Raw genomic sequence first — 57671 nt, forward strand, 5'->3', positions numbered from 1 at the left:
TGGGTAAGCTTTGCAATAAAGTAACTGTCGTATGCATCAACTAACGCAATGCCGAAGGCCTCTTTACTTTTAAAGTAATGATAAAAGGAGCCTTTAGGTACAGCCGCTTTTTTTAAAATAGTATCGAGCCCCGTGGCGCTAAAGCCAAACTCAGTTAGGGTTTCTAGGCCCGTGCGAATAAGTAGCGCTTTGGTATCGGCGTTCTCTCTGGCTATTTTAGGTGGGCGACCACGGCGTATTGGTGTTGATGTATTTTTGTTCATGAACTCATATTAGACCGATCGACTTTAAATAATCAAGCATAAATTTAAATTGTTTAAAAATACTTCAAGTTAGGGGCGGGCTATTAATTTAAGATTAATGAAATAAAAGTGTAACGATTACATTTTTGTTTGGAACTTAGTCAATATTAGTCGGTCACAATTAAAGCACATAAGTGCTTTTTAGCGATTATTGAGTCGCATTTTATTTAGCATAAAACCGGTCAAATTAAATGTTGTATGACCACTTACTTTTTTAAATGTTAATTCATTTTTGCATCAGCAACTTAGTTAAAGTCAAACAATTTAATTGCTTTTACGATTTGAATTTTACATTTTTATTAACTATTCATTAAATGTAGATTTCACTAATGCTACACAATATATAAATAAAAAGGTGAGGATATTACCGATGAAGAGACAGAAAAGAGATCGTTTAGAAAGAGCTCATTCTCAAGGTTTTAAAGCAGGTTTAGCAGGTCGCTCAAAAGAGCTATGCCCTTATCAACAAGTAGATCCCAAATCAGAGTGGTTAGGAGGTTGGCGTGAAGCGATTGAAAACCGCAACATGTACAAAACCTAAAATCAATAATCGAATTTAAGCAAAAAGGCCTCCACGTTGGAGGCCTTTTTGTACGCATTTAAAAATTAAAACGCGCTAGTGTCTTGGAACAAGCCCACTTTTAAATCTTTTGCTTCGTAAATTACTCGGCCATCTACTTCTACAGTGCCATCTGCAACGCCCATGAATAATTTACGTTTAATTACGCGTTTCATTACAAGGCGGTAAGTTACTTTTTTATTAGTTGGTAAAATTTGGCCAGTAAATTTAACTTCACCCACACCTAGCGCACGGCCAAGACCTGGGCCACCAGACCAACCTAAGTAAAAACCAACTAGTTGCCACATAGCATCTAAGCCTAAACAACCTGGCATTACTGGGTCGCCTTTAAAATGACAATCGAAAAACCAAAGGCTAGGGTCAATATCAAGCTCAGCAACAATTTCGCCTTTACCATGAATACCGCCATCAGCAGTAATAGAGGTAATGCGATCCATCATTAACATGTTGTCACTTGGTAAACGGCAGTTACCTTCACCAAACATTTCACCTTGACCACACAGGATCAACTCTTCTTTTGTATAGCTATTTTTAGGTTCCATAACACTTATCTTCGCTTAGAAATTGCCAAGTACTTTAGCGTACACTTGTACGCTAAACAACTCGGAGCAGTTAAAAAATCAAAATATTGCATATTAAATCATCAATCAATCAACGCGATTGGTTTTTGCACTATAAAACCGCGCAATTACAATCAGAAATCATTATAATTAACGCTGTCTTATAACCAGTCTAAAGGAAGTTTATGATCCTTTTTGTTAACTCACTAACTGTGATTGATTTTTCTTACTTATGTAACAAACGCGGCGCCGTTGGCGAGAGCTGGATTGTTGATTTAACTTTGCACGGTAAACTTAACGAAGAGTCTATGGTTTTAGACTTTGGTTTAGTTAAAAAGCAAATTAAAGGCATTATAGATGAGTGTATTGATCACCGTTTAGCAATTCCTACAGGGCTTAATGGCACTGTATCTGAATTTGACGAGCATAAAACACTCGACTGTACATTTGGTGAAAATAATCACTTAGCTATGAGCGCTCCTCATCAAGCTTATTGCATGATTAACGCAGACGAAGTAACTGTTGAATCGGTTACCGAATTTTTAATTGCGACTATTTTACCGAAGCTACCAGATAACATTGAAAAAATTGAGCTGTCTCTTAAGCCTGAACACAGCCAAAGTTTTTACTATCATTACAGCCATGGCCTTAAAAAGCATGACGGTAATTGCCAGCGTATTATTCATGGGCATCGTTCTCAAATTGGTATTAGCCTAGATGGTATCTCTATGCCGCGCTTGCAAAAAGAATGGTCTCAAAAGTGGGAAGATATTTACTTAGCCACCAGTGAAGATCAAATTAACGCAGCTGATTTAAAACACATAACAGCCAAAGCGGGTGATGTATGTTTTGCTTATACATCGGCACAAGGCTATTTTGAAATGGCTATAAGCGAGTCTCGTTGCGACATTTTGCCAGTAGATACCACTGTAGAATGTATTGCTGAACATGTAGCTGGCCAAATTAAAGCCCAATACCCAGAAAAAGCAGTGAAAGTAACGGCTTATGAAGGTGTTGGAAAAGGATCGATTAGTTATGTTTAAAACACTTTTAGCAACAGCGCTTGTTGCCTCTGCTAGCTTTAGTGCTATGGCGCTTGAGTTAAAAGGGCATTTAACACAAGGCGGTTTAGTTACTGGAAAGCTAGAAAACGCTAATTCAGTAAGTTTAGATGGCAAAAGCTTAAAACTTTCGCCAAATGGTGACTTTGTATTTGGTTTTGGGCGTGACGCTGAAACGACTCATACTTTAAAATGGGTAGATAACACGGGTAAATCGCATTCACAGCCGCTAGCCATAACTAAGCGTGAATATGAAATTGATAAAATTACCGGCGTGGCTAAGAAGTATGTTTCACCGGCAAAAGAAGTCAGTGCACGTATAAGCCGCGAAGCAGTTGCTGTTCGTAAAGCGAGAGAAGTAGACTCTGATTTACTGTACTTTTTAGACCCTGTGTTAAAGCCTGCAGAAGGGCGTATATCGGGTGTTTATGGTAGTCAGCGCTATTTTAATGGTGAGCCTCGTCGTCCGCACTTTGGCTTAGACATTGCTAATAAAACAGGTTCTCCTGTTTACGCGCCAATTAGTGGTACCGTGGTATTTTCTGAACCTGATTTATACTACTCAGGTGGTACATTAATTATTGATCATGGCCATGGTATTACCTCAACTTACATTCATTTAAGTAAGCTTGATGTAAAAGTGGGTGACAAAATTAAGCAAGGTAACAAAGTGGCTGAAATTGGTGCAACAGGGCGTGTAACGGGTCCTCACCTAGATTGGCGTTTTAACTGGAAAGGCGAACGCCTTGATCCTGCATTACTAATGCAAGATACATTAGCAAACAAAAAGTAGAGATTATGACTGAAGTAAATCGCGATGCAATAATTGCTCAGCGTATTGAAGACTCAACCACATCGGTAACTAAAACTGTGTTTCCAGGGCGTACTAATCATCACAATACTTTATTTGGTGGTGATGCACTGGCGTGGATGGATGAAGTGGCATTTATAGCAGCAACTCGTTTTTGCCGTAAGCCTTTGGTAACTATATCTTCAGATAGAGTTGATTTTAAAGAAGCGATACCAGCAGGTACTTTTGCAGAGTTAATTGCTAAAGTAGTCCATGTAGGTAATACCAGCTTAAAAGTTGACGTAGATATATTATTAGAAACTATGCACAGAGATGATAAGCACTCTGCCATTAGTGGTAGCTTTACGTTTGTTGCAGTCGATGATAACCACAGACCGACTCCGGTAGTATGCGACAAAATGATTTATGGTTTTGATTAATTTAAAGCTTTAAATATGCGGTAAAGTAAATTTATATAAGCACCTTAATTGGTGCTTATATAAAACCCCTAAAAGAACACATCATACTAAATATTCATTAAATATAACCTCGACAACAGAGTTAATATTAACTAAAAAAAGTAATCAAACTGGGGGGGAGTTGATAGGGGTGAGAGTTGTTGGATTTGGATACTAAAAAGGCATGCTTTAAACATACCTTTTTAGTTACATTTAACTTTTAATTAAATTTACGAATACTTACATGCATACAACTAAAGCACCATTGCTGCAATCCAGCCAAATATCAGCAGTGGAATGTTAAAGTGAATAAACGTTGGAATAACAGAGTCTCTAATATGGTCGTGCTGGCCATCGGCATTTAAACCTGATGTTGGGCCAAGCGTTGAATCTGAAGCAGGGGAGCCTGCATCACCTAAAGCGCCCGCAGTACCAACAAGTGCAGCGGTTGCCATAACCGAAAACCCAAGATCTAAACACAAAGGAACAAACAAAGTTGCAATAATAGGCACTGTTGAAAACGAGCTACCAATTCCCATTGTAATTAATAACCCGACTAACAAAATAACACCGGCGGCCAAAGGTTTATTACCATCAAAAAGGGCGGCTGCGCTGTGTACTAAGCTTGCTACATCGCCAGTGGCTTGCATAACCGATGCAAAACCTTGTGCCGATATCATAATAAAGCCAATCATGGCCATCATCGCAACGCCTTTACTAAATACGTCGCCGTTTTCTTCCCACTTAACTACACCGAAAACACTAAATATCATTACACCTACTAAGCCACCTAAAATCATTGAGCCACTTAGGTTTTGTGCAACAAGTGAGGCAAGTACTGCAAAAAGCCCGACAATCATTACTTTTTTAGGGTTTTCTACCTCAGCCGATTTACTAACAGTTGTTAATGGGAGCTCGGTGTATTCGCGGCGTTTTTTGTAGGTAATAAATACCGCAATAAGCAATCCAATAAACATACCTAATGCAGGAATTATCATCGCCACAGGGACTTGGGTATTTACAATGTCTAGGCCGTTATCAACTAGGTTTTTGTGCAAAATAGAATATAAGTAAATACCCCCAAAACCATAAGGAAGCACCATGTAAGACGTTGCTAATCCAAATGTTAAAATACACGCTATAGCACGCCTGTCTAACATTAACTGATTAAAAACAACGAGTAACGGCGGGATCAAAATAGGAATAAACGCAATGTGTACAGGGACTAAGTTTTGCGAAGAAATTGCACAACCTAAAATAATTAATAAAATGAAGTAACTTAAAAATGTTTCATTACCGCTGCCTTTTGCATTTACTTTAGCAAGTAGCTTATCAGCGAGAATACGTGTTAAACCCGACTTAGAAATAGCAACGGCAAACGCGCCGAGCATAGCATAACTTAGTGCAATTTCAGCTCCAGCTGAAAGGCCAGAATTAAACGCATCAACACTTTCTTTTATGCCCAAGCCAGCAGTAATACCTGCAACTAACGCGCTTATGATCATGGCAACAATGACGTTAACGCGAGCCAGAGATAGCCCGAGCATTAAAATAACGCCTATAACAACAGCATTCATAGTATTCTCTATTTGGAAATTTTAATTAATTTTATCAGATCTTTAGCCTGAGTTTTACGCTCTTTCGTAAAAGGTTTTTTACCATAGCGTACTTGGTTAAATAACTGCCTAAAAGTGCTTATAGATTGTGCAGAACGAGGAAGTTGATCAGCAAAAAAGTCTAACTGCTGACTCGGTGTTAAATTATCGGGTGTATTTATTTTTTGTTTTTTAGCCCATGCTTTTACTTCATAAAACTCTTTAACCATAGGCGCTAATTTAGACGGGCGTTTTGGCAAGTTTAAATAAATAAAATAACCTATAAAACAAAAACCAGCTGTTAGTAAAACCATTAATGGTACAAGCCAAATATTTTTACTACCAAAAATTGATTTTAAAAAATCATTTTGTTTTTCTTCGTCAAAACCAAGTACCCAGCTAGACCATTGATAATCGAGGTTTTCAAGTTCCAACCTTAACCAATTAATAGCGGGGAAATTACTTAAACTCACTAAACCAAAATCAAGGTTACTTTTAAATTCGTCATTCAGCTCTTCGTTTTGCGAAAGTGAGCCATTTAAACGCTCTGGTGCAACAACGGCGGTTGCATCAAAAATAACCCAACCTTCGTTTTGTAAATATACTTCTACCCAAGCGTGTGCGTCGTATTGGCGAACAGTGAGCGTATTATTATCTTGATTTAATTCGCCACCTAAATAGCCACTTACTAGTCGAGCGGGTATACCTGCGGTTCTAAAAATGTACGCAGCGGCACTGGCATAGTGGCCACAAAAGCCACGTTGATTATCAAATAAAAATTGATCTATGGTGTTATCGCCGCTCATAGGAGTGGGTGTTAATGTGTAAGTAAATCCCGTACCTGCAAAGTACTGTAATAAGCGATTATAAAAATCGCGATCAGAGTGTGTATTTTGCTTTAAGTTTTTAGCAAGTGATGATGTTTTTACATTCTTTTTATTGGAGAGGTATTTGTAGCGTTTTTCTTCAAATTCGCCAAGCGGTAAAGCTTTGAAGTTAAAGCTATTTACATCGTATTGTAAGTTTTTAGCTTGGCGACTTTTTTTACGCAATAAACCTAGCGAATTACCTTCAACATTTGGTGAGTTACTACTGGAATACGCTAAACCATAGAGCCATTTTTGTGTAGCAGGCTCTGTAATAACTGAGTAGCTTGCAATAAGTTGCTCATCATTTTCGCTCTGCGTATTTGTTTTTACATTATTATATTTTAAAAAGTCAGACGTAAGCCACGCATTGCCATTAAACTCATCATGGACTATTGCTCGCCAATAATAAGGCGCTACAGGTTTTTCTTCGTTAAATTTAGCTCTAAATACAAGCTCGTCAGAATTTGAAAGCTTAGCAATATCGAATGGATCGACTTGTTCAGAAAGCCCTGTTTTAGCAAGCTTAGGTCCAGGAAGCTGCCAAAAGGTGGGCATTTTTGGTAAAAAAAGCAGTAAAAATATAGCTAAAGGAAGCGCTAAAAGTAGCAATTTACCACTTTGCTTAGAGGCGATTTTTAAATTATGTTTGGACTCGAGTAGGCCAAGTACTGCAAAGTTTAATATGTATAAACTACTAACAGTTAAAGTCGTTAAAATGCTTTGGTTAAATAAATACACAGATGAGAGTGAAAAAAACGTAAGCGTTGTAATTACATGATAGTGTTTTTTGGTTTTAGCCTGTAGCAGTTTAAATAAACTAGCAAGTAGCAGCATGGCCACAAATAAAATAACCGTATCCGACATGCCTACTATGTAGAGCATTAAACCCAGTGACACACCTGCGAGTATATTTGCCAGCCAAGCATTTGGCTTTGGTTTATTACTCAGCGTTATGTAAAAGTTCCATGCACAAATAAGTGAAAGTACACCTACGAAAACAAGCGGTAAATGTGATACAAAAAATACAATCAAACATGCATATATAAAAGACAGCGAATAATTTATTACTTTTTCGTTTTTAAGTATGTCCATTACACATCACCATTAAATGAGCATAATAATTCTAAGCATTGCTGCTTATGATGCTGTCCGGTATTTGTATTTATTGTTTTATTCGGTAGCTTTAACATAAAAGGGGTGTTTTTCTCGGTTGCTTCACACACTAAAAAGCATAACTGGCTTAAGCGCTGCTCTGTATCTCCATTCATTAACGTAAAATCGAAGAGTGCATTTGCTGTTTTAAAGTCTACAAACTCTTTAACTAACAACTGCTGGGTTTTTGCGTAATGCTTCCACGACACTCTTTGCAAGCCCATTTCAGGTAAATGTGGGATAAGAGACTCAAACTCTTCGCTACCAGATTGTGTAGAAATACCTTTATCGGCTTGCTCATCAAGCATAGAAACATGCGTATCACTGTGTACTTGTTCAAGCGACGGGTATACAAATACATCTTCTTGTAATTGAATGTAGCTCCAAACAGTTATCAAACCAAAGGGATAGTTACTCGCTATTTTAATACGTTGCACTGAGTACTTACCGCGTGAGCTGTAGGGTAAGTTGAGTGTAAGTACCTGAGGTTTAATATCAACTTGGCCGGTATGTTTGTGAGTTTGCTCACTACCTTGATATGTTAAATTAATAGATTGGGTTACTGAAGGGCTTTGTAATTCAAATATAATACTCGGTTTTTGAGGAGCGTAGCTATTAAATGCATCTTTAAATTTAACTGTTAAGCCTTTAGCGTTACTGTAGCCCATTAATACAGCAATAATCATCACCACAAACATAAGATAAGACATTATTAAAATTAGATTATTTTGATAATTAATGCCCATCACAAAGTTTAAAATAGCTACAACTATAAAATACCAACCAAGGGATGATGGCAATACATAAATTGTTCTGTGTTCAAGTGTAATTGAGTTTTTTAAATGTTTATTTTTTAATAACTTATTAAATACACTTTGCTTAAATGACTTAAATAAAGAAGGGCGCTTAGCTGTTTTTTTTGGCATAAAAGTTTATACCGGAACTAATACGTTTTTTAAAATATCGTTTACTTGCGCTTCATCTGACTCATTATGCAAACCTAATCGATGCTGACACACACTTGCAAATACGGCTTGAACATCTTCTGGCATTACAAAATCACGACCATCAATAAAGGCCCACGACCTAGCCGCTTTAGCCAGAGCCATACTAGCACGAGGTGATAACGATGATGCAAAAGCGTTGCTTGTGCGTGTGTAATTAACAAGCTCTATAATGTAGTCAATAACCGGGCTACTTAAAGTAATTTGGCTTATCTGGGATTGAATTGCCGCTAACTCTTGTTGGTTAATACGCTTAGGTAATTGGCTGTAATCTCGTTTTTGCATATTCAAAATTAAGCGTTTTTCGGCTTCTTTAGGAGGAAAACCTAAGCTAATGCGCATTAAAAATCGGTCTAATTGCGACTCAGGTAACGGGTAGGTACCTGATTGGTAAAGAGGGTTTTGTGTTGCAATCACAAAAAATGGATTTGGCAGCGTATATTTTTTTCCATCAACTGTCACTTGTTGCTCTTCCATTGCTTCAAGCAACGCACTTTGTGTTTTGGGCCCTGCGCGGTTTATTTCATCAGCTAAAACAACTTGGCTAAAAATAGGGCCTTTATGAAACGTAAAACTGTGCTCAGTAGAATTAAACACGTTAGTACCCAAAATATCAGCAGGGAGAAGATCACTGGTAAATTGTATACGCTGATACGATAAGCCTAACACAGCTGACAATGCATGAGAAAGAGTGGTTTTTCCCATGCCAGGCAAATCTTCAATGAGTAAATGCCCTTCGCTAAATAAGCATGTAAGTGCCAGTTTTATTTGTTGTTGTTTACCAAATATAACACTCGAAAGATCGTCTATAATCGCAGTAACAGTACTATGCATGCTAACCTTATTATTATTCTATTATTTCAAGACGCTTCATTACAGTGTCTACTTTTTTTGTATTAAAAGGTTTTGCAATAAAACCTTTAGCGCCCATTTCCCACGTGTTTTGTACGTTTTCGAGACTATTGTGGCCCGAACACATAACAACATGAGTGTGCGGGTAAGCACTATTAATGTATTCCAATATCTCTGCACCGTTAGAGTCTGGTAAATCTACATCTACAAATATAACGCCTGGCGGTTTATTGTCCATAATAGGTTTGGCAGAGCTAAAATCAGCACTTTCTAATATATCTTCAAACCCTAAGTCAGTTAAAATTTGGTTTAGATAATCACGAATTTCCTTAACGTCATCAATAATGAGGATGGGCTCTAGCGGGCGAACAAATTCCATATGTAGGTTACTTCTATTTTGAATACATCTAAGTGCTTTAATACTAAGCTAACCCCATCATAAGCTCAAGAACGTTACTTAAAAAACACCAATAAATAAACTGTTTATAGGTTTGCCCAACAACGTATTTTTAAAGGATTATCTGCTCTCATATCTTCTACTAACTTATATTTTCATTAATTGTAATGAACAATAATGACGTATTCATAAGAAATTCCTTAATCCAATACAACATTCCATCAAAATTTGATGTAACAAATTTGCTACTTAACTTATTGATTCAAAAATATTTACATATGAATTCGATTTTTTGTAAACGTTTTGTAATAAAAAATCGTTGACCTTCTAAATTCATTCTGTGATTATGCTCAGCAGATGGGCTTATGCTCACAAGTGCAGTTTCATTAACCACTTAATGTTTTGCTCAGTCAGCCTCATCTATACACACTGAATTAATACCAATTTCATTAAATGAAAATGCAATTTAATAAAGTTGGCATCACACACCACACTAAATAAAGAGCTTATTATGTTGAATAATAAAAAGACTAAATTTGCAATTTCTCTCATAGCGGCAGCTATGGCTACATCGGCTCCAGCACAGGCTGATATTTCTGAATATTTAGATCGCGTTGACGTAGACTTTTTACTAATGCAAAACTTTCAGTCAATTCAGGCTAAAGATGGTGCATTTCGTCCAGAAGATGAAGAACAAGAATCAGGATTTGGCCGTATTAGAGCTAATCTAATGCTTAAATTTCATATTAACGAGTTCATCACTGCCGATATAGATATTGCAGAAGAGCCTAATGACTTTGGTGGCGAAGATCGTGACTTTTCATTTCACAACGATTTTGCAGGTGTTGAATTTGACTTACTAGGTCTATATGGCACACCAAAAGAAAACGCAAATTTAACACTGCGTTTGGGTAATATTGGTGGCTCACCATTTCAATTTAAAGGCTTTCAAGACGGCGCAGATAACCAAAGTAATGCACTTATTGGTAATGGTATTACCGATTACGCAACCGCAGAAAACGGCGCACAGCTAAGTTACAGCGAAACTTTCGATAGTGGTGTAGTACGTGCTTATAATGTTACAGGTCACATTACGACTTCAAGTTTCGGTGAAGCATTTCAAGAAGACAGAGGTTATAACTACCGACTTCAAGGTACTCTAGAATTTGAAGGTGGCTTTAAAGCAGGCTTAAACTTATTAAAAGCGAATCAGGGCGACCAGTTACGTTTTGAAAATGGCGTAGCAAGTCTTGATGGTGTAACCACAACAAACTATCGCTTTGGCGATGGTGAAAACTATAATTTCTCAGCGTCACCTTCAAACGAGCGTGACACTCACGTTGGCGCAATGCCAGGGCTTGAGCAATCAATCATCCAGCTTAACTTAGCTTATCAACCATCTGACGAAACTAGCTTAATTTTTATGGTTGGTAAATCGTCTGATGATTACACATTTGCAGATGCCGCTGGTAATGCAGTTGCCGGTATTACCTACTTTGGTACAAACGGCATAGCTGATGAAAATGGCACTACTTTTGATTCAAACAGTGTAATAGAAGGCGACTCATCGGTTGAGTACTTCGTGTTTGAAGCACAACAATATCTAATCCCTAAAAAGCTATATGTAGCGGCTCGTTATGCAGAAGCCGATAACACTTCCGACTTAATTGAACAAACAGACAACACAGTAGAGCGTATTCAAGTAGCCGCAGGTTACTGGTTTAACGATAAAACGCTTTTAAAAGTTGAGTATGTTAACCAAGAAGAAGGTGTTAATTCGGGCGGCCAAATCGGTAAAGGATTTGACGGCTTCACTTCTGAAATATCTGTTAAATTTTAAATCATTATCCAACTAGTCTAACTATTTAAACAAAGGACCTAAAAAGGCACTTTGCGGGCAGTTTTATGCGTTAAAACTGCCATAAATATAATTGGTAATAGATTGAAATTTAATAGCACTTGTTAAAACATAACGTGTATGGGGAATACCCGATGAAAAATAAATTAATTATGCTCGCGTGTGGCTTTATAAGCATGGGCGCTGCGGCAAAAGAAACAATCACAATAGCGACTGTTAACAATGGTGACATGATCACCATGAAAGAATTAAGCAGTGACTTTACCAGCCAAAACCCGGATATAGATCTAAAATGGGTTACTCTAGAGGAAAACATTCTTCGCCAACGTGTCACAACCGATGTTGCAACAAAGGGCGGCCAATACGATGTTATGACCATAGGTACTTATGAAGTACCAATTTGGGGCAAGCAAAATTGGCTAAAAGAGCTGGATAATTTAGGTGAAAACTACGATTTAGACGATTTAATTCCGGCAATTCGAAGCGGTTTAACGATTAACGACAAGCTTTATGCTGCGCCATTTTATGGCGAAAGCTCAATGGTTATGTACCGCACTGACTTAATGGAAAAAGCAGGGCTGACAATGCCTAAAGCCCCAACATGGGACTTTATACGCAAAGCTGCTAAAGCGATGACAGATAAAAAAGAAGGTGTTTATGGCCTTTGTCTACGTGGTAAAGCAGGTTGGGGCGAAAACGTTGCGCTTATTACATCCATGGCAAATTCGTTTGGTGCGCGTTGGTTTGATGAAAATTGGAAACCTCAGTTTAATACCCCAGAGTGGGAAAATACCCTTCAGTATTATGTCGATGTGATGAAAGAATCTGGTCCTGCTGGTTCATCTGCAAACGGTTTTAATGAAAACCTTGCACTTTTTCAAACCGGAAAATGTGGTATTTGGATTGATGCAACCGTTGCAGGCGCATTTGTTACTAACAAAAAAGATTCAGAAGTTGCCGATAAAGTAGGGTTTGCACTTGCGCCAGATAACGGTCTAGGTAAACGCGGTAACTGGTTATGGTCTTGGACTTTAGCCGTACCGGCAAGCAGCAAAAAACCAGATGCCGCAATGAAATTTATTAGCTGGGCAACATCTAAAGAATACACACAACTTGTAGCCGATAAAAAAGGTTGGGCAAAAGTACCGCCAGGTACACGTAAATCACTTTACAGTAATCAAAAGTACATGGACGCAGCACCGTTTGCGCAAATTACTTTAGATTCTATTCAATCTGCAGATCCTAAAAATCCGACAGTTAAACCAGTGCCTTATGTAGGTATTCAGTTTGTTGCTATTCCTGAGTTTCAAGGAATTGGTACAGCTGTTGGGCAACAATTTTCAGCAGCATTAACTGGCCAAATGACCGTTAAGCAAGCGCTTAGTACGTCTCAGCACCTCGTTGAGCGAACAATGCGTAAAGCTCGCTATCCTAAATAGCATGTAATGGGCGGGTAAGTACTCAAACTTACCCAATATTTTATGTCAATTCTATTTACTTGTTAGTTATAAACACTATCAAGGGTTTCTGATTTTCACTTGATAGTTAACAAGTAAATAGAATTGGCTTTTTTAAGGTCACCTTTATGGCAACAACTAACTCGCGCACGCTTGCTCGGTTTATGCTTCTTCCTAGTGTAATTTTATTACTTGCTTGGATGATAGTTCCGCTGTGTATGACACTGTATTTCTCATTTATTGATTACAACTTACTCGTTCCAGGGGATAAAGAGTTTGTAGGCTTTTTAAACTATGAATTTTTCCTAACTGATCCGGCTTTTTTTGAATCATTTTTTAACACGCTTTACCTAGTAACTGGGGTTTTACTTATCACTATTTGTGGTGGTATTGGCTTAGCTATTTTACTAGACCAAGCAATATGGGGACGAAATTACGTTCGTATTATGGTACTAGCCCCATTTTTTGTAATGCCAACTGTGTCGGCATTAGTATGGAAAAACATGCTAATGAACCCAGTTAATGGCTTATTTGCACATTTCGCGATTTGGCTTGGCTTTGAACCTATCGACTTTTTTGCTCAAATGCCGCTATTTTCAATCATCATAATTGTGTCTTGGCAGTGGTTACCATTTGCAGCATTAATACTGCTAACAGCAATACAATCATTAGACCGTGAACAATTAGAAGCGGCTGATTTAGACGGAGCTGGGCCATTTAGTAAGTTTTTTTACATCGTTTTGCCGCACTTATCGCGCGCTGTAACCGCTGTTATTTTAATCGAAACTATATTTTTACTGTCAATTTTTGCCGAAATATTAGTTACAACAAGTGGTGGTCCTGGTTATTCGTCTACCAATATAACGTACTTAATTTACACGCAATCACTACTTCAATTTGATGTAGGTGGCGGTTCGGCAGGGGGCATAGTTGCAGTAATAATTGCAAATATTGTCGCTATATTTTTAATGCGCTTAATTGGCAAAAACTTGGAGGGTTAATTATGACTATAAAAGATAGCAGTCGTTCCAAACTAATTTATACCATTGCTGCATGGACAATAAGCGGCATGATTTTCTTTCCAATTTTATGGACGTTAATCACCAGCTTTAAAACGGAAGCTGAAGCAATTTCAGCAAGTCCAAGCTTATATGCATTCGATTGGACACTCGAAAATTACCGAGATGTACTGTCGCGTTCGCCATACTTTAACCATTTTTGGAACTCTGTAGTTATATCGCTAGGTTCAAGTTTACTGGGGTTATTAATTGCTGTACCTGCTGCGTGGTCTATGGCGTTTGTGCAAACTAAAAAAACTAAGCATTTATTAATGTGGATGCTTTCTACCAAAATGTTACCGCCAGTAGGGGTACTTATTCCGATTTATTTATTGTTTCGAGACTTTGCGCTACTCGATACAAAATTAGGTTTAGTAATTGTAATGACACTTATTAACTTACCAATAATGGTATGGATGCTGTACACCTACTTTAGAGAAATACCAAAAGAAATACTTGAAGCTTCACGTATGGATGGCGCAACAATTGGAGAAGAAATATTTCATTTTTTATTACCAATAGCCTTACCGGGTATAGCCTCAACGCTATTGTTAAATGTTATTTTGTCGTGGAACGAAGCATTTTGGACACTTATTTTAACCGCTGCAAATGCTGCACCTTTAACGGCATTTATTGCCAGTTACTCAAGCCCTGAGGGGTTATTTTACGCTAAGTTATCGACAGCATCTGCCATGGCCATTGTGCCAATTTTAATACTTGGTTGGTTTAGTCAAAAACAATTAGTGCGTGGATTAAGTTTCGGCGCAGTAAAATAGGAGAATACACATGGGCAGCATCACACTAAAACAAGTCACTAAAAACTTTGATGAAGTTAACGTAATTAAACCACTCGACTTAGAAATTAAAGACGGTGAGTTTATCGTATTTGTTGGGCCATCAGGCTGTGGTAAATCTACATTACTTCGTATGATCGCAGGGCTTGAAGATACCACCAGTGGTAATATAGAAATTGACGGCATTGACGCTACAAAAACACCACCTGCAAAAAGAGGCTTAGCAATGGTGTTTCAATCCTACGCGTTATATCCGCATATGACCGTGCGTAACAATATTGCTTTTCCTTTAAAAAGAGCCAAAGTTAGCCCTGCAGAAATCGAAAGTAAAATTGCTAACGCCGCTAAAATTCTTAATTTGACCGATTATTTAGAACGAAAGCCAGGGCAATTATCGGGCGGGCAGCGCCAGCGTGTAGCGATAGGGCGCGCAATTGTTCGTCAGCCTTCGGCATTTTTATTTGATGAACCGCTTTCAAATCTTGATGCGTCACTACGTGTAAATATGCGTTTAGAAATATCTGAATTACATAAAAGTTTAGCTACAACAATGATTTATGTTACGCACGATCAGGTTGAAGCTATGACAATGGCAGATAGAATCGCGGTATTTAATGCCGGTATTATTGAACAGGTAGGCACACCTTTAGAGCTTTATAAAAATCCTGTAAACAAATTTGTAGCTGGTTTTATTGGTTCGCCAAAAATGAATTTTATAGATGCTCCACAAAATGAAGATGCGAATGTTAGCTGTATTGGTATACGACCAGAGCATATAACACTCTCTACTGAGCAAGGTACTTGGGCTGGAACTGTAGGTGTAATTGAGCATTTAGGATCGGAGAGCTTTTTACATATAAATATTGAAGGCAAAGGGACCGTAACAGTAAAAGCAGATGGTGATTGTCCGTTAAAATATGGCGATAGTATTTACCTAAGCGCACCGGCTGATAAAGTATTAAAGTTTGATAATAACGGTTTAACAATTCTCTAGAGCCAATCTTTAATTACCTTAAATAGCACCTTTATAAAGGTGCTATTAACTAAATTCTAATTACATAATCCTATGAAACCTAGGTATTTTTTATTAAGGAATGGTATATTTACAACTATAAATAACAAAAACGTTATTGATAAATAGATACTCCAAAATTAATAAAATAATTTATATAGCAGCACATATAATTAAAATTATGTAATAAAAATAAGGACTTAGTTTTCCTTCTATTTTAAGAGGTTTACGTGGTAAAGCTATCAAATACAGAAATTAGAAAGCTAGATGATGCAGCCAGAGCAGGGTGGTTATATTATGTTGGCGGTAACACACAAGATGAAATTGCTAAAAAACTAAATATATCTCGTCAATCTGCACAAAGAATGGTCGCATTATCTGTGAGCCAAGGATTAATTAAAGTTAGACTTGACCACCCGATTGCCAAATGTATGGATTTAGCTGAAAAATTAAAAAGCCGTTTTGGGTTAGATTCGTGTGAAGTTGTACCGAGCGATCCATCTGAACCTTCATCTACATTAGGTTTGGCTCAAGCTGGCGCGGCAGAAATAGAACGTCATCTAAAATCAGAACAACCCAAAGTACTTGCTATGGGAACCGGTCGAGTTTTACGTTCATGTGTGGATGAGCTAAGAACTGTTGATTGTCCGCAACATAAAATTGTAGCCATGCTAGGTAATATGGCTTTGGATGGATCGGCTTCACCTTATGATGTTGTAGTAAGAATGGCCGAACACACTAATGCAAAACATTATCCAATGCCATTGCCAGTTTTACCAAGAAGCATTGAAGAAAAAGAACAGTTACACGCACAACAAAATATTACCGGTAATTTAAAACTCGCTAAAGATGCCGATGTAACATTTGTGGGTATTGGTAGCTTAGGTGAAAAGTCGCCATTACATATAGATGGTTTTATTGATGCGCAAGAACTTAAAGAGCTACAAGATCTTGGTGCTGTTGGTGAAATGATTAGTTGGGTGTTTGATAAAAACGGTAAGCTTTTAGATTGCACAGTTAATCAGCGTGTAGCAAGTACGCCATTAAAAACAAATGCTAACAAACAGATTTATGCGATAGCTGCTGGTGAAGAAAAAGTGTTAGCCATTTTGGGCGCAGTAAGGTCAAACATGATCAGTGGATTAATTACTAACGAATATACAGCTGAGCGTTTACTTAGTATTGATTAAACAAATTGATAAATAAAGTATCTGTATTAGTAATACTAGTTATTGTAATAAAAACACTTAATGTCCGATACCGTCTATTATATATAGTAATTAATTAAGTGTATATTGTGTATTTAAGTGGTTAATTAATCGATGAATTTGACTTTAACAGCGCAAGCTATATAGTTGTATGTATGTATATAGTGTATTTAAGAGATAGGATTGACTACAGTAAAAGTTAGAGCAACAATAATAGAAGATAATACTGGTGTAAAAAGCCAAATACCTACCTTACTTACAGAAGAGGGTGAAATAAGTTCAGTAACTGATTACTTACTATTAATGGAGGCTAATGGTTCAAGTAATTCGTCTATGTTAAGTCTAATCAGGGCTATATCTTTGTTATTAGATTACATGGAAGCTAATAAATATTTATTTCATGATCCCGCCATACTCTTTCAAACTTTCGCTAAGCGCTTATATACAGGCACTATAGGTGAGGAAGGTTTAGATCCTTCAGGCTTATATTGGATGCCTACTTCAACAATTAATGTAAATAAACATATCAATAGGCTAACTGCATTTACGGATTGGCAGGCTAACAAAATTGGTAAGGTTTCAATGAACCCCCTACGTGATGCTACACCACATGAATATAGGTTAAATTATGCATCATGGTTTCGAAAGAATCAAAATGACTACTTGGGACATATTGAAGATAAGGCTATTAATAAAACTATTCGAAAAGCAAGGCATATCAAAGGGCGTACATTACTAACACAAGCCGAAGGTGATGCAGTTGCATTTCCAGAGAAATATTGGGAAATGTTTTTTAAGCATGGCTTAGGAGGCTCCTCTGACCCAAGAATAATACTTAGGGATAAATTGGTTTTATTATTAATTCATGGAGGTGGTCTTCGCTTAAGTGAAGCACTGACTCTATGGATTACAGATGTGTTTGAGGATCCCTATAATCCTGAAATTGCTGTTGTCAGAGTTTATAACGAAGTAGACGGCAAAGCCCCTTATGATTGGAAGTGCCGCTCAGGCACCCAAACTAGACAAGCATATTTAAAAGAAAACTATGTAAGAATTCCACGTATTAAAATGAAAGGAACTCATTATCTAGGTTGGAAAAGTACGGTCGTTGATCATAAAGATAATTATTTACAAGTTCATTGGTTTCCTTCTGATTACGGTAAGGTTTTTATGTCATTATGGACTAGCTATCAGAAGTTCCGTGCTAGTGTAGATTGTTATCACCCTTATGCTTTTATATCTTTTCATCATACAAGTTTAAGTTCTCCTTATACAATTAATGCTTTTAACCATAATTATTCAGTTGGGTTAAAAAGAATTGGATTAAGATCTAACAAATCAGAAGGAATTTGTCCTCATGGACATCGTCATAACTATGGAAGACGCCTTGAGCGAGCAGGGCTGAGTCCACTTATAATACGTCGTTGTATGCATCATAAATCGTTAGAATCTCAAATACCCTATACAGCTAAGAGCCACATGGAAATATCTAAAGAACTTGAAAGAGCCACGCATCAACTATCAAACATAGAGCCCGTTGTTAAACCATTGAATTGGAATGACTTAGTTGAGGTTGGTTTTAGGGATATAGACCCTGAAGGTTACTTTACTGGTAAACACTCTAAATTTAGAAGCTTAAAATGAACAGAAATTTTGAAATAAAAAAAAGAGATAATCGTGCATCGGATACAACTTTCGGTTGGATGTTAAACACATTTGGTCCTGAATGGGAGGAGTGGCAAAAATTAGCTTCAGAATGGATGGAAACACAGCAAACTGGTGTTGGGCCTAAACAGGTCGCTCTGACACGTTTCTTTGAAACATACCTCTATAAACAAGTCCCTTACGCTGTTGATGTTAAACTTTTTTTTAGTGGCTTCAATGGCCATAAATGCTCTACTGAAGAATTTGAAAAGATAATAAGAAAAACAGTTAATCAACCTGCAGCAATACAAAAGTCAGTTAATGTCCCATGCGATTTTATTGATTATATTATTGAATCTCATTTATCTGAAAAAAATGATAATGGTATTTCTATCCCACTTGTAGTTAACCCTTTCTCTAAAATAAAGATAGCCCGTTCTCTCACAGAAACTGTTCGTAACCCTTTACCTTATCGATATATTCAAGATTTACGTCAGATTATCTGTCCATTACCAAGTAAAAAAGAAATGCTAAAGATTTCTAAAAGCATAGGGTTAAATGAAGAGTTGAAACCATCTTATCACTACCGAAACTTCTGTGATTGGACTTGGTCCCATGATGTACAAAAAAGTGATTGGTACGAAGTCGATGAAGAAGTTATCGATAAATCAGACCCAGATTGTGTGTGGCGTACAAAAAAGAATGGTAAAAAAGAAACGTTCCAAATCTGGTCGCCTGTTAGGCATATGATACTGTTTATTAAACTACATTTACCTTTGCGTACATATCAAATAAGTATGTTGGATAGTGGCGAGGCTGATACATGGAGATATGAAAATCAGCAATGGGTACTTAACGAAAAACATAGATTTATATTAGGAAATGAGAAAAGACCATTTGGTAAAGGCGTTTTTCGTCGAGTATATGATTCTGTTTCTGCCTCTTATTCAACTGCCTTATACATAAATACTAATAAATCTGCAGACAATAATAAAGAGGAGCTCGAGCGGGGATATACAATTCCTTGGCAAAATGAGGAAGTCCTATATTGGTTAGAAAAATTACGTAATTGGCAGGAAAAATATAATTCTATTGAAAGCCCTACAGACTGTACTACTCTAAAAAATAAACATATAGCAGATCAGAAAAAATCTGAAGCTCAGTTAAAAAGTATGGGCGATATTTCCTTTCTTTTTCGCGATGCCTCTGCAGCGGGTACGGATATATCTAAACCAACTTACTATAAGGCAATAAATCGATTATGGTATCAATTATTACTTAAATTGGAATTCAATCTAGAATCAAATGGAGATACACTGGATAATGGAGAAAAATTAAAGTTAGTTCACGAATGTCCTCCTGGTGTATCTTTGGCTTCAATGACTAGTACGTACTTTCCGCTTCATAGCTTACGTGTTTCTTTAATTACGGCATACACAATGGATACACAGCTCCCCATTGCTGTTATTTCAAAAATGCTAGCAGGCCACAGTAGATTACTGATGACAATTTACTACAACAAAATCACTCCTTCTGTATTTGCACATAAAATGGGTGAGGCAGAACTTCAATTAGAAGAAAAGTCTGCTCAAAGCGTCAGAAATTTTTTAAAAGATGCTTCTACCGAGCAAATTCAAATGAAAATGGCATACCATAAGTCCGATAGTATCGAAGCAGCATTAGTTAATCGTGCACCTATAGGTTGGGAAGAAAGAGCTGCAGGCCTATGCTTAGTTGGCGGTAATACCGTTAAATCTAGTGAATCTAGTTCACTGGGAGGCTGCTGGAATGGAGGAGAAGAACTAACTGAAGCAATACATGCTCAAAACCGTATTTATGCAGCTGTATCTCATGGTCCTGAGAACTGTATTAGGTGTCGGTGGTTTATAACTGAAGCACGCTACCTTCCAACTCTTAATGCACAATTCAATCAACTCAGCTATAAGGCTCACCAAGCTGCAAACCTATTTATTGAAATCGAAGGTGAGTTAGATGAGTTAAAAGATGAAAGTTTTTTTGCTGAAGAACAAGGAATTCCATTTATTAAACATAATGAACTTCAAATTTTACAGCGGAGATACGAAAAGCAAAAAGTTGAAGCTGATGAATATACAAAAGATTGGATGGCCTGCTTTGAACTTATAAACAAAATTATTCGGATAGAAGAAACACGCAATGATGATGAAAAACAAGATAAATTAATTGCTGTTGGCAATGAAAGAGATGTTACGAAAGCACTGAAGTTCATAGAAACAAAATCAGAGTTATTACACTTATCATTGCTTTGCGAGGATGCTGAATTTTACCCTGACCTCAAAGATGAACTTCGCAAAACACCAGCAATACATAAGCGCACAATGCAATTAAGCCGGGTGCTTATGAAAAGTGGTTTCAAGCCAATTTTTATGGAAATGGACGAAAATCAACAGTTAATCGCAGTAAATGCAATGATGAGAAAAATGGCTAAAATTGCTGATCCTGAAGATAAAATGGAAGGTTATAGAAAGGTAGCAAATCATATTGAAGCTGAAGAATATCTTATAAATAATAAACTTTTGTCTGCCGGTATATCTGCTATCAATAATAATGTAATAAATTTAGAAAAATTAACCTCGCCATTAAGTTTGGAAAGCTAATGATTATTAATACAGAAATTATCCTAGCTGATTTAAAAGATGGAAAGGCAACTAGAACACAAAAAAACTTAGAAAAATTGAATGAAATTATGAGTAATTATTCATCTTTAGGTAATTGTAATTTTTCAATAACACAGATAGGTCATTACTCCAAATTAAATGGTGGTCCAGGATATGAAGCTTTGAGGGCGACAAGAAACGACCATTATCGTGTACTTATTGAAGCATGGGCTGAGAAGAGCAGAGATAGGGTTCAAAGAGCTAATAGCAAAGTCAAACCGAACAGCAAACTCCCTTCCGATAATATTTTACTGCAGCGTATTACAGACCCTGCGGTGAGAGCTTTGTTTGGACAAATTATTGCCGAGAGAAACCGGTACAGAAAAGAGGTTAACTTACTTAAACAACATGCAAATATTGTGATCGACAGACGCCCAATCAAACAATCAAATGAACCTCATACTTTTGAACCATCGTTGATAAACAACTTAACAGAGTCTGAAAACAAAACACTAAACTACGCCATATCTCAAGAGTGCATGGAAAATAATGACTGGTATTCAACCTCAGCAGGGCAAATTAAAAGTAAAGATAGTAACATTGAAATACTTCCGCGTGGTTTTATTACAGGTTTAACAAAACTGCTTGGTGTAAAAGTAGAATAATTTATAGCTTTAATTTAACTTACTAGTTGTCTTTCATAAATCTAAGCAGGTGTAATACCTGCTCTACAAAGTAGCTTGATATTTTAGCTCATTACAAACACCTCTATTACCCGCTCTCTAAATCCGCCAAAGGCCTGTAAAAAGCTTGCTTCTTGAAGCTCAGTTTTCAGCTGACTTGATTCGTTTGATCCCCATGAAAATAATAAATCATCAATTTCAGCAATCGGCTGACTATCGGGCCTAGTGGAGCTTGTCTTTTTATGAGTCTCTGTTCCAAAATATTCATTCGCTATGGCGTTATTTCTTATTAGTACACAAGTGTCGGGTAGCTCTTGGTCAATTCTATTTGCAAAGGTGCTTAGTGTTTCTTCGGCGAGGGTGAATAGCCAAGCTTCTTGGTTAGGGGAATTGTTTACTCTTAATATGCGTCCAAGCACCTGCCTAAAATAAAGCTCGGTTTTAACTCTGCTTAAATGGCAGCACACTTGCAGTCTTGGTATGTCAGTTCCTTCCGATACCATACCAACGCTTACAATCCATTGTGTGTTGCTAAAGCGAAAATGACTGATTCTCTCGCCAGCATCGCTTTCTTTGTAAGTAACTATGGTTGCTGATTGATGGAAAATCTCTGTAAGAACCATCACTATCTGCTCTGCATGCTCAACAGAAGAGGCAACAATTAACCCTGCGGCATTGCTATTCTGCTGCCTAATAGTGGCAAGTTTACTTACCCCTTGAGCAACAATGTAATTGATTACAGCTTCGTGCTTAATCAAATCTTGGTAGGAAATCGATGGATCTTTTAGCAAAGACTTTAATGAGTTATAGGTTTTAGTTTCCTGTTTCGTGGTTGTTACCGAAATTTCTTCATTATCAATTAAAACAATTTTAGGGTTACGGCAAACGCCATCATTTACCGCCTGTTGCAGCGAGTAAGTGTAATTGCACTGAATTTTATTATCAGGGTCGCTATAAGTTGCCAGCGCGATAGGGAGAAGGTCAGAGCGCCAAGGTGTGCCTGTTAAAGCTAACGTGAAAGCAGCCTGCTGTTGAATATTTTTAACAATATCTTGCCCCCATACATTGGCATCCTCAATGCTTGAACCAGCGCAATGGTGTATTTCATCAAACACCACTAACACGCGGTTGTTCCTTAATAGTTTCCAGTAGTCGTCATTAAAAAAGCGCATGTTTTGATAAGTATACGAGCAACCAACTGAGCCAATAACACCGTCAAAATTACAATTTAAACGTTTAGCAAACGTCTTTCTAATGCCATTTGCAACCTCACTAGAGGGTGAAAAACAAATCACAAAGTCTATTTGCTTTGTATCAAATAAATAAGCTGTAACTTCTGCCGCCAACACGCTTTTACCAGCCCCTGGTGTAGCTAAACAAAAAAAGTGTTTATGGTTTTGAGAGTAATGTTTTTTAACTACCGATAAGCAGGCTGTTTGCCAAGCCCTTAACATGGCTGTTTTTCTGTTGTTTTATTACCCAGTAAAGTCTGCAAAGCATTTATTTTGCCAAGTAATTTAATCGATCTTTCCTTAGCCTGAGTGTGATGCAGTTGCAATTGTTCATGTAGTTTAGGGTAACGCGCAGTAAGGCGTTTGTACTCTTTAGCTTCTTCAAGCACGGTGTTTAAATCAATTTCATATGTTAGTAAGTCTTTTTTAAGCTCTTCTTGGTACTCAGTAATTTCAAGATTTTCAGCTGTGGCGTTAGTAGAGTTATTGTTAGGAATATAAATTTTTTTTGCTCTACTTTCTCTAGAATTAGGCACAATTTCTAAATTTAAAAATAACTCCGTTTTTGAGTAAATAACTTCTTTAACTCCATTGTTTAATTTATTGGTTCGCTTTAATAGTCCTTTTTCAACATTACGAGTTAATTGACGGTATATAAACTTTCGGGTTTCTACCGCATCGGTAAATGCAGATTGTTCATGTAATAAAGCGTCTTTCGCTTGCGTTACAGTGAAGTTATCCATCTGTTTGATTACCAAAAGAAAATGTAAAAATACATTCATATTCGCTTTCTTACTCATTGCTAAACTTTACCACTCACCATAAACTTAGGATTCCTAAGTATACATGCTCATGTAAAAACTAGACAATCATTTAAATGTAAGAGTTACCAAGATGAAGCAACGGTGCAGGTTAAATCCTTTTTTACAGAGCGTCTTAAAGAGGCTCGAAAGCGAATGAAAATAAGCCAAAAAGAGTTAGGTATTAAAATAGGGATGGACCCAAGTTCAGCCAGTGGCAGAATGAACCATTACGAAACAGGTCGCCATATGCCCGACTTAGCTACCTTAAAAAAGCTAGCGACCGAGTTAAATGTTCCCGTAAATTACTTTTTTTGTGAGTCAGAAGAAAGCGCAACACTGGCGTGTTTAATCGAAAAGCTTGATGACGAAGGTAAGCGTAAGCTCATTCAATTATTAGAATTAAAACAGTAAAATACACGTATAATCGGGCGTAAATATATGCCTGATTTACAGTAGTCGTTTTTTAACAAACATATTTTTTTAAAAATTATTTTATATCTCTTTTTTTAATACCAATTTATTACTAATTAACACTCAAAAAACCACGACCTTTGCGGTATGATAAGCCAATAATTTATATTGATATTCTTGCAAAGAGAGACCACATGGACGCTGTATCAAAAAAGCCTGCACCAAAAAAAGCCGTAAAAAAAACACAAGTCGGGTTTGAAGAATCCCTTTGGGACGCCGCCAATAAACTGCGCGGAAGTGTTGAATCAGCCGAATATAAGCACATTGTTTTAAGCTTAATCTTTCTTAAATTTATTAGTGATAAGTTTGAAGCGCGTAAAAAAGCCATTATTGCCGAGTACGGCGACGAATACATCGACATGGTCGACTTTTACGCTATGAATAACGTGTTTTACCTACCAGAAGACGCACGCTGGTCGTATATTCAAATCAACGCCAAGCAAGGCGATATAGCCGTAAAAATAGATACCGCACTGCACGCGGTTGAAAAAAACAATAAATCACTCGCCGGCGCATTGCCCGATAACTACTTTTCTCGCTTAGGGCTTGATGCCAGTAAGCTCTCTGCATTAATCGATACCATTAATAATATCGACACCATTGCCAACCAAAACGAAAAAACAGAAGAAGACTTAGTTGGCCGTGTGTACGAATACTTTTTAGGTAAATTTGCCGCCTCTGAAGGTAAAGGTGGGGGCGAGTTCTATACGCCAAAATCGATTGTTACCCTTATTGCCGATATGATCGAACCATTCGAAGGTAAAATTTACGACCCCTGTTGTGGCTCGGGCGGTATGTTTGTGCAATCGCTTAAATTTATTAATAGCCATAACGGCAATCAAAAAAACGTGTCTATTTACGGGCAAGAGTACACCAACACCACTTATAAACTGGCTAAAATGAACCTTGCCGTGCGCGGTATATCGGGCAATTTAGGCGATGTAGCCGGCGACACTTTTTTTAAAGATCAACACCCCGACCTAAAAGCCGATTACATAATGGCAAACCCACCATTTAACCAAAAACAGTGGCGCGCCGATAACGAACTAGTCGACGATGCCCGCTGGGCCGGTTACCCAACACCGCCTACCGGTAATGCCAACTATGCGTGGATCATGCACATGATCTCAAAACTTAGCGAGCATGGCACCGCTGGCTTTGTACTCGCTAATGGCTCAATGAGTTCAAACACCAGTGGCGAGGGCGATATTCGCCAAAAAATAATCGAAAACGATTTAGTCGATTGCATGATAGCCCTACCTGGGCAGCTGTTTTACACCACACAAATTCCGGTGTGTTTATGGTTTATAAGTAAAGATAAAAAAGGTAATAACGAAAAAGGCCTACTAAAACGCCGTGACCGCCAAGGCGAAACGCTATTTATAGACGCCCGCGAAATGGGCTCTATGGTTAACCGTACCTTAAAAGAACTCACCAACGACGACATAGCTAAAATAACCCAAACCTACCATATTTGGCGCGGCGAAGAGCTAATTTCAGATACAGAGCAAGAGTATGTAGATGTTGCCGGTTACTGTAAATCAGCCACCCTTGCAGACATAAAGGCAAACGACTACGTACTCACCCCAGGGCGCTATGTCGGTGCTGCTGATATTGCAGACGATGGCATCCCGTTCGAAACTAAAATGAGCGAGCTTAGCCAAACGCTTTATGGCCAAATGACCCAAAGTGAGGAGCTTGATAAAGCGATTCGTAAAAACTTGGAGGCGCTGGGTTATGGGGAGTAATTGGCCAGAAGTCACTTTAGGAGAAGTGCTTGAAATTAAATATGGAAAAGACCATAAGAAACTAACTGAAGGTATGATACCTTGCTATGGTTCAGGCGGAGTCATGCGTTATGTTTCTGAGTTCCTGTATGAGAGAGAGTCAATTTTGATTCCTAGAAAAGGCTCTTTGAATAATATTTATTTTATTGATACTCCCTTTTGGACAGTTGATACTTTATTTTGGTCAAAAATAAATAAAATAATAGCAGATCCTAAATTCATATATTATCAGCTTAAATTAATAGATTTTAATCGATTAAATGAAGGGTCTGCGGTACCCAGTCTAACGGTTCCAATATTAAAGAATATAAAAATTAAATTGCCGCTTCTAAAAGTTCAACAAGAAGTTTCAAAAATACTTTCAGGTTTAGACAAAAAAATTGAGCTCAACCAAAAAACCAACCAAACCTTAGAGCAAATGGCGCAGGCGTTATTTAAAAGCTGGTTTGTTGACTTTGATCCGGTGTTCGACAATCTCCTTGCGAGCGTTGATTTTAACTTAGAAAACCTTGAAAACCGTTTGCCTGACCAGTTAAAACAAAAAGCACAGCGCCGCTTAGCAGCACTGAACAGTTTAAAAAACACGGCAGAATGCAAAGCATCACTCATTGCGCTTGCTCACGAGTTACAAGCACAGCTACCAACAAAAGAAGCAACACAAGCCGCTGAAACACCCATTAAGCCAGACTTTAGCGCCAAACCTAAAATATTAGCGCAACACGCCAATACCCACGCCCACTTCCCCAATGAGTTCGAGCACAACGAACAACTAGGCTGGATACCAAAGAGTTGGAATAATCGAGATATCAATTCCATAGCAGAAATAACTGATTACGTAGCTAATGGTAGCTTTGCGTCTTTGAAAGAAAATGTAAGTCTTTCAGATGAACGAGGTTATGCTTTGTACATACGTACCACAGACTTTAAGAATGAATTTTCATTAACAAAAGCTAAATATGTATCTAAGCATTCTTATGATTTTTTAAAAAAATCTAAATTGATTGGAGATGAGGTGATTATCTCAAATGTAGGTGATGTTGGCACTGTTTTTAGGCCACCGATTTGGCTTGGAATGCCTATGACTTTGGGAAGTAATGCGATTTCTTTGAAGTCCAATAAGTTAAATAACTATTTATACTTGTATTTTTCAAATGATTTTGGCCAGTATCAAATAGATTCAATCACTAGCGGTAGCGCACAGCAAAAATTCAATAAAACTGGATTCAGAAAACTTAGCGTCTTAACTCCAAGTATTGAAGTAATTGATGTATTCAATACTTCTTATGACGAGTTGAACTACAAACTTCAAAAGAACAAAGAAAATACATTTTCAATTACTAGCTTGCGTGACGCGTTGCTACCCAAACTCATCTCTGGCGAACTACAAATGCCTGATGTAGCCAGTGATGACGAAATAGTAGATTAATACACAAGCTGAGTTTTCAAAGGCAAAAAATAATAACAATAAGGATGTTTGATGAAATTTACTGAAGCCAAATTAGAACAAGCGGTGGTTGAGTTATTAGGCGAGCAAGGCTACCCGCATTTACTCGGTGGTGAGCTCAACCGCAACCATAGCGATGTATTAATTAAAGAAGACCTCCGTGCTTTTTTAACCAAGCGTTACGCTAAAAATAACATTACTACCAGCGAAGTAGACTCAATTATTGCAAAGCTTGAAAAACTGCCAGCCAGTGATTTATACGAGAGCAATAAAACCTTTTGTAAGTGGTTAAGTGATGGTTTTTTACTGACACGCGAGCGGGGCAGAGTAGCAGGCAGTGCAGCGCAAAAAGATTTGTATGTTCAGCTGCTTGATTACGATAACGTTGAGCAAGGCATTAAAAGTAGCCTAATAGCAGGCAGTGCTATGGCTGCTTTGAATAATGTGAATGAAGCAAGCGTTACTTATCTGCAAGACGACAATATTTACCGGTTTGTTACCCAGCTAGAAATACAAAGCCCCACAAGCTACGACAATATTGAACTGCGTATTCCCGATGGTATTTTATACGTAAACGGCTTGCCATTAGTGGTGTTTGAATTTAAAAGCGCGATACGCGAGCAAGCCCCCATATTTGAAGCCTATGAGCAATTAACTGTTCGCTATAGGCGCGCTATTCCGCAGTTATTTGTGTTTAATACCTTGTGCGTTATAAGCGATGGCGTAAACAACAAAATGGGTAACTTATTTGCGCCGTATCAGTTTTTCTACTCATGGGGAAAAGTAACGGGGCAAGAGCTCACAGCGCAAGAGGGGATTAACTCGTTACATACCTTATTGCAGGGCTTGTTTGATAAAGCGCGCTTGCGCGATGTAATGCGCAACTTTGTGTTCTTCCCTGATTCTGACAATAAAAGCGCGGGCAAAAAAGAGATAAAAATTGTGCCGCGTTACCCACAATATTACGCGGCTAATAAGCTGTTCGAAAATATAAAACGGCATTTAAAACCAAAAGGCGATGGTAAAGGCGGTACGTACTTTGGCGCAACGGGTTGCGGTAAAAGTTACACCATGCAATTTTTAACACGCTTGTTGATGAAAAGCGTTGAACTTAAAAGCCCCACCATTATTTTAATTACCGACCGAACCGATTTAGACGATCAACTCTCGCAGCAGTTTGGTAATGCTAAAACCTACATTGGCGATGACACGGTAAAAACAGTGACCAGCCGTACTCACTTACGTGAGTTATTAGAGGGCCGTAACAGTGGCGGTGTATTTTTAACCACCATTCATAAATTTACCGAAGACACTCGGCTACTAACCGACCGTACTAATGTTATTTGTATTTCTGATGAGGCGCATCGTAGCCAAGTAAATCTTGATCAAAAAATTACCATCACCGACAAAGGTGTAAAAAAGACCTTCGGTTTTGCAAAGTACCTGCACGACTCACTGCCAAACGCCACCTATGTTGGTTTTACAGGCACCCCAGTAGACGCGACTTTAGATGTATTTGGTGAAGTGGTTGACTCGTACACCATGACTGAGTCGGTTAAAGATGAAATAACCGTACGCATTGTGTACGAAGGCCGCGCTGCCAAGGTGTGTTTAAACAATAGCAAGCTGGCTGAAATTGAAGCTTATTACAAAGAATGCGCCGATGCAGGCAGTAACGAGCTGCAAATAGAAGACAGTAAAAAAGCCACCGCTAACATGAATAGCATTCTAGGCGATCCTGACCGCATTAAAGTGTTAGCAAGGGACTTTGTTGAACATTATGAAAAACGCGTTGAGGAAGGCTCTACGGTCGCAGGAAAGGCGATGTTTGTATGTAGCTCGCGTGGTATTGCTTACCAGTTGTATCAAGAGTTAGAAGAACTTCGCCCACAGTGGTTTGATGTAGTCGACACAGATGACGCGCAAAAGCTATCAGATACCGAGCGAAAGCGCGCCATTAGCGAAGGCTGTATTGCTGCTCCTTCTGAAAAAGTAAAAATGGTGATGACCCGTGGCAAGGACGACGTTGAGCGCCTATATAATTTACTTGGCAGTAAAGACGAACGTAAAGAGCTTGATAAACAATTTAAAAACAAAAACTCAAACTTTAAAATAGCCATAGTGGTCGATATGTGGCTAACCGGTTTTGATGTGCCATTTTTAGATACCATGTACATAGATAAGCCACTGCAAAAGCACAGCTTAATACAAACTATTTCGCGGGTTAACCGCCAGTTTGAAGGCAAAGACAAAGGCTTAGTGGTAGATTATATTGGTATTAAATCAGAAATGAACAAAGCCCTAGCGCAGTATTCAAAAACAGACGAAACCAACTTTGAAGACATTACTGCCTCGGTTATTGAAGTCAAAAACCATCTAGCGTTACTTGCAGAGCTATTTCATAAGTTTGACAGCAGCCCGTATTTTACCGGTGAAGCCGTTGCTCAATTAAACTGTTTAAACCACGCCGCTGAGTTTGCACTTATTACCGAAAAACGCCAAAAGCGTTTTATGGATTTAGTTAAGCGTTTAAAAGCCGCTTACGATGTATGTTGTGGCAGTGAAAAAATTAACGAAAATGAGCGTAACCACATTCACTTTTACCTTGCCATTCGCTCGATTATTTACAAGCTAACCAAAGGCGAAGCGCCCGACACCGCGCAAATGAACACCAAAGTACGTGAAATGATAAGCGAAGCCCTACAAAGCGACGGCGTTGAGGAAGTATTTAAACTCGGCAATGAAGACGGCGGCGAAATCGACATTTTTAATGACGACTACATCGCCAAAATAGAAAAAATAAAACTCCCCAATACTAAAATTAAAATACTGCAACAAATGCTAGCTAAAGCCATCGGTGAGCTTAAAAAAGTAAACCAAACCCAAGGTATCGATTTTACTAAACGCTTTGAATCGCTGGTACAGCGCTACAACGAACGAAAAGAAGATGACGTATTGGTAAGTAGCGTACTAGATGATTTTTCAGAAAGCATGGTTGATATGATTTACAGCGTACGCGACGAAATGAACGCCGGCGACGAGCTAGGCATTGATATTGAAGAAAAAGGCTTTTACGACGCCTTAAAAGCACTCGCAGTTAAATACGACTTTGACTACCCCGAAGATAAGCTCATTGAGCTGGCCCAAGCGGTAAAAGTAATTGTAGATGACAAGGTAAAATTTGTAGATTGGAATAACCGCGACGATATTAAATCATCACTTAAAGTAGAGCTGATTTTAATACTCGCTAAATTTAAATACCCACCAATCAGCCGCGATGAAGTATACAAAGAAATATTTGAGCAAGCGCAGAGTTTTAAAGTAAACCAAGGAATATAACTTGTTATTGCCGGAGGACATTAAAGTATGAAACTCGACAATAAATACTAAAACCATGACAATAACGTTCGAAACTTTTCGATGCTATTTGTCGCAGTCTGCCTTTTGTTCTAACAAGCTTTTGCCCCAAAATGAGTTAACGTAATTACTCTATAGATCACCTTTGAGCTATCAGACACAGTGATTCACCTAATGATATTGGCTCTACCCCATAATCTGATATTCCACTAACTTTTATGTTGGTGATGATATATATTACTGTATTAATATACAATTTTGTTGTTGTGCTCCCAGATTCAAGAAAATGAGCGACGAGCGCATTTTCTTTTTCTGAATACCTTTAGTGTCATAAAAATATTAAAGTTGGCAATGCATTACGTTATTTGTTAAAAATAGATTCATTAATACATGCGCGTAACATCGGCACAAAGATGCGCGACGAGCGCACTATAAAATTGTTATGTGTGAGCTCAGCTCTGAACAAGGATTCAAGGAAATGACATTAGAAGAGTATAGAAGGGATTTCGAAGCGTCAGCAAAAAGATCTGTATCGATGCCAATTGCTGGTGCATGTGTCTGGCTTATTGTCGCATTGCTTTCTGTGAGGCTTGATGAGCGAGTTGGTGTGCTGGTCCTGTTATTTGGTTCGGGTACGATTTTCCCTTTAGCTCTTTTAATAGCACGATTTAGGGGGGAAAACCTCTTAGCTTCTAATAACCCTTTAGCTAAGCTGATGGGGCTTTGTGTATTGATGGTCAATTTGCTATGGGCCGTTCACATACCGCTCTTTCTTTATGCCCCAACATTTGTTCCATTGAGCCTGGGTATTGGGCTCGGTCTGCACTGGATTGTTTGGTCATGGATAATCCAGCATCCACTGGGCATAGTGCATGCAATTTTGCGTACCCTATTGGTAGTTGTGGCTTGGTTTACCTTTCCGGACCAACGGTTGCTCGTTATTGGCTTGGCTATTGTTGTCGTCTATGGCATTAGTATCTGGCAAATGCTAACTAGGCCAATTGATACACACATAACAAATCAATGAACTACGCGCCTTCGGCGCCGGACGGCTTGCACTACGCTTCGCTCCGTTCCAGCCGCCGGTTATTGAGGCGTTAGTTTTAAGGAGAAGTTTTGCCTACATATTCAACAATGAGAATTCCGGAGCCAAAAAGCTGGGAGGAATTTGAACAGATCGCTCGAGATGCTTTGGCAATAAGGTGGGGGAATCCTGACTTGTCGATGCACGGCAGACCCGGGCAGGCGCAGGATGGAGTTGATATATATGGAGATAATCACTTGGGCTTTGTCGGAGTACAGTGCAAGAATACGTATGATGGAGTCAAAGAGAAAACAATAAATAGTGAAATATCAAAAGCGGAAGGTTTTCCCGAAAAGCTTGAATGCCTTTACATCGCGACTACGGCGCCTCGTGACGTTGGAATGCAGAAAGCTGTAAGAGGCTTGTCCCGTTCGCGAGAAAGCCTCAATAAGTTTTCTGTAAATATTGTTTTTTGGGAAGATCTTACTCAAGACTTAGTTTCAGTTCCAAGGGTGTTTTTGAAGCATTACCCCCAGTTTTCTTTAAATTACGAAAAGCAGCACTTACGCGTTGATCTTTTTGAAGATATATATCAAAGGGTTTGCCACATTTTACATGAAGCCAGGCATACCCTCGCATTTTATAGCGCTCCTACCTCTGCCGGCGAACTAAGGGGTCAGGTTTCTGCGCTACATAAAGAAATTGGAGAACTGAGCCTGCTTGTTGAGAAAAGCGAAATATCGCTTCCAGACAGCATCGCTGGAAGCCTGTTCGACTTCATTCAGAGTGTCTCTAGCCCTGTTACTCGATATAAATGTTTCTTGGGCGTATATGACGATGATGAGCTGTTTTCAATTAATGATGTCAGAGATGGAGCGTGGGACGAAATTGAGAGCAAGTCATACGAATTAAGGGACTGCATCAGGGACGAAATCAAGCTTCTTCTGATTCAGAACTAACCAATGCGTCAACGGGACCGGTTTTCCGCTGGCGCTCCAAACCGGCCCGTTACGCTGGCGTTAGCTGGCGTTAGCTGGCGTTTTGAAATTGAGTTACACGATAGATTTGGGTATTGATTAATATGAATGATAAAACGAAAAAACTTGATGATGTCGGTATTGAAGAAGGCATCAAAAATGGAGAGCTAGTTGAGTCAGGAACTCAAATTAGAGATGCTTCAACAGGACAAATAGTTAAAGTTATTAAGAAAAAAGATGAAGGCTGTAATTCAATACCAGCAACACTTATCCAGGTTCATCATAGCTATGTTTATCAAGCTGATTTGAAACCTATAATTGAGGCTATAGTGCATGCCGAAGAAAACAGTCTTTATGAGGAATTAGAAGAGCAGTTTAATTTAGTTATGGATTATTTTGATTCATATAATACTTATGGCACTGGCATAGAAAAAGTTCATCAAACTTGCCTCGAAATTTCGGTTTTATTTGATAATAAACTTCGCAACGAAATTAATAGGTTTGATCTTAAGGATATTGAGGGAAGAGATCTAGTAAGATTTCAAGGGTCGTTAGATGCTTATGTTAAGATTATATTCTCCTACATAGTTAGCACCTATATCCTTCATAAAGATAAATTTTCTAATGACAAGGTTATTATCAAGAAAATCCTATCATTTGAAAATATTGTAAGATCACTTTATGAGCAGTTGCTTGCTGAATCTGAGCCAAAGGAAAATGAAGAAGGGAAAACTATAGAAATGTTTTCGATGAGTCATTCATTATATAGTATGTATATGTTTGATGATGATTACGATATAAACGATGTGAGCGACCTTGTTTGCCACGACTCTAGATTTACATCTGCCTTGCAGGTGGTTGATTTCTTTAAAAGGCACTTCAAAAAAGGAAGTCTTAACAATCAGCAGTCATATCCAAGGTACAACCACAATGAAAACGAAGTAAAAATATGTGTATCAACGGATAGAATTCCCCCAAAGAGCAATAGAAAAGAATTAGCTATAAAGCTTTACTTTATATTAGAGGATATTGAAAAATTGAAAAATATTAGAGAAGAAATATTGCAGTTAAAAGACTATAAAAATACAGATATATCTACTTATTTTGGCACCGCATCAGCTAACAAGGCCTTAAAGTCTGATTCGTAACAGTTGGCTCGGTTTCGCTTCGCTTCATTCACATTTTAGCCAACCATTACTCACAGCTTAAGGCGGCGTTATGTGCTTTATCGAGTAGGAGACAGACTTTGGATCTAAACCCAAAATACAGAAGTGAAAAGTTTCAGTGCCCACACTGTCAGGTTGCCTCTCAGCAGGCTTGGTTTGACGTTGATAATTCGAGTGATGCAGCTAATAATATAATAAATCATGTATTTTATGACTATAGAACGCGCATAAAGGATTATCAGCAAAATGCCATCTCAGCTTTTATAGAGCAAGTTGTAGATGCAAATAATCGACATATGTGCGAGTTTGTTCCGGAAGGTTTTTCTGTTGCAACTTGCTCAACGTGTAATGAATTCTCTTTGTGGGTAAATCAAGAAATTGTCTATCCAAAACAAACGACAGTATCGCCTCCAAATGAAGATATGGATCAAGAAATTCAGGAATTGTATCTGGAGGCATCCACAATTGTTGTTGATTCTCCCAAAGGTGCTACGGCCTTACTTAGATTGGCACTCCAACTATTGCTCAAGCAACTAGGTAAGTCGGGTAAAAATATTAACAACGACATAAAAGATCTTGTAGCAGAAGGGCTAAGTCCAAAAATTCAAAAAGCACTAGACTTACTTCGAGTTGTAGGGAATAACGCTGTGCATCCAGGTCAAATTGACTTAGAAGATGGTAGAGACATAGCGCTGAAGTTATTCCACGTTCTTAACTTCATCGCAGATGAAATGATTTCAAAGCCTAAAGAGTTAGATCTGCTCTATTCAGATATTGTACCTGAGGAAACGCAGCAACATATTAAAGAAAGAGATGGTCAATGATGTCAATTTGTAGTCGCGCACATAACAAAGCGCTGCACACGGATAAATTACTCGCTGCGCTCCTAATTTACCCGTGAGCGCGGCGTTACTGACTAAATACTCTAACTTGCTTTTGTCCAGAGACGGGTTATGTATATAACTCGCCTTTGCCCCAAGACGTGTTAACGTAATTACTCTAATAGGTCGGCTTTGAGCGAGGAGCTGTCAGTCAGGTGAATCGTCATTAACTTAGTAAGAATAAGAGGACACTTTCCTCTTTTTTCCATGTTTATATAAGCTACAGAAAGTATAATATTTATAGCTGGCAATAACTTACACTGTTTGCTATTAATAGAAGCTTATAAGGTAAGGGTGTTTTCGCGCTAAAATAGGGAAAGTGCCCTCTGATAAAACTGTTAGTTTTATCTCGAGTTTTGGTGGAAATCGGCAATGAATGTATATGATTTAAATTGTTTAAAGTTCTTATCTGATGAGCCTAGCTCCGAAGATGAGTTCAATGACTGGTGTCAACAAAGTGATGTTGCTGAGTTTTTAACTTCGGATATTAATGATGAATACGTAATTTTGTATGCATCAATGCCACATGTATTTATCCATGCAGTATTTTTACCTGAAAAAAATGCGATTAAAGATAACTTCAATAACCTCCTCAAATGGAGTGGAAATCCATTTTCTTCTTGGGGTATTTCTTGTTCATCTGAAGATATATCTATAGAAAGTCCTATGTCCAATCTTGGCTGTAAAGAATTAGCTTCTGGAGAGCAGATACTTTTCGCTCGGTCATTTCAAGCCATAGGAAACGATGAAACCTATTATGAGCTTAATCAAAAAATATCTCATTCTTTGGATTTACATTTCGTTCCCGAAAAAAAATCATGGTGTAAATTAAATTCTCACGGTGAAATTAATGAAGTAATTAAGATACTTAAAATCCCTAATTTTCGGAATAGTGATGAGGGAACTATCATCTGCGCAAAGAGAGAAATTATTGGAGAGTATGCGGGTATAAAAGATGTGAAGTTATTTCGTATGTTTGACTTTACTCGTTACAAAACAGGTGATTTTAGTGGGTGGGGATCAAATAGAGAACTTGTTGATTTTAATACGACAGGAATCTTGGGGAAAATTAATATCGTAAATGGTGTTGGAAGTTACTCTCGAGGTTTTCAGCTTTCGGATATTTCAGTTTCAAAGAAAAAGTTAATAGCAAATATTTGGGGTCATTCTGACGATGAAATTGAAAAAGAATATTGTAGCTATGTTGCGCAAGACTGGAAGAATAATGAAATAAAGGAGATTTCATGTAACCCAACTCATTTATCGAACTACTTTACAGAATCTAATCTACCGTTTGAAATAACACCTGTGTTTTTTAAACCCGAAGTATTACTAAAATATAAAACTGATCGAGATAGGTTTACTTTGAATAGTCGCAGTATATATTGCAGAGGGGCATGGGAACTAAAGACTTTTGATGTCAATACTGCTGGTCAGGTACATACTTATTTAATATATCTGAGCCATCTGCCTTATGAAGAACAACTACATTGGAAACAGTACAATGAGGCTCCCAAAGCATCTATTTCAACTCGCGCTATGGAAAATGATATAAAAGGTGAGTGGAGTAGTGAGTATGATGCGTTATTAAGTTTAAAAGCCAAGCTAGCTGAGCTAGATTCAAAAGGCTCTTTGTGGTGGAAGCTCAGGGATAAAAATGCTCCAGATAAAGTTCACTACCCGTATACTAGTTCTCGTGATGAATGGGCTGAAGAAATTCTAAACCTAGATCAGTTACTTATTGAAGGCTTAGAAGAGAAGTGGCTTAGGAATAAAGCGAAGGCTTTAAAATTAAAACCTGATGCGAGATTACGTGCATTAAAATTACTCGAAGTAATCTTAATTGGTGTTGAATTCGAAGAAGAGCATGCACGTGAAATAATGTCTCCATTCCATATAGTTCACAATGCTCGTTCAATTTTAAAGGGGCACACTCTAGGTACAAAAGCAGAAGAGCTTAGAAAAGTGGCTATAACTGAATATGGTAGCTATAAAAATCATTACGAAAAAATATGCACTGACTGCGATGAGTCACTTGAAATTATTGCAAACGCATTGAGTGAAATTGAATAATGAAACTATCAAGGAGCAGGTGCCAGACAGTTAAAATCTCAGGCTTCGCCTCCACTTTTAACAGCCACCAGGCATACTTTAGCAACGAGCGAAAACTAGTCATTCAGGATCGTTGTCATTAACTTAGTAATAAAAAAAGGGCGTTTCTCCTTTTTCATATGTTTAAGTAACCTACAGTAAGAGTGATATTTAAAGCTGGCAATAAGTTACAGTATTTGCTAGTAATTTATGAGATACGGGCGTTTTAATGTAAAAATAACTAAAGCGCCCTCTGATTAAGCTGTTAGACATGAAGGTGTTAAATATTAGGAGCGATGAATTATTAGAAAAAAACTATTGCGCTTAGATGGAGAAGAATCTATTGAAGAGTTAACTGAGCGAAATTTACATGCCAGAATTTTGAAAGAATCTGAAAAGTATTGGGATACGCCAGTTTCTTCATGGCCTAAAATTATATTTAATTGGGATGTGTCAAGAAGCTCTCAACGTTTTGCATTGGACGGTGTAGGAGAAAGTGATTTTCAAAAGTACTACCCTGATGGATTTATACTTGGTTATGTTTTGTTAACTGAATTTGATAAAATCTTATGTCATTTTAGTCGAAGAGATGAAGGCGAGTTGTGGGAGCTCGGTCATCCAGATAACTTGGCAAAGCTTATAGTTTATTTATCTGAGAATAGACCAATATCTCCTCCATTGGTAAAACCTGTCGATAATGGTGAGGTTATATTTCAGGGAGGACATCATCGTTATGCTATAGCTAAAGTCACAGATGTTGATGTATTTCCTATTTACATTGAAAAACACAACAAAATTGAAATAGATAAGCGTTTATTTGTAAATTGGAAAAATGCCTAACAAGAGGCAATGGTGCCACCGTTCGATACTGGCACGTATATATTCATGAAAACGAGCTGCGCGCGTATATTGGTCTATTTAACTTTACTCAAAAGTTTTAGAAAACTTAGAGATAGCAATACTTTAGGTTATTTATGAAAACTATATAATGTAGAAAAATGAGCATAGTTTCGGCAAAATATGCGCGATGAGCGCATTATTAAATTATTGAATTACTTAAAGGTATCGTATGGAACTCAAAGACTTCATTAAAGAAGCTATAAAGGATATTTCAGAAGCAATTGTCGAGTGTAATGATGACTTAGAAGTAATAGGTACAATTGTTAATCCTAAACGAGTTTCAGTAGAAAAAAATGCTAAGGACAATTTATTAGGTTATATGACTTCTCCGACAGACAATCCAGATCCAAATTTTTTAAGACCTGTTCATATGATAAGTTTTGATGTCTCGGTATCTACTACAACCAAAAAAGATGGGAAAGAAGGAATTGGAGTTAATGTTGCAGGAATCAAGTTCGGTAAAGATAAATCAGATATAAGTTCAGATAACACTGCTAGTAGGCTGAGTTTTTCTGTACCAATAGCGCTTCCAACAGGTAAAAAGTAACTTAACAAGCTGCCGCACTATGCCTCGATGCAGTTGTCGCGGCTTTAGCTAAAGAAAAGAAGCACAACTTACTCGCCAGTGTGCACAATTCAATAGATGATGTGCTAGGGCAGGGGCTCAAGAATATCGTCATAAAGGGGTAGTAAATAAAAGTGATCAATTTGCCTTTGCCATAGCTACATTTTATTTAGATAGTGAGAAAGTAAATGGATTCTTGTATAACTCTAAACGAAACTATCAACAGCTATTATTTAATAGATCAGTTGTTGATATTTTCTTATTACCGAAGGGTTGGACTTTTCATGAATATTTAAAAACTTCAATTTCTCTGTTTTATCTTATTGCTGATATGTCAATTTACAACCTTACAGAAAACTGCGAGTTCAATCCCATCGAAATAGGTGACATGTTATTTTACCATAAAATGATTGCAGGATCAGTCATTTTGTTGCGTGAGCGCGAATTGCCCGAAGATATTGTTATTAATGGTGTGTCCTCAGTTTTTCATAACCCAAATGGTCCCTTAGAGTCTTTACTTAATCGTTACATTGCATATGGTGATGAATCGCTTAGCTCATTTCGTGATAGATATGATGAAGAACGAATATAAAAAACAGCTTGCTTGGGTTAAGTTTCGTTATTCAACCTCGGATAGTGAGCAGTAAACTGTAATGACAATATGGTGCCTGAGATCTTAAATCTTATAAAGCTTTTTACATTTCCCAATTCACATACATGCGTTGTTTCAACTGCTATAGATATGATTGCAGCAACTTATCTATATCGTCAACATTCTTTTATACGCCCACTAAGTCCGATACCGTCTAGTACTGGACTTAGCGGGCTTTCATATACATAGTGTGTTTATTTCTTAGTTTGATTAAATCACTAAAAATCAGCTAGTTAAAATGGTTAAAAAGTTAAATACACATTACAGCTATATACTCCGGCTAGTATTGGACATAGCAAGGGCGCATTTAAGCGCTCTTTCTATATATACATTAACTACCTATAATTTATATTATGTTAAATAGGGTAAATAAATACATAACTAAGTTACTCACCTTCATGAATTAACGTATAAACGCGATATTTTGACTATTTAATAAGCATTAACCTACTTAAACCTACTTATTTTAAAAATTAATGTTTTGCCTCTTTTCGCTATTTGTTACTTAAACATATAAAAATACCGCTTGGTTATTAATATAATCAAGCGGTATTACACTGATTGCCTATTCGCTACTTTATGCAATAAAACTTAACATATTGAAATAAATAGATTTTAAATTATCCTAGTAATTCACTAGAATAATTTATCATTCATAAAATCACTAATAAGCTCAGACACTTTATCTGGATGTTCATCAATAACCCAATGTGCGGCTTTATCTATTCAAACCAATGACGAATTTGGAATTGCTTCTTCTAACATTGGTGCATACTTTGGCTTTTGAAATTTGTCTTCTTCACCCCATAATATGAGTGCTTCATGAGGTAAGCTTTTAAGATCGCCTGTAATAGCTTCGGTATATTCTTTATTGAGCCTGCGCATGTTACTAAATAAAGCGGCTTTTCCTTTTTCATTACTCCATGGTGTTAAGTATATTTTCATCAACTCTTCAGTCATTACGTTCGAGTCGTAGACACCTTTGGGCATGAAATCTCTTAATGTATCAACAAATTCATCTACAGATGTTTTTTCTTCTACGCCTGGTTCTAGTAAAGGTTCAAATTCTGGTATTGGCCAAGAATCAAAACATACACTATCAATATCAAGTAAAACCAACCCGTTTACTTTATCCGGATGATTTACAGCCATTAATTGAGCAACACCACCACCAATATCATGTGCAGCAATATTAACTTTAGAAATACCGAGCTCTTCTATAAACTTACACATTATTCTACATTGCGCATTTATAGATACATCAGTGTTACTTGGCATATCTGGTGCTATTACCCGATATTTTGATGCAAGTTTGGCATCACATTTCGCCATAAAAATTTATTAGTCGGAATACCGTGTATCAATAATAAAGGTGTACCTTGTCCCATTTCTTGATAAGTAATTTGATGACCTTCTACTTTTTCAATTAATACACCTTGCTTAACTGGCTTTAATAACAAACCATTAAACCCAAGCTTTATATATTTATTATTACTATTTTCGTTTTCACTAAATGTATGCGCAATAATTTTCGTTGCTGATGCATCAGCGTGCTTTCTTATTTTTAGCATTGCGTCGGTGCCCGTAAACTGTGGCATGACTATGTCCATTAAAATAATATCGTAAATATTTTGAGAAACCATTAATAGCGCCTCTATTGCACTGGATGCAAAATCTATTAATATGTTTTCTTCTTTAAGCATTTTTCTTATTACAATTTCTATTAGTAAATCATCATCGACTAAAAGCAGTCGTGTAGTTTTATTTATAGGTTTTACTGTATTAAATCCGATAACTTCCATCGTATCTTCAATCGTTTTTTTCATTTTTTACCTCGAATATATTACGCTATATGTAACACCAACCGGCATTAATATTTTATCGTTACATAAAATCTACATTAAGGCGGTTGGTATAGCGGCCTATCTTTTTAAAATACGTGCTATTTGGTTTATTAATATGCCTTGTTTTACAGGTTTTAATAGCATGTCATCAAAGCCCTGGTTTACATATTTAGATTCTGGATCGGGTGTCGATGTATGTGCAATTATTTTAGTTTTAGAATTATCACTGTGTTTTTTAATTTTTAACATAGCATCAGTTCCTGATAATTCTGGCATTACTATGTCCATTAAAATAATGTCGTAACTGTTTTGAGATACCATTAACATTGCTTCTATAGCACTGCGCGCGTAATCTATTTTAATGCTCTCATTTTTTAGCATTGCCCTAATAACAATTTCAACCAGTGGATCGTCATCAACCAGTAATAGCGTGTTTTGTTCTTCATTAGTTAATGGATTAATATTTACTAAATCGGTAGTTATTAATGGACTGTTTAATACTTCTTGTTCATCATCTTTGTTTTGTTTACTCGCTAGGTTTACCAATATAGAAAGTGATATCGTCGTTTTATTTGCATTACTGCTAATAATTATCGCTTTCCCACCAAGCATTTTAAATATCGAGATAAAAAACTTTAACTCTAATAATAAGTCTTTATCATCTATAAAGCGTGTTATATTATCACCCGAAATGCTTTTAAGTTCAGTTATAAAATGGTTAGTGTTGATTAAATTACTTAATGAAAAGTCGAGGTTTAAGTAATTACGAGTACTTTCTTTTTTAATCTGAGCGTCAATTGAAAGCGTTATATTATTTGATGAATCCAAAACCTCAGTAACTAACTGAATAACCAGTTGAGAAATTAACTTTTCATCGCTTGCTACCGTTAACTCTGATGTAATATTATTTTTCAAAACTATTTTATTATTTTCAGCCTCTTTCGTTAAAATTGACATGTTATTATTGATCAGTTTCTTTAGATTTACGTTTTTGGCTTGAAGCTTTAACTTACCTATCTCTGATTTATTTATATTTACGAGCTGTTGAATCACACTTTCAAGCTGGTCGCACACATCAGAAATATTCCCTACATTGTTTTTAAATTCGTTAAAGCTTATAGGATCTTTTGATATTTCAATTAATGACTTTAAAGATGATAAAGGCGTTTTTAATTGACGACTAAGCCTTGAAACAAATTTTTCTTTTAATTGATTTGTCTGTTTAGATTTTTCGAGAACATCAGCGAGTAAACATTCTTTTTGATGTGCCTCTGTATCATCTCTAAAGTAGCAAACAAAACCATTAAAATCTGTATGTCTTTGTAATACAGTTATCCACTTCCCGTCTGTAAAACCTATATCTATTAATTGGTTACGATCATCATCAAGCTTATGATGCTCATGGTAATGATTTATAATATTATGCTGTTGCGCAATACTTATCAGCTGGCTATACGATAGCTGACTGTTTTGTTTATTCACCTGTGGAAATAAAAGATTAAATGCATTGTTAGTAATCACAGGAAATTCGTGGCTATTAAAAATAGCAAACCCATGTGGCAATGCATCAAGAGAACTTGAAAATAGCTCTTCCCTATTAAGTATTAACTGATTTTTTTGTTTTATTTCATTGTGTAAACGCCTAGGCAAACGTAAAAAATAGTACACGAATGCGAATACACAAAAGGCGATCAGTCCTAATCTAATTAGGATATATTTAGTTATTTGTGGACGTACTATTTTATTCATTGGTTGCACATGTAAACGCCAAGTAGGTGGAAAACGACTGCTCAAAGCGCTAATACTATTTTTAATTATACTGGGGTTTACTTCTCCTTGTTTTCCTAAAGTAAACTGTGGTGTTGCTATAAAAACGTTATAATTTTCAGTGTTTAATTTACCAATAACGGCTTTTAAAAACTTACTTAAATCAAATGCTGTAAGTGTATAAATAGAGCCTTGTTTAATATTTATTTCAGAAATTAAGAAGGCCGTATCTGCAACAGTAAATACTTCTACTGCTTGTTTATTCGCTCTATTATTGAATTTTTCTAACCAGTTTTTAAATCCATACGCGGCTAAATCAAAATTATTTTTTGACCAAAGTGCAAGTTGGTTATACTCAGAATCAAACACAACATACCCTTTATAAGTTAAGCTTTGTGAAACCTGACTCTGTACTAAATCATTAAGCTGCTCTTTTGTATAGCTATTTTGGCTTTGTAAAAAGCCTGCGATAACTAAATCTTTTTGTGATATATATAATCCTTGATTATCAAATCGCTCTAGAGCATTAAATAACGTTTTACGTAATTGCTGAGTTTGTTCATTGTAATTACTTTGCAGCTCCTTTTTTTCTATAGTATAAAGCAGTAATGCAGTGAATGAGCATAATACTAATGCAATTAAGAATGCCACGGGCGCTAAACTAAATACATGAATATACTTTTCCCCATAATTTTTTTCACAGGATTAGTACTTTGATTACTTACTGAATCTGAATTTTTATTTAACTGTGTCTGCAATAATTGAGCAAATGAAATAAACTGATTTTTTTGTGAACCTATTAATGTTTTAGGTGCTAAATCAGCCATCAGCACTACGCCAATGAATTTATTAGTGACACTATAAATTGGATATTGTGCATAAAAACGAATTAATTTGTGCGTGTTGTTTGATACATCATCAAAAAAGGTATCTTCAAATAAATATAGTTTTTCTTGTGTGCAGCGTTGTTGATAGCTTAATAACTCATTTTCGACACTTTCTTTATCGTTGCAGGTTATTAACTGCTCTGAATAAACCTCTCTAAAATCGATAAATTTAACAATTGGAACATCATAAAACTGTTTTAGTAGCGTTAGCGTTTCTTTAATTTCTGTTGATATTTCATCAGTTGGTGTATCTGCTAAATTAGCATGTGAGGTAAATATATTTGAGGCGTTCATTGACGTTCTCCTTCCCCTTTTGGGGGAGTATGTATCCACGTTGTACTGTTTTGGCCGCTATGTACTGGCAGTAAAACTTTAAATGGTGGCGTTAAACTACTAAGAGCAGGTTTGCCTGTGGTGATATTAATTACTTGTTCTGCATTAACTAAATTAAGTGATGTTTTGCAATATGTAATACCTGGCTCAATCCCTATTAAGCTCAGTGTTTCACTAATGATAAGGTTATTTACTAAATCGATACCGACCAGCTCAAATGTGGTTTGCAAAATAGTGAAATGTTTCCGAGCTTTTATCGTCGTACCACACCATCATAGATGTACGGCCCAACTTTTTAGCTAAAATTAGTAGCTCGCGACCATTAACCACGTTCACATCAAGCGTTGTTTCGTGGCCAAGTGCAATACGAGAAATATCACGGGTAAACACAAAGCGAGTATGCGTCCATTTAACTAAGTGCGATACTTTTTGTACCCGCTCACCATTTGCATTTTCTATATAATCTAAATGACTTTCACTGCCCATAGCGGTAAAAGATATTAGTAATAGTATAAAAATAAATTTTAACATAAGCCTTTCCCTCAATTTGCTTACTGTATAGGTAGCAAGTATGAGACCAAGGTTTTTTATATTTATAATCAGTGGATTAAGATGTATAAACGTGTTTTTTATTATTTTGATTCGCAAATTGCAAATTGCAAATCAACAATTCATGAAGAGGTTAACAAAGAAATAAGAGCAGAGGTGTGTGGCGCAAAGCGAGTGAAAATACGCTTTACGCTAGTTTTAATTAATGCAAAGCGGCTGTAAACGGGATGCTTTCACAGATTTTAGCTTCAGCTATAAGCAGCTCTTCTAGGCGAACATCAACTTCTTCTTTTTCAAAGTATTCGTAAGCTAGTTCTACAAATAGGTTTTTATGTTTTTCTTCTGACTTAGCAATAGCAACATAAAAATCTTTTTCTTTACCCTCAGGAAGTGCTTGTGCAACTAAAGAAAAACGCTCGTGGCCACGTGCTTCAATTACACCGCCAACCAGTAATCGGTCCATTAAAAAACCATCACGACCATGTCTAAACAGTGCACGTATTTGTTTTATGTACGGATCTTTTTTGTCGTCACCTAAGTTTACATCGCGCTCTAAAAGTAACTTAAGCACTTGTTTAAAGTGTATTAATTCTTCTAATGCTAAGTCGGTCATGGCTTTTACTAATTTACGTTTGTCTGGGTAATGTGAAAGCATAGACATAGCCATACCCGATGCTTTTTTTTCTGCAGCGGCATGATCTTGTAAAAAAGTATTAAAGTCAGCAAGGACAACTTCGGTCCATTCAAATGGGGTGTGGTATTTTAATTCAAACATGTTCTGTACAACTCAAATAATAATGCGGGGATTTTAACGTATTTGTTTTAAAAAATCTTGTAAGGCAGCAATTTATCTATGCGCCCTTTAGCGGTGGATTCAACTTTTAGCGGGTGTTTGATATCGTTCCATGCGGTGACTTTACCGCCCATATTCATTTTTTCAAAATCAGCTTTGTCACTTTTTAATGCTAAAAAATCGCATAGTTTTTTGTAGCTATCGGGCTTTGCTATATCAATGGATAAAAAATCGTTGTCACGATTCTTAAAGTACGTGTGAGCATCGTTAAAATGTGTTTCGTAGCAGTGAGCTAAGTAACTATCGTCGCTAATATTATTAAGCGAAAGCTCACTAAACGTATTTAAATAACAGCGCTTTATATGAATATTAAAGCCCCCGTCTGCACGGGTTAAATTAGTGTGCATACGCGTTAAAAGCTGTTTTATTGATACAAGCCATGCACCAAGTTCGCGCTCTAAATAAATAAACTTAGAGTCAGGATAATGAATATCAAGCGCTTTAAAATCGTTAAATATGGGAGTGTCAGCAATTGCGCTGGCATTTTCAAAACAGGCATTAGTATACGCGGTATGCGCTGTTGTAATGCCAAGTTCTAAAAATGCATGGCACACACTAGTTGTGCCGGTACGTGGTAAACCTATTATAAATATTTTGCTCATTAACTTTTCTATAATTAGCCGCGTGTTACTAGTAATACAAAGGCGCTGATAATCATGACTAAAAATGTAGTAATAGTACCAATTTGGCGATATTTAAGGCTTTTTTCTACTATGCCTAAATTTTGAAACACACGCCCTACTAATAACGCACCACCTAATATATGGCAGTAATGGCTAGCAAGCCCTTGGTACTCTGCTAAAAAAAGCAAAATTAAAGCAAATGGCACGTATTCCATAAAATTTGCGTGGGCACGCACAGCACGTTGTAGCGTTGCATTACCGTTATCACCAAGCGATATTTGCTCCGCACGGCGCACTTTTATTACGTTAAAGCTTAAATAAATGTAAAAGAATGCGAGTAATGCAGCATAAGTTGAAATGATCACGGCGTTTTCCTGTTATTTTTATCGCATAAATATGCGCTCTATTATTGTGGGCGTGATAATAACACATAAATTTGAGCAGCATTATCAGAAGTTTAATAATTGCCTATGCTAAGCTAGAGGTATTAAGTTAGTAGAAAATACATAAGGATTTTATGTTTGTACCTCGTAAAGTAGCCGACAGTTACCGTGAAATGATTAACAGTATTGGCTTTTACCCTTCGATGCTTTCAGTGGGCTTTTTGTTATTTGCCATTATTACAATGTCGGTTGAATATTTAGCCCCTGTTGAGCAGCTAAAATCGTTTATATCGGTTGTACTTGTAGATAGCGCCGAAAACGCGCGGACTATTCTAAGCACTTTAGCGGGGAGTATTATTTCGCTTACCGTGTTTAGTTTTTCGATGGTAATGGTGGTTTTAAATTCAGCCAGCGCGAGTTTATCGCCCCGCGTAGTGCCAGGGCTTATTACGCGCAAATCACACCAAATGGTTTTGGGGTTTTATTTAGGCAGCATAATTTACTCTATTATTATGCTTATAAATATTAATAAGCTTGATGGTGGCAGTACGGCAATTCCTTCAATAGGTGTGTTGTTTGCACTTGTTTTTGGATTGATTTCATTAGGTTTGTTTGTATTTTTTATACACTCAATCTCACGTGCTATTCAAGTTGATAACGTGTTAAATGGCTTGTTTAGCCAAACTAAAAACGAAATTAAAACAATAATACAAAGACAACAAGAGGACCCAGTTGAGGACTTTCCAGACTTTAGCAAATGGCATTCGGTTAGCAGTAAAACAGAAGGATATTATAAAGGCGTACATACCGATAAGCTGTGTGCCATTTTGGCTGAGCAAGATATAAAGGTGTATATATCTGTAAACCAAGGCTATTTTACAGTTAAAGGTTACCCGTTTTTAAAATGTAATAAAGAGATAGCAAACGATGAAGAGCTGATTAATAAAATTCTCGACTGCTTTATTTTTTATATAGAAGAGTACATTAGCGATCATTACCGTTATGGATTAACGCAAATATCAGAAATTGCAGTTAAGGCAATGAGTCCAGGTATCAACGATCCCGGTACTGCGGTTAAATCAATTGATATGCTGAGTATTTTACTTATTCAACGACTTTCAATTAACGATATTAACTACTCGTTTAAGCACAGTGATAATGCCCCATTGTTGTACCTTCATGAAACAAGCTTTGATGAGTTATTACATGACAACTTTACACCGCTGCGTAATTACGCCAAAGGCGATGCATACGTAATGACAAACGTGCTTGAGGCATTCAAAAATATTTTGTTTGTAGCCCATAAAGATACCGATGCACGAAACAGTTTATTTAATTATTTAAATGCGATTGTTGATGACATAAATGAGCATGTAACTAATGAATACGACAGACGCGAAGTGACTAATATGCTCAACTCTATAGCGCGTATCAGCCAAGAGCAAGGTGAGAAGTTGGTGGCACGTTTTGAGCACCACTAGGGCGTGTTGAATTATTTGGATTGAAATTTGTTCAATCTAGGGGCGATTAAATCGCGGCGCGAGGTTTGTAACCTAGTGGGCTAAGTAAAAACCGAGCAACATAGAGTTAATCGTCCCTAGGAAGAACCTATATTTTAATCTATGTAGTACACAGCATAGCTTGAGGCTGTTACTTTAATCTCTCCAGCATGGTAGGCATCAGGTACATAGTTACTTGGTGCGCTATCAGCCATCATTACTTTTTCTGCGCGCATATAAGGCTGCGACTGCACATTGAGTGGACTTAGTGACGCGCTGTATAATCCTTTTAAATCAACGTCATAATCCTCACTAAACTCTTTTGCAGCATCCCGTGCGTCTTTAATTGCTAACTTTTGCGCTTTTTTATGCAGCTCGTTGTAGTTGCTTGCTAAAAATTGCGTTTGATTAATTTCGTTAATACCGTTGTTAACTAAGCTTTGTAGTAACTCAGGGTATTTATTTATATCGCTGAGTTTTACTGTTAACGTACGAGAAACCTTAAAGCCTTTAAATTCTTGATTACCGGTAGTGCGGTTGTATTGGCTATCACGGTTTATTGAAATTTGCCCTGCGTTTATATCTCCCTCTTTAACACCAATCTCTTTTACGAGCTTAATTGCCTTGGCGATAGTTAAGTCGGTTTTATTTTTAGCAGCAATTAAGTCTTTATCAACTTCGGTAATACCTACACTAAGCTGTACGTAATCTGGCATTGTAGTAAGAGTCGCTTCGCCCTTAACATAAATATGAGGAGCATCGGGAGTCGCTGCCGCAAGTGCATCAAAGCTAAGTACGTTTAAAGCCAGTGCACTACCTAAAACAAGAGTCAGTGTTTTCATTAAGTCGATCCTTTAATTATATAAAAGCAAGTAAACACCGTACGTGGTTAATTAAATATGAACAAGCACAAAAAACAGGCAATTGCCTGTTTTTTGTTAAGCATTGTAACTGTGCCTACAACGTTATTTATTTTTAATTACTTATAAACCTAATTAAACACTACAACGTTTATAGTTACGGTATTTTGGTAACCAGTAATTTTTGTCGATTGCTGCCCATAACGCATCATCCGTAATCTCAAGAGCAACGCCCTCTTCGATTGCCTTTTTAGCGATGGCAAATGCAATACGTTTACTTAGCGTTTCAATTTCAGTCAAGGCTGGTAATAAACTACCTTTACCTGTGTTTGCACGCGGCGACGACTCTGCAAGCATTTCGCTAGATACACTTAACATTGCATCTGTAATGCGTGTCGCTTTAGCGGCAATAACCCCTAAACCAATACCCGGGAAAATATAACTGTTGTTACATTGTGGGATTGGGAACGTTTCGCCATTGTACTCAACAGGATCAAATGGGCTACCTGTGGCAACAAGTGCTTTACCGTCAGTCCACTTAATCACATCAGCAGGATGCGCTTCTACTTGCTTAGATGGATTACTTAATGGGAAAATAATTGGCTGTTCACAACCGGCATGCATAGCGCGTATTACTTGTTCTGTAAATAAGCCAGGTTGACCAGAAACACCAATCAAAATGTCAGGCTCAGCACAGTGCATAACATCCAGAAGTGATGCGTACTCGCCGCTGTACGTCCAATCACTTAACGAGCCTGTAGGTTGTGCAAGTGCTTGTTGGAAATCGCGTAAGCCTTCCATACCCTCACTAAGCAAACCAAAACGGTCAACCATAAATACTTGGCTACGCGCTTGTGCTTCTGAAATACCTTCAAAAACCATTTGGCTAATAATTTGTTCAGCAATACCACAACCAGCAGAGCCTGCACCCACAAAAACTACTTTTTGCTGGCTTAGGGTTGAATTTTTAACACGACACGCAGCAAGTAAAGAACCGACCGTTACAGCCGCAGTACCTTGAATGTCATCGTTAAAGCTACAAATTTCATTGCGGTAGCGCTTAAGTAATGGCATTGCATTTGGCTGTGCAAAATCTTCAAACTGAAGTAATACATTTGGCCAGCGACGTTTAACCGCTTTAATGAATAAATCTAAAAACTCATCATATTCGTCTTGAGCAATTCGCTTATGGCGTGCGCCCATGTACATAGGATCGTTTAAAAGCTTTTCGTTATTAGTACCCACATCGAGCATTACAGGCAATGTGTATGCTGGGCTTATACCACCACACGCTGTGTAAAGTGACAATTTACCAATTGGAATACCCATGCCACCAATACCCTGATCGCCAAGGCCTAAAATACGCTCGCCATCGGTTACAACAATAACTTTTACTTTACCTTTGGTAGCGTTGCGTAAAATGTCGTCAATTTGGTAGCGATCTTCATACGAAATAAATAAACCACGTGCGCTGCGATAAATGTCAGAGAATTTTTCACAAGCATCGCCCACTGTCGGTGTGTAAATGATTGGCATCATTTCTTCAAGGTGGTCACGCACTAAACGGTAGTAAAGTGTTTCGTTGTTATCTTGAATCGCACGTAAGTAAATATGCTTATTAAGGTTGTCGGTAAAGCTAGAATACTGCTGATAACAACGCTCAACTTGCTCTTCTATTGTTTCAAAGCGAGGAGGAAGTAAACCAGCAAGATTGAAATTTTCGCGTTCTTTTTTACTAAAGGCGCTGCCTTTATTTAATAGCGGTGTTTCAATTAGGCCAGGGCCAGAATGATGAATATATAAGTAGTTAGGATCAGTATTAGTTGTCATATTTCCAGGCTTTAACGGAGTCTTAAGTTATGATCTGTCATTATCAGTGTTAGAGGTTTAATTGCAACGACAATTAAGCTAGTCAGACCATTGAGAGAAAATACATGCGGGCTTCACTGCCCGCATGTATATTATACATAATTTAAAATTTGATAGTGGCGCTATTATCAGTTAAATCAGATAACGCAACACCTTCACGGCGCGGATCAGCGCCACCATATAAGGTATTATTTTTAACTTCAACTGCGTGTAAGCCTGAGTTTAAATCAATAATACGTACATTGTGGCCGCGTTTAGTAAGCGCAGGCGCAATGGCTTCAATGGTTGTGCCTTTTTCAAGGCTGGTGTAATCGTTACGATTTGTTGTACGCGGTAAGTTAATGGCGTCTTGCGCTGATAAATTCCAGTCAATAACACCCACAACAACTTGTGCAACGTAATCGATGATACGGCTACCACCAGGTGAGCCTACGATTAAGCGTAAGCTACCATCTTTATTAAATACCATTACCGGTGACATAGAGCTACGCGGGCGTTTACCAGCCTCTACACGGTTTGCTACAAGCTTGCCGTTTTTACGTGGCGATAACGAAAAGTCAGTTAGTTGGTTATTTAAAATAAAGCCATTAACCATAACCGTAGAGCCAAACGCCATTTCAATTGAACTGGTCATCGAAACGGCATTACCTTTACTATCTACAATAGATACATGTGAGGTAGAAGGTAACTCGTATGAATCATCCATTGCATAACTTAAGTACCCTACAGGATTACCTGCTACGGCTTTTTGGTCTGTTTCGGTAATTAATTTAGCGCGTGAGGCAATATAATCTTTGTTTAAGAGCTCTTGTGTAGGTACTTGAGTAAAATCGGGATCGCCCATGTACATATCGCGATCGGCAAATGCAATACGCGAAGCTTGGCTAAAGTAATGAATCGCCTTTTCGCCATTTGGCTTAAGTGCGCTCATATCTTTATGTTCAAGCAAGCCAAGCATTTGCAGTACTGCTACGCCGCCACTACTTGGTGGTGCCATAGAACACACGTTATAAGCACGGTATTGAATACATACCGCATCGCGCTCTTTACTTTTATAATCTGCTAAATCTTGTACGCTTAATTTACCAGGGGCAATTTTAGAGTGTTGTACCGCATTAACCATTTGTTTTGCATTTTCGCCTTTGTAAAATGCATCAATGCCCTGCTTTGCAATGTCTTTGTACAAATCAGCAAGTGGTTGATTCTTTTTAACACTACCCACTTCAATTAATTTACCATTTGGGTAAAAGTATTCGTTAATAATCGGCATACTCAATACACCAGGGTTTAATTGGCGTGCTAATAAGCCATGTAAACGCGGCGAAACTACAAATCCTTGTTCTGCAAGTTCAATAGCCGGTTTAAAAAGCGCTTCCCACGGTAATGTACCGTATTGTTTATGTGCGCTTGCAAAGGCATGTAAAATACCGGGTACACCAACAGAGCGTCCACCTACTACGGCTTCAATCCATTTAACGGCTTTACCGTGTTTATCTAAAAACAGTGTTTCGTCTGCATTTGCAGGTGCAGTTTCGCGGCCATCAAAACTAGTCAATTTATTGTTAGCTTTGTTGTAATACATCATAAATGTACCACCGCCAATACCTGAGGATTGCGGTTCAACTAAAGTAAGCACTAGTTGAGTAGCAATGGCAGCATCTACGGCACTGCCGCCTTTGGCTAAAATTTGTTGACCGGCTCTTGAGGCATATGGATTTGCCGCAGCAACCATGTATTTATCACCTTGCACTACTTTTTTATGGATTAATCCAGTAGCAGCTTCAGGTTCGCGAGTTTCAATTTGAGTTGCTTGCTGTGCAAATGAAGGCAGTGATACTGCGCACAGTCCAATGGCAAATAATGAGTTAAGTTTAAAATGCATAAAAATACTAAAAACACTTAATTACGTAGTTGTATTTGGCATCTTAAAGTTAAACGGGCACAATATGCAAAAATTTTGACTAAAAAAATATAATAAAATGCTTAATTTACCTATTCAACCTCGTTATATATTACCGCCTATTATTCTGCTGCTTTTTAGTACCATTTTTGCTGCATTTGATTTAAATAATTTACTTGAATTTAACCGAAGCCTAATTGATGATGGCGAACTGTGGCGAATCTTTTCAAGCCAATTTGTTCATGCTAGTTGGGCTCATTTGGGATTAAATGCCAGTGGTGTTTTATTAATATGGCTTTTACATGGCGAATACACATCACCTACTCGCTACGCTTTTAATACAACTGCGCTAGCACTGTGGTGTGGACTCGGCGTGTATTGGTTTTGCCCAAGCATACATATTTATACCGGATTAAGTGCCCTACTGCATGGTGTAATTATTTGGGGTGCAGTTAAAGATATAACTGTAGGGCTTAAGTCAGGTTATTTATTATTTATAGGCGTATGGATTAAAATAGGGTTTGAACAATTTAGCGGCCCTAATGCTGATATAGGAAAGCTTATTAACTCCACTGTGGCTATTGATGCACATTTAATTGGTGTTATTGGCGGGACTTTACTTGCAATACCATTGGCTATAGAGCTCTTTAAAAAGAACTTTAAAAAGCAAAAATAAAGTTAGATTGTGTTCAATCCAATAAAAATGCCGCATTAGTTAACTAAACTAATGCGGCATTTTTGTTTTTATACTTTAAGAGTTAAAGATTAAAGTGTTTCTTTAAATAACTTATGAATACGGCGGTATTCGTCTAACCAGCTTGAAGGCTGTACAAAACCATGTGGTTCAACAGGAAATATAGCTGTTTCAAAGTTTTGTTTTTCAAGCTCTATTAAGCGCTGCACTAAACGTACTGAATCTTGAAAAAACACGTTATCGTCAACCATTGGGGCATTAATTAATAAACGTTTGTTTAAGCCCTCAGCGTAATAAATTGGCGAGCTGCGCTCATACGCAATCGGGTCAACATCAGGATGGTTTAATATATTAGCTGTATAACCTGTATTGTAATGTGCCCAATCGGTAACAGGTCTAAGTGCCGCACCCGATTGAAACAACTCAGGCGCGGTAAACAATGCCATAAAGGTCATAAAACCGCCGTAAGAGCCACCATAAGTACCGACTGCTTTGGTATCAACGTTGGCATTTTGCGCCATCCATTTAACGCCATCGGCTAAATCTTGTGTTTCAGGTGTTCCCATTTGACGATAAATCGCGGTACGCCAATCACGCCCGTAACCTTTAGATGCGCGGTAATCCATATCCATTACTATGTAACCTTCATCAGCGAGCAATGAATGGAACATAAATTCACGAAAATAAACCGAAAAACCCATGTGTGAATTTTGTAAGTAACCCGCGCCGTGGTTAAAAATAACCGCTTTACGATTTTTACCTACTTCACCCTCAACGTAATCAGCTGGGTAGTACACTTTTGCATATATTGGTTGATCAGTATGGCTCGATGGCACAGCAACAATTTTAGGGGCTGTTAGCTTTTTAGCTAAAAACTCATCCGACACAGTATGCGTTAATCGCGTTGCTTTTGTATTGGCTTTAGCATCTGCTACGTAAAGCTCATTAGGCATAGTAATTGTAGAGTGCTTAAGGAGTAACTTGGTTTCATCTGGGCTCAACGTGTAATCGGTCATGCCATTTAAGTCAGTAATTTGCTCGCTATTACCTGTTTGCGGGTTAACGCGGTAAATTTCGTACAGACCTGGGTGTTCAACATTCGCTTTATAATAAATTGCGCTGTCGTCACTTGTAAGCGTTAAGTTAGAAACCTCAAATTGGCCTTGTGTTAGCGCGGTTGCACTACCATTAACTGGTTTTTTATAAAGCTGGCTGTAACCCGACTCTTCCGATAGGTAATAAAGCGTGTTCGAGTTATGTAACCACCCAAAGTCGTTAAACGCATAAGCAATCCATGCGTCGTCATGCAGGCGATGTTGCGACACAAGTTTGTTGTTTTTAAAATCTACAGTAGCAAGCCAACGGTCTTTGTTGTCCCATGCTTCGAGCATGATAGCCACTTGCGAGCCGTCATCGTTCCATACTATTGGGCTTTGCTCAAAACCCCAGTCCATAATAAGGTTAATACCACGAGGTGCCTTTTTGGACTTATATGTTTTACCATCACGTGCATAATTTTCTTTTTTAACTGCGGCTAAAACATCTTCGTCAAAGCCCGGTAAGGTATTAAAGCTAAGTGATGTTTGCTCTTTGTTAGTTAAATTGATGTAGACAAGCTTTGAGGTTTCTTGTTTAGCATCTGCAACACGGCGGCGTGCTTTTTTAGGCTCAATGGTTGCATCATTAGTGATATAATTTGGCATAATATCGCCATCACCACGCCAATCAGTTTGCTTTTGTACAACGACTAATAACGCATCACCATTTGGCGAAAGCTGTGCTTCTGCAACTTTATTACCGTCACCTAAGTAGTAAGCCGTATTAGCAATTGAATCGTTTTGTTCATTAACTTGCTCACTGCGCGCTTGCTTATCTTTTTTATTTTTTTGTTGAAGCGCCACAAATTTAATCAATTTATGCTGCTCTTTAGCAATATACGTGCTGGGCTCTTCAATACCTTTTGGCTCATCAGCAAGTTTTAAGTTAGCAAGCTCGCTCGTTAAGCCTGTTTTTAAATCAACTTTAAAAAACACATTGCCTTGGCGGTAAACTAAATCGCCGTTATTTAAAAATTGTGGTTTAGATTCGCTCGCTGATGTCGCTGTAATTTGCTTAAGTTCACCGGTTTTTAGGTTTTTAACAAACACATTGCCTTTAAACGTGTAGGCCGCCATTGTTTTATTTTTTGAATAAACAGCTTTATTTGAACCCACAGTATGAAGTTTATTAAGTGCTACCTGCTCTGCTGTTTGGCTAGTAACCGATTGGCTAAATAAATCGCGTAGTGTATTACCTTGCTCTTTTTGAGCATAAATAATAGTAGCCGAATCGCTAGCCCAATAAGCGCTCTCTGGCTGATTGCCCATCCAATCCGGATCGGCCATTGCTTGTTCTAGCGTTATTTTTTGTGAGCCGATATCTGCTGGCGTGTTTACAACCGCAGCAACCGATGTTGCTGGTAAAGCACTTTGCTGTGTTGATGAGGTGTTAGCGGTCGCGCTACAACCTGCAAGCATGACACTTGAGGCAACAGCTAAGGCCACTAACGTTTTAGATGAAGAAAAATTAAAAATCATAGTGCTTCTATACGGTTATTATAATTAAGCCGTATTTAAGCAGAAGCACTTAAGTTATTGCAATTTTTTTAGATAAATAGCCATTAAACAGGGTAAAGCTCAGTTTACTAGCGCTTCTCTTGTTAACAGGCGTTATTCAATTACCAAATCAAGCCACACCAGTCGGTGATCGCTCGATGCGTTTCTATCTTTAATTAAGCGATACACACTACTCGTTTTAGTAGGCCAAAACACCCCACCGTCCTTAATTTTTAAGCCATAGTTTGACGGTAAAACGTAATCAACACGGGCTTGCCAATTAGCACTGTAATTTTGTGCATAAGGCACATCATACTGCTCTTTAGCACCTTCACTTTTTGGAACAAAGTGAGCATTTATTAATGGGTTTTTAAGTAATTGGTCGGTGGTATTTGTACGGGCTTTGTCCCCCTCAGGGGCTGCATTTAAATCGCCTAAAATAACAAAACGAGAGTGAACTTTTAAACCGCCCTTTTCGCCTTTATCGTCATAAATATACTTAGCATTTGAAACGTAATCGGCAATTAATCTTACTTCATCGTGGTTACGCTTGCCGTTTCTATCCTCTTCACCGTCAAATACAGGCGGTGTTGGGTGAGATGCAATAACATGAATTGTTTTATCATTAATGCTGATAGGTAAATCCCAAAACGATTTAGAACTGAGCCTAAGTGCTTGCCATTCTTGTGCGTTATACCAGTTTTCACCTGTTTTAGGCATTACAGGCATTTGTGCATTTGGCATGTCTTTATATTTAAAGGTTTGAAGGGTTCTTACTTTATCAAAATTAATTGGGTATTTTGACAAAATAGCCATGCCATAATGCCCTTCAAAAAAGCCAAAGCCTTGTGCATCGCCCATCACGCCATTTTTTTTGCCATCGTTATCTAAATCAAACTCGGTAGCTAGGCCTGTATTTACTGGTGCAATATAAGAGTAAGGGTAGTTAATAGCGGCTTGTTTTTGCTGACCTACATTTAAATAATGCTGATTAAAGTATTCAATGCCTTGCTCTTTTGGGATGTAATCAAATTCGTTAAGTAAAATAATATCAGGGCGAACACGCTGAATAATTTCCGCTATGTTCTTAATTTGCTGGTGGTTAGCTTTAAGTGCATTAACTAAAGCATCACTTTTAACTTGCTCACCTTTAGGCGTGTGATTAGTTGCATCCATACTTACATTAAAAGTTGCAACACGAAGAGATTCCGATGCAAATGTATTTAAGCTAAATAATGCAGTAATGGCTAGCACACCAGATATTGTTTTTAGTTTCATTGTTTTACTTCACAAATTTAAAATTAGACTTTAACAGTATTACATATTCAAAGCCCATTTTTATGACAAAAAAATACCGGCTTAAGCCGGTATTTATATAAAGGTATGATAACTATTCACTGAGCACTAAATTGGCAGCTGCTTTTAAAATACCAGGATAATCTTGCTCTGGTAGGTACTCTGTAAGTTCACCAAGTTTGTCTGCAAGCTCACTCATATTAACAGCTGATACATTAATATGGCCCATTTTACGACCTGGTTTTGCAGTTTTACCGTACCAATGGCTCGTTACATCAACCGTTTTTAATACTTCACTTGGAATACTTGGTTGGCCTAATACGTTTATCATCGCGGTAATGTGTTTAAGCTCTGTATTACCAAGCGGTAAGCCTGCAACAGCGCGCATGTGGTTTTCAAA

The 57671-nt window shown here is 37.5% G+C and carries 49 protein-coding genes and 2 pseudogenes (2 of these 51 running past the window's edge); 27 read left to right on the forward strand and 24 right to left on the reverse strand.

Features of this window, described 5'->3' with window-relative positions; translation table 11 throughout:
- On the reverse strand, window positions 1–263 hold the 5' end (the start) of the coding sequence (locus GQR47_RS01965; RefSeq protein ID WP_024595368.1) for a TetR/AcrR family transcriptional regulator. Its footprint begins 373 nt before the window's first position; the window shows 263 of its 636 coding nt (coding positions 1–263); its start codon is at window positions 261–263; the stop codon falls past the left edge of the window.
- 409 nt (window positions 264–672) lie between these two features.
- Between GQR47_RS01965 and rmf the strand changes: the two genes are divergently transcribed.
- Window positions 673–843 (forward strand): ribosome modulation factor, encoded by a 171-nt coding sequence (gene rmf / locus GQR47_RS01970; RefSeq protein ID WP_002960897.1) that lies wholly within the window; start codon window positions 673–675, stop codon window positions 841–843.
- 65 nt (window positions 844–908) lie between these two features.
- Here rmf and fabA read toward each other — a convergent pair whose 3' ends face one another.
- Window positions 909–1424, reverse strand: coding sequence for a bifunctional 3-hydroxydecanoyl-ACP dehydratase/trans-2-decenoyl-ACP isomerase (gene fabA / locus GQR47_RS01975; protein WP_002960896.1), 516 nt, complete (start codon window positions 1422–1424; stop codon window positions 909–911).
- Window positions 1425–1627: 203 nt separating this feature from the next.
- Here fabA and GQR47_RS01980 point away from each other — a divergent pair, with 203 nt between their 5' ends.
- From GQR47_RS01980 to GQR47_RS01990, 3 genes are read left to right on the forward strand one after another with little or no spacing between them, the layout of a single operon-like run.
- On the forward strand, window positions 1628–2485 hold the full coding sequence (locus tag GQR47_RS01980) for a 6-carboxytetrahydropterin synthase (RefSeq protein WP_024595367.1): 858 nt from the start codon (window positions 1628–1630) through the stop codon (window positions 2483–2485).
- The gene (locus tag GQR47_RS01985) at window positions 2478–3296 is read left to right on the forward strand and encodes a M23 family metallopeptidase (RefSeq protein ID WP_024595366.1); all 819 of its coding nucleotides are present in this window, start codon (window positions 2478–2480) and stop codon (window positions 3294–3296) included. The genes GQR47_RS01980 and GQR47_RS01985 overlap by 8 nt, the downstream gene beginning before the upstream one ends.
- Window positions 3297–3301: 5 nt before the next feature.
- Window positions 3302–3733, forward strand: coding sequence for an acyl-CoA thioesterase (locus tag GQR47_RS01990; protein ID WP_024595365.1), 432 nt, complete (start codon window positions 3302–3304; stop codon window positions 3731–3733).
- Window positions 3734–4005: 272 nt separating this feature from the next.
- Here GQR47_RS01990 and GQR47_RS01995 read toward each other — a convergent pair whose 3' ends face one another.
- From GQR47_RS01995 to GQR47_RS02015, 5 genes are read right to left on the reverse strand one after another with little or no spacing between them, the layout of a single operon-like run.
- The gene (locus GQR47_RS01995; RefSeq protein ID WP_165723446.1) at window positions 4006–5328 is read right to left on the reverse strand and encodes a Na+/H+ antiporter family protein; all 1323 of its coding nucleotides are present in this window, start codon (window positions 5326–5328) and stop codon (window positions 4006–4008) included.
- 8 nt (window positions 5329–5336) lie between these two features.
- On the reverse strand, window positions 5337–7307 hold the full coding sequence (locus tag GQR47_RS02000) for a DUF3488 and transglutaminase-like domain-containing protein (protein WP_165723447.1): 1971 nt from the start codon (window positions 7305–7307) through the stop codon (window positions 5337–5339).
- A complete protein-coding gene (locus GQR47_RS02005) occupies window positions 7307–8293 on the reverse strand; it encodes a DUF58 domain-containing protein (protein ID WP_024594807.1) in 987 nt (328 codons plus the stop codon). Before GQR47_RS02005 ends, GQR47_RS02000 begins: the two co-directional genes overlap by 1 nt.
- A gap of 6 nt (window positions 8294–8299) precedes the next feature.
- Complete coding sequence (locus GQR47_RS02010) at window positions 8300–9205, reverse strand: MoxR family ATPase (protein ID WP_165723448.1); 906 nt, start codon at window positions 9203–9205, stop codon at window positions 8300–8302.
- A 13-nt stretch (window positions 9206–9218) separates the two neighbouring features.
- Window positions 9219–9602, reverse strand: a complete 384-nt coding sequence (locus GQR47_RS02015) for a response regulator (RefSeq protein WP_002960883.1) — start codon at window positions 9600–9602, stop codon at window positions 9219–9221.
- A gap of 529 nt (window positions 9603–10131) precedes the next feature.
- Here GQR47_RS02015 and GQR47_RS02020 point away from each other — a divergent pair.
- The 9 genes from GQR47_RS02020 (at window position 10132) to gmtX (ending at window position 21952) form a co-directional block, all read left to right on the forward strand.
- Window positions 10132–11460: a hypothetical protein gene (locus GQR47_RS02020; protein WP_165723449.1), complete on the forward strand. Its 1329-nt coding sequence runs from the start codon at window positions 10132–10134 to the stop codon at window positions 11458–11460.
- 152 nt (window positions 11461–11612) lie between these two features.
- A complete protein-coding gene (locus GQR47_RS02025) occupies window positions 11613–12917 on the forward strand; it encodes a sugar ABC transporter substrate-binding protein (RefSeq protein ID WP_007377152.1) in 1305 nt (434 codons plus the stop codon).
- 146 nt (window positions 12918–13063) lie between these two features.
- The gene (locus GQR47_RS02030; RefSeq protein ID WP_002960879.1) at window positions 13064–13936 is read left to right on the forward strand and encodes a sugar ABC transporter permease; all 873 of its coding nucleotides are present in this window, start codon (window positions 13064–13066) and stop codon (window positions 13934–13936) included.
- 2 nt (window positions 13937–13938) lie between these two features.
- The gene (locus GQR47_RS02035; protein WP_024596622.1) at window positions 13939–14769 is read left to right on the forward strand and encodes a carbohydrate ABC transporter permease; all 831 of its coding nucleotides are present in this window, start codon (window positions 13939–13941) and stop codon (window positions 14767–14769) included.
- 10 nt (window positions 14770–14779) lie between these two features.
- On the forward strand, window positions 14780–15781 hold the full coding sequence (locus tag GQR47_RS02040) for an ABC transporter ATP-binding protein (RefSeq protein WP_024596621.1): 1002 nt from the start codon (window positions 14780–14782) through the stop codon (window positions 15779–15781).
- 248 nt (window positions 15782–16029) lie between these two features.
- Complete coding sequence (locus GQR47_RS02045) at window positions 16030–16989, forward strand: sugar-binding transcriptional regulator (protein ID WP_002960874.1); 960 nt, start codon at window positions 16030–16032, stop codon at window positions 16987–16989.
- Between the two features lie 201 nt (window positions 16990–17190).
- Window positions 17191–18651 carry a gamma-mobile-trio recombinase GmtY gene (gmtY, locus tag GQR47_RS02050; protein ID WP_165723450.1) on the forward strand — a complete coding sequence of 487 codons (1461 nt, stop codon included), beginning with the start codon at window positions 17191–17193 and terminating at the stop codon, window positions 18649–18651.
- Entirely contained in the window at window positions 18648–21287 is a 2640-nt protein-coding gene (locus tag GQR47_RS02055) for an integrase family protein (protein ID WP_165723451.1), read from the forward strand. Before gmtY ends, GQR47_RS02055 begins: the two co-directional genes overlap by 4 nt.
- A complete protein-coding gene (gene gmtX, locus GQR47_RS02060; protein WP_165723452.1) occupies window positions 21287–21952 on the forward strand; it encodes a gamma-mobile-trio protein GmtX in 666 nt (221 codons plus the stop codon). The genes GQR47_RS02055 and gmtX overlap by 1 nt, the downstream gene beginning before the upstream one ends.
- Window positions 21953–22035: 83 nt before the next feature.
- Here the strand turns inward: gmtX and GQR47_RS02065 are convergent, their stop codons facing one another.
- A complete protein-coding gene (locus GQR47_RS02065) occupies window positions 22036–23424 on the reverse strand; it encodes a DEAD/DEAH box helicase family protein (RefSeq protein ID WP_165723453.1) in 1389 nt (462 codons plus the stop codon).
- The gene (locus GQR47_RS02070) at window positions 23418–24002 is read right to left on the reverse strand and encodes a hypothetical protein (protein WP_165723454.1); all 585 of its coding nucleotides are present in this window, start codon (window positions 24000–24002) and stop codon (window positions 23418–23420) included. The genes GQR47_RS02065 and GQR47_RS02070 overlap by 7 nt, the downstream gene beginning before the upstream one ends.
- Before the next feature lie 105 nt (window positions 24003–24107).
- On the opposite strand from GQR47_RS02070, the gene GQR47_RS02075 reads away from it, so the two are divergent.
- The 12 genes from GQR47_RS02075 (at window position 24108) to GQR47_RS02130 (ending at window position 39260) form a co-directional block, all read left to right on the forward strand.
- A complete protein-coding gene (locus tag GQR47_RS02075) occupies window positions 24108–24416 on the forward strand; it encodes a helix-turn-helix transcriptional regulator (RefSeq protein WP_331459137.1) in 309 nt (102 codons plus the stop codon).
- 194 nt (window positions 24417–24610) lie between these two features.
- Complete coding sequence (locus GQR47_RS02080) at window positions 24611–26224, forward strand: class I SAM-dependent DNA methyltransferase (RefSeq protein WP_165723456.1); 1614 nt, start codon at window positions 24611–24613, stop codon at window positions 26222–26224.
- The gene (locus GQR47_RS02085; RefSeq protein WP_165723457.1) at window positions 26214–27689 is read left to right on the forward strand and encodes a restriction endonuclease subunit S; all 1476 of its coding nucleotides are present in this window, start codon (window positions 26214–26216) and stop codon (window positions 27687–27689) included. The genes GQR47_RS02080 and GQR47_RS02085 overlap by 11 nt, the downstream gene beginning before the upstream one ends.
- A gap of 51 nt (window positions 27690–27740) precedes the next feature.
- Complete coding sequence (locus GQR47_RS02090; RefSeq protein ID WP_165723458.1) at window positions 27741–31046, forward strand: HsdR family type I site-specific deoxyribonuclease; 3306 nt, start codon at window positions 27741–27743, stop codon at window positions 31044–31046.
- Between the two features lie 496 nt (window positions 31047–31542).
- Window positions 31543–32091: a hypothetical protein gene (locus tag GQR47_RS02095; protein ID WP_165723459.1), complete on the forward strand. Its 549-nt coding sequence runs from the start codon at window positions 31543–31545 to the stop codon at window positions 32089–32091.
- 89 nt (window positions 32092–32180) lie between these two features.
- Window positions 32181–33047: a hypothetical protein gene (locus GQR47_RS02100; RefSeq protein WP_165723460.1), complete on the forward strand. Its 867-nt coding sequence runs from the start codon at window positions 32181–32183 to the stop codon at window positions 33045–33047.
- Window positions 33048–33169: 122 nt separating this feature from the next.
- On the forward strand, window positions 33170–34213 hold the full coding sequence (locus GQR47_RS02105) for a hypothetical protein (RefSeq protein WP_165723461.1): 1044 nt from the start codon (window positions 33170–33172) through the stop codon (window positions 34211–34213).
- Window positions 34214–34311: 98 nt separating this feature from the next.
- Window positions 34312–35055, forward strand: coding sequence for a DUF4145 domain-containing protein (locus tag GQR47_RS02110; RefSeq protein WP_165723462.1), 744 nt, complete (start codon window positions 34312–34314; stop codon window positions 35053–35055).
- Between the two features lie 429 nt (window positions 35056–35484).
- Window positions 35485–37185 carry a hypothetical protein gene (locus tag GQR47_RS02115; protein ID WP_165723463.1) on the forward strand — a complete coding sequence of 567 codons (1701 nt, stop codon included), beginning with the start codon at window positions 35485–35487 and terminating at the stop codon, window positions 37183–37185.
- A gap of 336 nt (window positions 37186–37521) precedes the next feature.
- Complete coding sequence (locus tag GQR47_RS02120; RefSeq protein ID WP_165723464.1) at window positions 37522–38043, forward strand: transcriptional regulator; 522 nt, start codon at window positions 37522–37524, stop codon at window positions 38041–38043.
- A 229-nt stretch (window positions 38044–38272) separates the two neighbouring features.
- Entirely contained in the window at window positions 38273–38650 is a 378-nt protein-coding gene (locus tag GQR47_RS02125; protein WP_165723465.1) for a hypothetical protein, read from the forward strand.
- Window positions 38651–38999: 349 nt separating this feature from the next.
- A complete protein-coding gene (locus GQR47_RS02130) occupies window positions 39000–39260 on the forward strand; it encodes a hypothetical protein (protein ID WP_165723466.1) in 261 nt (86 codons plus the stop codon).
- A gap of 696 nt (window positions 39261–39956) precedes the next feature.
- Here GQR47_RS02130 and GQR47_RS02135 read toward each other — a convergent pair.
- From GQR47_RS02135 to GQR47_RS02170, 9 genes and pseudogenes are all read right to left on the reverse strand, one after another.
- Window positions 39957–40708 (reverse strand): annotated as a pseudogene (locus GQR47_RS02135) (alpha/beta hydrolase).
- A gap of 87 nt (window positions 40709–40795) precedes the next feature.
- Window positions 40796–41146 (reverse strand): annotated as a pseudogene (locus tag GQR47_RS20630) (response regulator); the annotation flags it as partial.
- A gap of 96 nt (window positions 41147–41242) precedes the next feature.
- Entirely contained in the window at window positions 41243–43582 is a 2340-nt protein-coding gene (locus tag GQR47_RS20635; protein ID WP_253947729.1) for a response regulator, read from the reverse strand.
- 5 nt (window positions 43583–43587) lie between these two features.
- Window positions 43588–44112 (reverse strand): hypothetical protein, encoded by a 525-nt coding sequence (locus GQR47_RS20420; RefSeq protein ID WP_029753284.1) that lies wholly within the window; start codon window positions 44110–44112, stop codon window positions 43588–43590.
- Window positions 44109–44381, reverse strand: a complete 273-nt coding sequence (locus GQR47_RS02150; protein WP_024596620.1) for a hypothetical protein — start codon at window positions 44379–44381, stop codon at window positions 44109–44111. The genes GQR47_RS20420 and GQR47_RS02150 overlap by 4 nt, the downstream gene beginning before the upstream one ends.
- Window positions 44365–44682, reverse strand: a complete 318-nt coding sequence (locus GQR47_RS02155; protein ID WP_024596619.1) for a pilus assembly protein N-terminal domain-containing protein — start codon at window positions 44680–44682, stop codon at window positions 44365–44367. The genes GQR47_RS02150 and GQR47_RS02155 overlap by 17 nt, the downstream gene beginning before the upstream one ends.
- A gap of 220 nt (window positions 44683–44902) precedes the next feature.
- Window positions 44903–45475, reverse strand: a complete 573-nt coding sequence (locus GQR47_RS02160; protein WP_007586685.1) for a tRNA-(ms[2]io[6]A)-hydroxylase — start codon at window positions 45473–45475, stop codon at window positions 44903–44905.
- A gap of 47 nt (window positions 45476–45522) precedes the next feature.
- Window positions 45523–46155: a sulfotransferase gene (locus GQR47_RS02165; protein WP_024596618.1), complete on the reverse strand. Its 633-nt coding sequence runs from the start codon at window positions 46153–46155 to the stop codon at window positions 45523–45525.
- Between the two features lie 14 nt (window positions 46156–46169).
- The gene (locus GQR47_RS02170) at window positions 46170–46541 is read right to left on the reverse strand and encodes an MAPEG family protein (RefSeq protein ID WP_002962524.1); all 372 of its coding nucleotides are present in this window, start codon (window positions 46539–46541) and stop codon (window positions 46170–46172) included.
- 152 nt (window positions 46542–46693) lie between these two features.
- Here GQR47_RS02170 and GQR47_RS02175 point away from each other — a divergent pair, with 152 nt between their 5' ends.
- Complete coding sequence (locus GQR47_RS02175; protein WP_024596617.1) at window positions 46694–48040, forward strand: DUF2254 domain-containing protein; 1347 nt, start codon at window positions 46694–46696, stop codon at window positions 48038–48040.
- Between the two features lie 134 nt (window positions 48041–48174).
- Here GQR47_RS02175 and GQR47_RS02180 read toward each other — a convergent pair whose 3' ends face one another.
- From GQR47_RS02180 to ggt, 3 genes are all read right to left on the reverse strand, one after another.
- Window positions 48175–48900 carry an SIMPL domain-containing protein gene (locus GQR47_RS02180; protein ID WP_024596616.1) on the reverse strand — a complete coding sequence of 242 codons (726 nt, stop codon included), beginning with the start codon at window positions 48898–48900 and terminating at the stop codon, window positions 48175–48177.
- 153 nt (window positions 48901–49053) lie between these two features.
- Entirely contained in the window at window positions 49054–50748 is a 1695-nt protein-coding gene (locus tag GQR47_RS02185; protein WP_002962527.1) for an NAD-dependent malic enzyme, read from the reverse strand.
- Between the two features lie 142 nt (window positions 50749–50890).
- Complete coding sequence (gene ggt, locus GQR47_RS02190) at window positions 50891–52669, reverse strand: gamma-glutamyltransferase (protein ID WP_165723467.1); 1779 nt, start codon at window positions 52667–52669, stop codon at window positions 50891–50893.
- Between the two features lie 97 nt (window positions 52670–52766).
- Here ggt and rrtA point away from each other — a divergent pair, with 97 nt between their 5' ends.
- A complete protein-coding gene (rrtA, locus tag GQR47_RS02195) occupies window positions 52767–53363 on the forward strand; it encodes a rhombosortase (RefSeq protein WP_024595379.1) in 597 nt (198 codons plus the stop codon).
- Window positions 53364–53452: 89 nt separating this feature from the next.
- On the opposite strand, the gene GQR47_RS02200 is transcribed toward rrtA, so the two are convergent.
- The 3 genes from GQR47_RS02200 to GQR47_RS02210 all read right to left on the reverse strand — a co-directional run.
- A complete protein-coding gene (locus GQR47_RS02200) occupies window positions 53453–55957 on the reverse strand; it encodes a prolyl oligopeptidase family serine peptidase (protein ID WP_165723468.1) in 2505 nt (834 codons plus the stop codon).
- 132 nt (window positions 55958–56089) lie between these two features.
- The gene (locus GQR47_RS02205; RefSeq protein ID WP_165723469.1) at window positions 56090–57253 is read right to left on the reverse strand and encodes an endonuclease/exonuclease/phosphatase family protein; all 1164 of its coding nucleotides are present in this window, start codon (window positions 57251–57253) and stop codon (window positions 56090–56092) included.
- 112 nt (window positions 57254–57365) lie between these two features.
- Window positions 57366–57671 carry the 3' end of a 5-(carboxyamino)imidazole ribonucleotide synthase gene (locus GQR47_RS02210; protein ID WP_024595103.1) on the reverse strand. The gene runs 846 nt beyond the window's last position, so 306 of the gene's 1152 nt are visible here — the last part of the coding sequence; the start codon falls outside the window, past its right edge; it ends in the stop codon at window positions 57366–57368.

It is taken from the genome of Pseudoalteromonas sp. Z1A2 (assembly GCF_011378755.1).
Lineage (GTDB): Bacteria > Pseudomonadota > Gammaproteobacteria > Enterobacterales > Alteromonadaceae > Pseudoalteromonas > Pseudoalteromonas distincta.

What these genes read in the sequence shown, in the direction of transcription:
- rmf (WP_002960897.1), top strand. Translation starts at nt 673, where the DNA reads ATGAAGAGACAGAAAAGAGATCGTTTAGAAAGAGCTCATTCTCAAGGT.
- fabA (WP_002960896.1), bottom strand. Translation starts at nt 1,424, where the DNA reads ATGGAACCTAAAAATAGCTATACAAAAGAAGAGTTGATCCTGTGTGGT.
- GQR47_RS01980 (WP_024595367.1), top strand. Translation starts at nt 1,628, where the DNA reads ATGATCCTTTTTGTTAACTCACTAACTGTGATTGATTTTTCTTACTTA.
- GQR47_RS01985 (WP_024595366.1), top strand. Translation starts at nt 2,478, where the DNA reads ATGTTTAAAACACTTTTAGCAACAGCGCTTGTTGCCTCTGCTAGCTTT.
- GQR47_RS01990 (WP_024595365.1), top strand. Translation starts at nt 3,302, where the DNA reads ATGACTGAAGTAAATCGCGATGCAATAATTGCTCAGCGTATTGAAGAC.
- GQR47_RS01995 (WP_165723446.1), bottom strand. Translation starts at nt 5,328, where the DNA reads ATGAATGCTGTTGTTATAGGCGTTATTTTAATGCTCGGGCTATCTCTG.
- GQR47_RS02000 (WP_165723447.1), bottom strand. Translation starts at nt 7,307, where the DNA reads ATGGACATACTTAAAAACGAAAAAGTAATAAATTATTCGCTGTCTTTT.
- GQR47_RS02005 (WP_024594807.1), bottom strand. Translation starts at nt 8,293, where the DNA reads ATGCCAAAAAAAACAGCTAAGCGCCCTTCTTTATTTAAGTCATTTAAG.
- GQR47_RS02010 (WP_165723448.1), bottom strand. Translation starts at nt 9,205, where the DNA reads ATGCATAGTACTGTTACTGCGATTATAGACGATCTTTCGAGTGTTATA.
- GQR47_RS02015 (WP_002960883.1), bottom strand. Translation starts at nt 9,602, where the DNA reads ATGGAATTTGTTCGCCCGCTAGAGCCCATCCTCATTATTGATGACGTT.
- GQR47_RS02020 (WP_165723449.1), top strand. Translation starts at nt 10,132, where the DNA reads ATGTTGAATAATAAAAAGACTAAATTTGCAATTTCTCTCATAGCGGCA.
- GQR47_RS02025 (WP_007377152.1), top strand. Translation starts at nt 11,613, where the DNA reads ATGAAAAATAAATTAATTATGCTCGCGTGTGGCTTTATAAGCATGGGC.
- GQR47_RS02030 (WP_002960879.1), top strand. Translation starts at nt 13,064, where the DNA reads ATGGCAACAACTAACTCGCGCACGCTTGCTCGGTTTATGCTTCTTCCT.
- GQR47_RS02035 (WP_024596622.1), top strand. Translation starts at nt 13,939, where the DNA reads ATGACTATAAAAGATAGCAGTCGTTCCAAACTAATTTATACCATTGCT.
- GQR47_RS02040 (WP_024596621.1), top strand. Translation starts at nt 14,780, where the DNA reads ATGGGCAGCATCACACTAAAACAAGTCACTAAAAACTTTGATGAAGTT.
- GQR47_RS02055 (WP_165723451.1), top strand. Translation starts at nt 18,648, where the DNA reads ATGAACAGAAATTTTGAAATAAAAAAAAGAGATAATCGTGCATCGGAT.
- gmtX (WP_165723452.1), top strand. Translation starts at nt 21,287, where the DNA reads ATGATTATTAATACAGAAATTATCCTAGCTGATTTAAAAGATGGAAAG.
- GQR47_RS02065 (WP_165723453.1), bottom strand. Translation starts at nt 23,424, where the DNA reads ATGTTAAGGGCTTGGCAAACAGCCTGCTTATCGGTAGTTAAAAAACAT.
- GQR47_RS02070 (WP_165723454.1), bottom strand. Translation starts at nt 24,002, where the DNA reads ATGAGTAAGAAAGCGAATATGAATGTATTTTTACATTTTCTTTTGGTA.
- GQR47_RS02080 (WP_165723456.1), top strand. Translation starts at nt 24,611, where the DNA reads ATGGACGCTGTATCAAAAAAGCCTGCACCAAAAAAAGCCGTAAAAAAA.
- GQR47_RS02085 (WP_165723457.1), top strand. Translation starts at nt 26,214, where the DNA reads ATGGGGAGTAATTGGCCAGAAGTCACTTTAGGAGAAGTGCTTGAAATT.
- GQR47_RS02090 (WP_165723458.1), top strand. Translation starts at nt 27,741, where the DNA reads ATGAAATTTACTGAAGCCAAATTAGAACAAGCGGTGGTTGAGTTATTA.
- GQR47_RS02095 (WP_165723459.1), top strand. Translation starts at nt 31,543, where the DNA reads ATGACATTAGAAGAGTATAGAAGGGATTTCGAAGCGTCAGCAAAAAGA.
- GQR47_RS02105 (WP_165723461.1), top strand. Translation starts at nt 33,170, where the DNA reads ATGAATGATAAAACGAAAAAACTTGATGATGTCGGTATTGAAGAAGGC.
- GQR47_RS02115 (WP_165723463.1), top strand. Translation starts at nt 35,485, where the DNA reads ATGAATGTATATGATTTAAATTGTTTAAAGTTCTTATCTGATGAGCCT.
- GQR47_RS02125 (WP_165723465.1), top strand. Translation starts at nt 38,273, where the DNA reads ATGGAACTCAAAGACTTCATTAAAGAAGCTATAAAGGATATTTCAGAA.
- GQR47_RS02130 (WP_165723466.1), top strand. Translation starts at nt 39,000, where the DNA reads ATGTCAATTTACAACCTTACAGAAAACTGCGAGTTCAATCCCATCGAA.
- GQR47_RS20420 (WP_029753284.1), bottom strand. Translation starts at nt 44,112, where the DNA reads ATGAACGCCTCAAATATATTTACCTCACATGCTAATTTAGCAGATACA.
- GQR47_RS02155 (WP_024596619.1), bottom strand. Translation starts at nt 44,682, where the DNA reads ATGTTAAAATTTATTTTTATACTATTACTAATATCTTTTACCGCTATG.
- GQR47_RS02160 (WP_007586685.1), bottom strand. Translation starts at nt 45,475, where the DNA reads ATGTTTGAATTAAAATACCACACCCCATTTGAATGGACCGAAGTTGTC.
- GQR47_RS02165 (WP_024596618.1), bottom strand. Translation starts at nt 46,155, where the DNA reads ATGAGCAAAATATTTATAATAGGTTTACCACGTACCGGCACAACTAGT.
- GQR47_RS02175 (WP_024596617.1), top strand. Translation starts at nt 46,694, where the DNA reads ATGTTTGTACCTCGTAAAGTAGCCGACAGTTACCGTGAAATGATTAAC.
- GQR47_RS02180 (WP_024596616.1), bottom strand. Translation starts at nt 48,900, where the DNA reads ATGAAAACACTGACTCTTGTTTTAGGTAGTGCACTGGCTTTAAACGTA.
- GQR47_RS02185 (WP_002962527.1), bottom strand. Translation starts at nt 50,748, where the DNA reads ATGACAACTAATACTGATCCTAACTACTTATATATTCATCATTCTGGC.
- ggt (WP_165723467.1), bottom strand. Translation starts at nt 52,669, where the DNA reads ATGCATTTTAAACTTAACTCATTATTTGCCATTGGACTGTGCGCAGTA.
- rrtA (WP_024595379.1), top strand. Translation starts at nt 52,767, where the DNA reads ATGCTTAATTTACCTATTCAACCTCGTTATATATTACCGCCTATTATT.
- GQR47_RS02200 (WP_165723468.1), bottom strand. Translation starts at nt 55,957, where the DNA reads ATGATTTTTAATTTTTCTTCATCTAAAACGTTAGTGGCCTTAGCTGTT.
- GQR47_RS02205 (WP_165723469.1), bottom strand. Translation starts at nt 57,253, where the DNA reads ATGAAACTAAAAACAATATCTGGTGTGCTAGCCATTACTGCATTATTT.